The 57,671-nt window shown below is 49.0% G+C and carries 54 protein-coding genes (2 of these 54 cut by a window edge); 25 read left to right on the top strand and 29 right to left on the bottom strand.

Translation table 11 applies throughout. The features are described from left to right. From E1919_RS08470 to E1919_RS08455, 4 genes are all read left to right on the top strand, one after another. On the top strand, nucleotides 1–1,315 hold the 3' portion of the coding sequence (locus E1919_RS08470; RefSeq protein ID WP_162052920.1) for a carboxylesterase/lipase family protein. It extends 239 nt beyond the left edge of the window; only the last 1,315 of its 1,554 coding nucleotides appear in the window; its start codon lies beyond the left edge, outside the window; it ends in the stop codon at nucleotides 1,313–1,315. 216 nt (nucleotides 1,316–1,531) lie between these two features. Beyond that, on the top strand, nucleotides 1,532–5,620 hold the full coding sequence (locus tag E1919_RS08465; RefSeq protein ID WP_162052919.1) for a glycosyl hydrolase: 4,089 nt from the start codon (nucleotides 1,532–1,534) through the stop codon (nucleotides 5,618–5,620). A 257-nt stretch (nucleotides 5,621–5,877) separates the two neighbouring features. Further along, nucleotides 5,878–8,241 (top strand): glycoside hydrolase family 127 protein, encoded by a 2,364-nt coding sequence (locus E1919_RS08460; protein ID WP_162052918.1) that lies wholly within the window; start codon nucleotides 5,878–5,880, stop codon nucleotides 8,239–8,241. A gap of 124 nt (nucleotides 8,242–8,365) precedes the next feature. Next, entirely contained in the window at nucleotides 8,366–9,241 is an 876-nt protein-coding gene (locus E1919_RS08455; protein ID WP_237144170.1) for a glycoside hydrolase family 16 protein, read from the top strand. Between the two features lie 129 nt (nucleotides 9,242–9,370). Here the strand turns inward: E1919_RS08455 and E1919_RS08450 are convergent, their stop codons facing one another. Then, entirely contained in the window at nucleotides 9,371–9,616 is a 246-nt protein-coding gene (locus tag E1919_RS08450; RefSeq protein WP_162052917.1) for a hypothetical protein, read from the bottom strand. A gap of 633 nt (nucleotides 9,617–10,249) precedes the next feature. Here E1919_RS08450 and E1919_RS08445 point away from each other — a divergent pair. The 3 genes from E1919_RS08445 to E1919_RS08435 all read left to right on the top strand — a co-directional run bounded on the left by E1919_RS08445 (nucleotide 10,250) and on the right by E1919_RS08435 (nucleotide 11,488). Then, entirely contained in the window at nucleotides 10,250–10,528 is a 279-nt protein-coding gene (locus E1919_RS08445) for a hypothetical protein (protein ID WP_162052916.1), read from the top strand. Between the two features lie 168 nt (nucleotides 10,529–10,696). Further along, nucleotides 10,697–10,924 (top strand): hypothetical protein, encoded by a 228-nt coding sequence (locus E1919_RS08440; RefSeq protein ID WP_162052915.1) that lies wholly within the window; start codon nucleotides 10,697–10,699, stop codon nucleotides 10,922–10,924. A gap of 75 nt (nucleotides 10,925–10,999) precedes the next feature. Next, nucleotides 11,000–11,488: a DUF4112 domain-containing protein gene (locus E1919_RS08435; protein WP_162052914.1), complete on the top strand. Its 489-nt coding sequence runs from the start codon at nucleotides 11,000–11,002 to the stop codon at nucleotides 11,486–11,488. A gap of 10 nt (nucleotides 11,489–11,498) precedes the next feature. Here the strand turns inward: E1919_RS08435 and uvsE are convergent, their stop codons facing one another. The 4 genes from uvsE to E1919_RS08415 form a co-directional block, all read right to left on the bottom strand. Further along, the gene (uvsE, locus tag E1919_RS08430) at nucleotides 11,499–12,398 is read right to left on the bottom strand and encodes a UV DNA damage repair endonuclease UvsE (protein ID WP_162052913.1); all 900 of its coding nucleotides are present in this window, start codon (nucleotides 12,396–12,398) and stop codon (nucleotides 11,499–11,501) included. A 176-nt stretch (nucleotides 12,399–12,574) separates the two neighbouring features. Next, nucleotides 12,575–13,207, bottom strand: a complete 633-nt coding sequence (locus E1919_RS08425; protein ID WP_162052912.1) for a carboxypeptidase-like regulatory domain-containing protein — start codon at nucleotides 13,205–13,207, stop codon at nucleotides 12,575–12,577. Nucleotides 13,208–13,412: 205 nt separating this feature from the next. Further along, nucleotides 13,413–13,916: a hypothetical protein gene (locus E1919_RS08420; RefSeq protein ID WP_162052911.1), complete on the bottom strand. Its 504-nt coding sequence runs from the start codon at nucleotides 13,914–13,916 to the stop codon at nucleotides 13,413–13,415. 257 nt (nucleotides 13,917–14,173) lie between these two features. Next, a complete protein-coding gene (locus tag E1919_RS08415) occupies nucleotides 14,174–15,325 on the bottom strand; it encodes a metallophosphoesterase (protein WP_237144168.1) in 1,152 nt (383 codons plus the stop codon). A 237-nt stretch (nucleotides 15,326–15,562) separates the two neighbouring features. Here E1919_RS08415 and radC point away from each other — a divergent pair, with 237 nt between their 5' ends. Continuing rightward, a complete protein-coding gene (radC, locus tag E1919_RS08410) occupies nucleotides 15,563–16,285 on the top strand; it encodes a RadC family protein (protein ID WP_237144166.1) in 723 nt (240 codons plus the stop codon). Between the two features lie 82 nt (nucleotides 16,286–16,367). Continuing rightward, nucleotides 16,368–16,772, top strand: coding sequence for a four helix bundle protein (locus E1919_RS08405; RefSeq protein WP_162052909.1), 405 nt, complete (start codon nucleotides 16,368–16,370; stop codon nucleotides 16,770–16,772). A gap of 16 nt (nucleotides 16,773–16,788) precedes the next feature. Here the strand turns inward: E1919_RS08405 and E1919_RS08400 are convergent, their stop codons facing one another. The 10 genes from E1919_RS08400 to E1919_RS08355 form a co-directional block, all read right to left on the bottom strand. Then, a complete protein-coding gene (locus tag E1919_RS08400; protein ID WP_162052986.1) occupies nucleotides 16,789–16,989 on the bottom strand; it encodes a YwbE family protein in 201 nt (66 codons plus the stop codon). A gap of 1,688 nt (nucleotides 16,990–18,677) precedes the next feature. Then, nucleotides 18,678–19,190, bottom strand: a complete 513-nt coding sequence (locus E1919_RS08395; RefSeq protein WP_162052908.1) for a hypothetical protein — start codon at nucleotides 19,188–19,190, stop codon at nucleotides 18,678–18,680. A gap of 6 nt (nucleotides 19,191–19,196) precedes the next feature. Beyond that, entirely contained in the window at nucleotides 19,197–19,430 is a 234-nt protein-coding gene (locus E1919_RS08390; protein ID WP_162052907.1) for a hypothetical protein, read from the bottom strand. 96 nt (nucleotides 19,431–19,526) lie between these two features. Next, a complete protein-coding gene (locus E1919_RS08385) occupies nucleotides 19,527–20,138 on the bottom strand; it encodes a DJ-1/PfpI family protein (protein ID WP_162052906.1) in 612 nt (203 codons plus the stop codon). A gap of 168 nt (nucleotides 20,139–20,306) precedes the next feature. Beyond that, nucleotides 20,307–22,154 (bottom strand): pyruvate kinase, encoded by a 1,848-nt coding sequence (locus E1919_RS08380; protein WP_162052905.1) that lies wholly within the window; start codon nucleotides 22,152–22,154, stop codon nucleotides 20,307–20,309. A 219-nt stretch (nucleotides 22,155–22,373) separates the two neighbouring features. Beyond that, complete coding sequence (locus E1919_RS08375) at nucleotides 22,374–22,586, bottom strand: hypothetical protein (RefSeq protein WP_162052904.1); 213 nt, start codon at nucleotides 22,584–22,586, stop codon at nucleotides 22,374–22,376. Nucleotides 22,587–22,677: 91 nt separating this feature from the next. Next, a complete protein-coding gene (locus E1919_RS08370) occupies nucleotides 22,678–23,997 on the bottom strand; it encodes a glycoside hydrolase family 2 TIM barrel-domain containing protein (protein ID WP_162052903.1) in 1,320 nt (439 codons plus the stop codon). A 55-nt stretch (nucleotides 23,998–24,052) separates the two neighbouring features. After that, on the bottom strand, nucleotides 24,053–24,439 hold the full coding sequence (locus tag E1919_RS08365; protein ID WP_162052902.1) for an SRPBCC domain-containing protein: 387 nt from the start codon (nucleotides 24,437–24,439) through the stop codon (nucleotides 24,053–24,055). A gap of 106 nt (nucleotides 24,440–24,545) precedes the next feature. After that, entirely contained in the window at nucleotides 24,546–24,902 is a 357-nt protein-coding gene (locus tag E1919_RS08360) for a DUF5615 family PIN-like protein (protein WP_162052901.1), read from the bottom strand. After that, nucleotides 24,899–25,129 carry a DUF433 domain-containing protein gene (locus E1919_RS08355; protein WP_162052900.1) on the bottom strand — a complete coding sequence of 77 codons (231 nt, stop codon included), beginning with the start codon at nucleotides 25,127–25,129 and terminating at the stop codon, nucleotides 24,899–24,901. Before E1919_RS08355 ends, E1919_RS08360 begins: the two co-directional genes overlap by 4 nt. Nucleotides 25,130–25,290: 161 nt before the next feature. On the opposite strand from E1919_RS08355, the gene E1919_RS08350 reads away from it, so the two are divergent. The 5 genes from E1919_RS08350 to rny all read left to right on the top strand — a co-directional run bounded on the left by E1919_RS08350 (nucleotide 25,291) and on the right by rny (nucleotide 30,927). Beyond that, nucleotides 25,291–25,920, top strand: coding sequence for a DUF1684 domain-containing protein (locus E1919_RS08350; RefSeq protein ID WP_162052899.1), 630 nt, complete (start codon nucleotides 25,291–25,293; stop codon nucleotides 25,918–25,920). A 171-nt stretch (nucleotides 25,921–26,091) separates the two neighbouring features. After that, complete coding sequence (pheT, locus tag E1919_RS08345; RefSeq protein WP_162052898.1) at nucleotides 26,092–28,512, top strand: phenylalanine--tRNA ligase subunit beta; 2,421 nt, start codon at nucleotides 26,092–26,094, stop codon at nucleotides 28,510–28,512. Between the two features lie 4 nt (nucleotides 28,513–28,516). Further along, entirely contained in the window at nucleotides 28,517–28,813 is a 297-nt protein-coding gene (locus E1919_RS08340) for a hypothetical protein (RefSeq protein WP_162052897.1), read from the top strand. Between the two features lie 77 nt (nucleotides 28,814–28,890). Then, nucleotides 28,891–29,181 (top strand): cell division protein ZapA, encoded by a 291-nt coding sequence (locus tag E1919_RS08335; protein WP_162052896.1) that lies wholly within the window; start codon nucleotides 28,891–28,893, stop codon nucleotides 29,179–29,181. 114 nt (nucleotides 29,182–29,295) lie between these two features. Beyond that, complete coding sequence (rny, locus tag E1919_RS08330) at nucleotides 29,296–30,927, top strand: ribonuclease Y (protein ID WP_162052895.1); 1,632 nt, start codon at nucleotides 29,296–29,298, stop codon at nucleotides 30,925–30,927. Between the two features lie 267 nt (nucleotides 30,928–31,194). Here rny and meaB read toward each other — a convergent pair whose 3' ends face one another. From meaB to E1919_RS08305, 5 genes are all read right to left on the bottom strand, one after another. Then, entirely contained in the window at nucleotides 31,195–32,175 is a 981-nt protein-coding gene (gene meaB, locus E1919_RS08325; protein WP_162052894.1) for a methylmalonyl Co-A mutase-associated GTPase MeaB, read from the bottom strand. A 160-nt stretch (nucleotides 32,176–32,335) separates the two neighbouring features. Further along, nucleotides 32,336–33,454 (bottom strand): YncE family protein, encoded by a 1,119-nt coding sequence (locus E1919_RS08320; RefSeq protein WP_162052893.1) that lies wholly within the window; start codon nucleotides 33,452–33,454, stop codon nucleotides 32,336–32,338. 68 nt (nucleotides 33,455–33,522) lie between these two features. Next, nucleotides 33,523–35,148: an alpha,alpha-trehalase TreF gene (gene treF / locus E1919_RS08315; protein ID WP_162052892.1), complete on the bottom strand. Its 1,626-nt coding sequence runs from the start codon at nucleotides 35,146–35,148 to the stop codon at nucleotides 33,523–33,525. Between the two features lie 445 nt (nucleotides 35,149–35,593). After that, on the bottom strand, nucleotides 35,594–35,800 hold the full coding sequence (locus E1919_RS08310; RefSeq protein ID WP_162052891.1) for a hypothetical protein: 207 nt from the start codon (nucleotides 35,798–35,800) through the stop codon (nucleotides 35,594–35,596). A gap of 148 nt (nucleotides 35,801–35,948) precedes the next feature. Next, nucleotides 35,949–36,347, bottom strand: a complete 399-nt coding sequence (locus E1919_RS08305) for a hypothetical protein (protein ID WP_162052890.1) — start codon at nucleotides 36,345–36,347, stop codon at nucleotides 35,949–35,951. A 60-nt stretch (nucleotides 36,348–36,407) separates the two neighbouring features. Between E1919_RS08305 and E1919_RS27550 the strand changes: the two genes are divergently transcribed. Together E1919_RS27550 and E1919_RS27545 are read left to right on the top strand one after the other, a co-directional pair. Next, entirely contained in the window at nucleotides 36,408–36,569 is a 162-nt protein-coding gene (locus E1919_RS27550) for a hypothetical protein (protein WP_237144164.1), read from the top strand. A 6-nt stretch (nucleotides 36,570–36,575) separates the two neighbouring features. Continuing rightward, nucleotides 36,576–36,911 carry a transposase gene (locus E1919_RS27545; RefSeq protein ID WP_237144163.1) on the top strand — a complete coding sequence of 112 codons (336 nt, stop codon included), beginning with the start codon at nucleotides 36,576–36,578 and terminating at the stop codon, nucleotides 36,909–36,911. A 188-nt stretch (nucleotides 36,912–37,099) separates the two neighbouring features. On the opposite strand, the gene E1919_RS08295 is transcribed toward E1919_RS27545, so the two are convergent. The 5 genes from E1919_RS08295 to E1919_RS08275 form a co-directional block, all read right to left on the bottom strand. After that, nucleotides 37,100–38,017, bottom strand: a complete 918-nt coding sequence (locus E1919_RS08295) for a restriction endonuclease (RefSeq protein WP_162052889.1) — start codon at nucleotides 38,015–38,017, stop codon at nucleotides 37,100–37,102. Nucleotides 38,018–38,110: 93 nt separating this feature from the next. Further along, on the bottom strand, nucleotides 38,111–40,255 hold the full coding sequence (gene scpA / locus E1919_RS08290; RefSeq protein WP_162052888.1) for a methylmalonyl-CoA mutase: 2,145 nt from the start codon (nucleotides 40,253–40,255) through the stop codon (nucleotides 38,111–38,113). A 110-nt stretch (nucleotides 40,256–40,365) separates the two neighbouring features. Beyond that, nucleotides 40,366–40,773 (bottom strand): YybH family protein, encoded by a 408-nt coding sequence (locus E1919_RS08285; protein WP_237144161.1) that lies wholly within the window; start codon nucleotides 40,771–40,773, stop codon nucleotides 40,366–40,368. Then, nucleotides 40,745–42,607: a methylmalonyl-CoA mutase family protein gene (locus E1919_RS08280; protein WP_237144159.1), complete on the bottom strand. Its 1,863-nt coding sequence runs from the start codon at nucleotides 42,605–42,607 to the stop codon at nucleotides 40,745–40,747. Before E1919_RS08280 ends, E1919_RS08285 begins: the two co-directional genes overlap by 29 nt. Before the next feature lie 78 nt (nucleotides 42,608–42,685). Beyond that, nucleotides 42,686–43,066 carry a YkvA family protein gene (locus tag E1919_RS08275; RefSeq protein ID WP_162052887.1) on the bottom strand — a complete coding sequence of 127 codons (381 nt, stop codon included), beginning with the start codon at nucleotides 43,064–43,066 and terminating at the stop codon, nucleotides 42,686–42,688. A gap of 281 nt (nucleotides 43,067–43,347) precedes the next feature. On the opposite strand from E1919_RS08275, the gene E1919_RS08270 reads away from it, so the two are divergent. Beyond that, nucleotides 43,348–44,700, top strand: coding sequence for an amidohydrolase (locus tag E1919_RS08270; protein ID WP_162052886.1), 1,353 nt, complete (start codon nucleotides 43,348–43,350; stop codon nucleotides 44,698–44,700). A 243-nt stretch (nucleotides 44,701–44,943) separates the two neighbouring features. Here the strand turns inward: E1919_RS08270 and E1919_RS08265 are convergent, their stop codons facing one another. Further along, nucleotides 44,944–46,341, bottom strand: coding sequence for a T9SS type A sorting domain-containing protein (locus E1919_RS08265; protein ID WP_162052885.1), 1,398 nt, complete (start codon nucleotides 46,339–46,341; stop codon nucleotides 44,944–44,946). A gap of 182 nt (nucleotides 46,342–46,523) precedes the next feature. Between E1919_RS08265 and E1919_RS08260 the strand changes: the two genes are divergently transcribed. The 3 genes from E1919_RS08260 to dnaA all read left to right on the top strand — a co-directional run bounded on the left by E1919_RS08260 (nucleotide 46,524) and on the right by dnaA (nucleotide 49,757). After that, entirely contained in the window at nucleotides 46,524–47,279 is a 756-nt protein-coding gene (locus E1919_RS08260) for a 5'-nucleotidase C-terminal domain-containing protein (protein ID WP_162052884.1), read from the top strand. 14 nt (nucleotides 47,280–47,293) lie between these two features. Then, the gene (locus tag E1919_RS08255; protein ID WP_162052983.1) at nucleotides 47,294–48,226 is read left to right on the top strand and encodes a bifunctional metallophosphatase/5'-nucleotidase; all 933 of its coding nucleotides are present in this window, start codon (nucleotides 47,294–47,296) and stop codon (nucleotides 48,224–48,226) included. Between the two features lie 106 nt (nucleotides 48,227–48,332). After that, nucleotides 48,333–49,757, top strand: a complete 1,425-nt coding sequence (gene dnaA / locus E1919_RS08250) for a chromosomal replication initiator protein DnaA (protein WP_162052883.1) — start codon at nucleotides 48,333–48,335, stop codon at nucleotides 49,755–49,757. Nucleotides 49,758–49,841: 84 nt separating this feature from the next. Here the strand turns inward: dnaA and E1919_RS08245 are convergent, their stop codons facing one another. Next, entirely contained in the window at nucleotides 49,842–50,351 is a 510-nt protein-coding gene (locus tag E1919_RS08245) for a hypothetical protein (protein WP_162052882.1), read from the bottom strand. A 60-nt stretch (nucleotides 50,352–50,411) separates the two neighbouring features. Then, entirely contained in the window at nucleotides 50,412–50,846 is a 435-nt protein-coding gene (locus tag E1919_RS08240) for an OsmC family peroxiredoxin (RefSeq protein ID WP_162052881.1), read from the bottom strand. Between the two features lie 310 nt (nucleotides 50,847–51,156). Between E1919_RS08240 and E1919_RS08235 the strand changes: the two genes are divergently transcribed. The 5 genes from E1919_RS08235 (at nucleotide 51,157) to E1919_RS08215 (ending at nucleotide 57,072) form a co-directional block, all read left to right on the top strand. Continuing rightward, entirely contained in the window at nucleotides 51,157–52,662 is a 1,506-nt protein-coding gene (locus E1919_RS08235; protein ID WP_162052880.1) for a GH3 auxin-responsive promoter family protein, read from the top strand. A 223-nt stretch (nucleotides 52,663–52,885) separates the two neighbouring features. Then, nucleotides 52,886–54,031: a 1-deoxy-D-xylulose-5-phosphate reductoisomerase gene (locus E1919_RS08230; protein WP_162052879.1), complete on the top strand. Its 1,146-nt coding sequence runs from the start codon at nucleotides 52,886–52,888 to the stop codon at nucleotides 54,029–54,031. Between the two features lie 80 nt (nucleotides 54,032–54,111). Next, nucleotides 54,112–55,425, top strand: a complete 1,314-nt coding sequence (rseP, locus tag E1919_RS08225; protein ID WP_162052878.1) for an RIP metalloprotease RseP — start codon at nucleotides 54,112–54,114, stop codon at nucleotides 55,423–55,425. A 15-nt stretch (nucleotides 55,426–55,440) separates the two neighbouring features. After that, nucleotides 55,441–56,559 (top strand): LysM peptidoglycan-binding domain-containing protein, encoded by a 1,119-nt coding sequence (locus tag E1919_RS08220; protein WP_162052877.1) that lies wholly within the window; start codon nucleotides 55,441–55,443, stop codon nucleotides 56,557–56,559. A gap of 6 nt (nucleotides 56,560–56,565) precedes the next feature. Then, complete coding sequence (locus E1919_RS08215) at nucleotides 56,566–57,072, top strand: DUF6702 family protein (RefSeq protein WP_237144157.1); 507 nt, start codon at nucleotides 56,566–56,568, stop codon at nucleotides 57,070–57,072. A gap of 66 nt (nucleotides 57,073–57,138) precedes the next feature. Here E1919_RS08215 and E1919_RS08210 read toward each other — a convergent pair whose 3' ends face one another. Then, nucleotides 57,139–57,671: the 3' portion of a DUF4184 family protein gene (locus tag E1919_RS08210; RefSeq protein ID WP_162052876.1), read on the bottom strand. It continues 211 nt past the right edge of the window; the window shows 533 of its 744 coding nt (coding positions 212–744); the start codon falls outside the window, past its right edge; it ends in the stop codon at nucleotides 57,139–57,141.

The following is a 57,671-nucleotide window of genomic DNA, read 5'->3' as shown; positions in this document are numbered from 1 at the left end:
CAAGGCCGAGGCATTTGGTCCCAGCCCGATGCAGGCAGAGCCAGCGCCTTTCAGCATGTGGTCAGAAGAATTCCTGATCCCGAAAGAACCTATCAGTGAAGATTGCCTTTACCTGAACGTATGGACGGGTGCCAAATCAGCTAAAGAGAAGCGGCCGGTGCTGGTCTGGATCTACGGCGGTGGATTTAACAGCGGCGGTAGCGCTGTGCCTATATACGATGGGGAAGCCATGGCGCAAAAAGGGATTGTGTTCGTGAGCATCAATTACCGGGTAGGCCCCTTTGGCTTCTTCGCCCATCCTGAACTTACCAAGGAATCAGGAAAGGGTGCCTCAGGAAATTATGGCCTCATGGACCAGATAGCCGCCTTGCAATGGGTGCAGCAAAACATTGCTGCTTTTGGCGGTGATCCTGCCAATGTCACCATTGCCGGACAGTCGGCAGGTTCCATGAGTGTGAATGCGCTGGTAGCCTCTCCATTGGCAAAAGGGCTCTTCGTTAAAGCAATTGCTCAAAGCGGAGCCAACTTCTCCAGGGGAAGTGCAACCCTGCAAAAGGCAGAAGAGGAGGGGCTTAAAGTGGCGCAGGCCTTTAATGCTTCCTCACTTGCAGCGTTAAGAGACATACCGGCGGCTGAGTTATTGAAGAAAGCACAGGGAACGCGCCCTATCATAGACGGTTATGTGTTGCCTGCTGCCATTCCAGAAGTTTTTGCGGCAGGACAGCAGAACAAGGTAGCCCTGCTAACGGGTTGGAACGAAGATGAAGGACTGCTGTTCGGCCCCATCAAAAGTGCAGAAGATTTCCGGAAAGAGGCAGAAGCGCAATATGGTTCCGAGGCAAGTACCTTCCTGCAGTACTACCCGGGTGCCACAGATGCAGAAGCGGCAGCATCGCAATTGAAATTATCAAGGGACATGGTTTTTGGCGTTCAGAATTACATTTGGGCCAATGTGCAGAGTGAACAGGGAAAGCCTCAGGTATATGTTTACCGTTTTGCCCGAAAGGTTCCGGCAACAGGTGAGTACGTAAAATACGGTGCCTTCCATACCGGTGAGGTACCTTACGCTTATGACAACCTTAAATTTGTAAACCGCCCTTGGGAGCCAGAAGATCATGCCCTTGCAAAGGTAATGTCTGCTTACTGGGTAAATTTTGCTGCTACCGGCAATCCCAATGGCAAAAATCTTCCCCAATGGCCCGCCTATACTACAGGGCAGAAGCAGGTAATGGTTTTAGATAAGAAGGTTGAAGTGAAACCGCTGCCGGACAAAGCAGCGCTGGATTTCCTGTACAGGCAAATGGTAAAACAATGACAATGTACGGCTGGCTATAAGTAGCTTTGTTTATGGACGCTTGATTCTTGGCGCTCACAGGACAGTACAGCATAGTTGCATTATACCTTATTCCTATATTCAGGAGCGCCATAAGCCTTCTGAATAATCGAAACGCAAGGCTTATAGCTGTACCTATAGGTGTAGGTGCACGCGCGCGTCTGAAGCTAACACCTGCACACCCTATCATCAGAACACATGAAAAGAAGAACATTCCTTAAAAATACAAGTGCCGCAGGGCTCCTTACCCTCATCACCCCCGCAGGTATATTCCAGACCCTGCGCCAGAACAGGCAAACAGGTTTAGAAGAGAGCTTTATCACGCCATCGGCGTCGGCCCGGCCTCATACCTGGTGGCACTGGATGAACGGGAATGTAACGAAAGAAGGAATCACTCTTGACCTGGAAGCCATGGAGCGCATTGGTGTGGGCGGCTTTCAGAATTTTGATGCCGGCACCGGTATTGTGGAAGGTCCTGTTAAGTACCTGAGCCCGGAATGGCTCGAACTGAAAACACATGCCATTCGGGAGGCGGATCGGCTGGGTTTAGAGTTCACCATGCATAACTGCCCGGGCTGGTCGTCGAGCGGAGGCCCCTGGATTACACCGGAGCTTTCGATGCTGCAGTTTACCTGGAGCGAGGAAAGTGTTAGAGGTGGCAGAAGAATCAAAAGAACATTGCCCCAACCGTTTACTAACCTGGACCATTACCGGGATGTGGCTGTAGTGGCATACCCTTCGCTTTCGGGTGAGGCTTCGCTGCAGGACCTGGTGAAAAGCATTACCTCCAGTAGTGGCCCTGTTGCGGTAAAGCAGCTGATAGGTGAGGACCCGCAGGGAGTATCTGTTCAGACGGGCGAAGGCGAAAAACCAGGTTACCTGCAGTTTGAGTTTAAGGAGCCATATGAGGTGCGCACCCTTATGCTGGTTGGCTCCCCTGTAGGTGGCGGCGGTTTTGGCGGCGGGCAGGGCGGTGGCTTAACGTTGGAGGCCTCTGACGATGGGGTGCAGTTCCGGCAGGTGGCTGCTATTAATGCAGCGGGTGAAATTGCCCGATCCGCGAAGGAGGCAATGATAATCTCGGAATTTCCCGCCACCAGAGCCAGGTACTTCCGGCTTACATCGCCTGAGACAAGGCAGTATGCGCAGGTGCGGTTTTCCGGCGCTCCCCGCCTGGAAAACTGGCTGAAGAAAGCAAACTACAGGTTCACCGGCGACGGTATTTCGGATATAACAGGTAACACGAATGAGGTGCCGGCCGCGTCCGTCATCAACCGGGACCGCATCATTGACCTCACCTCATTTATGGATAAAAGCGGGCAGCTGAAGTGGAAAGCGCCTGCCGGAAACTGGACTATCCTGCGTATTGGCTTTACCTCTATGGGCACTCTGAACCGCTCTGCCCCCGATGCCGGCGTAGGGCTGGAATGCGATAAGTATAGTGCAGAGGCCATTGAATTCCACTTCAAAAAGATGATGGAAAACCTGTTGCCCTCGCTGCACCCGCTCGCAAAGAAAGGCAAAGTGGGCCTGCTGATTGATAGTTACGAGGTGGGTATGCAGAACTGGACACCTGGGTTTGAGCAGGAATTCCGGAAACGCATGGGCTACGACCTGTTGAAGTACCTGCCTGCTATGACAGGCCGCGTGGTAGGTAGCGTGGAAGAAACAAACCGTTTCCTCTGGGACCTTCGCCGCTCGCAGGCTGACCTGATGGCTGATAACTACTATGGTAAGTTTACCGACCTGTGCCACCAGCACGGCATTATCTCCTATTCGCAGCCTTACGACAGGGGGCCGATGGAGGAAATGCAGATTGGAGCAAGGATGGACATAAATTTGGGTGAGTTCTGGAACAGCCTCTCTTCTATATTCCAGAATAACTGGACCATGCGCAGGACCATGAAGCTGTCTGCCTCCATTGCGCACGTAAACGGGCAGCAGGTAATAGGCGCAGAGGCTTTCACTGGCGAACCTGAGTCTGCCAGGTGGCAGGAATATCCATTTGCTATGAAGGCTTTAGGCGATAAAAAATTTACGGAGGGCCTGAACCGGATTGTTTTCCACCGCTTCGCGCATCAGCCGCATCCTACTGCCAAACCCGGTATGACCATGGGGCCCTGGGGCATTCACTTCGACCGCACCAATACCTGGTGGGAACCAGGCAAGGCGTGGATAAGTTACCTGACCCGCTGCCAGAGCCTGCTGCAGCAGGGGCTGTTTGTGGCAGACCTGGCCTATTTCACCAGCGAGAGCCCCGGCGGGTACACCGTTGTGGACAGGAGTGAACTGAACCCGCCGCCGCCCGAAGGCTATGACTATGACCTGATGGACGCCGAGGTAATCATGAAGCGCGTGAAGGTGGAAAACGGCCGTATCACGCTGCCGGACGGCATGAGTTACAGGGCGTTGGTGCTTCAGGAGCCGAAAGGTATCACACTCGGGCTACTGCGTAAGCTACAGGAACTGGTGAACCAGGGAATGATACTTATAGGGCCTAAACCTGAGTATACGCTGGGGCTGCAGGGTTATCCGGATAATCAGTCTGAATTTGATAGCATTACAGCAAATTTGTGGGGCAATGGCAGCGGCGTAGGCCGGGGCCGGGTGTATGGGAGCCAACCACTGCAGGCAGTGCTGGATGCGCTGGCACTGAAATCGGATTTCCAGGTATCCTCCCGTTCAGGTGATGCCCCCATCACCTATATTCACCGCCGTGTTGATGGTGCAGATATTTATTTCCTGGCTAACCAGAGAAGAAAGCAGGAGGATCTGGTCTGTACTTTCCGTGTGAAGGGTATGCAGCCGGAACTGTGGGATGCCGATACTGGTATGATGACACCGGTGAGTATGTATGAGCAGGTAGGTGATCAGGTGCGCGTGCCGGTGCAGTTAGAGCCTTCCGGCTCGGTATTCGTTGTGTTTCGCACACCAGCCCCGGCGCGGCATGTGCAGGCGGTGTTAAAGGACAATACCCCCTTGCTCAGCACCAAGCCTTTTCTGAAGGAGCCACGGAAGCTTTATAAGGATGTGTCGGGTAACTTCACGATTAGCTTCTGGGCCAAACCTGAATTCAATGTCATGCTCAGCACCCAGAATTTTATGGATAATATCAAAGATCCCTGGACAGACTACTACGCCATTTATCCTCCTTCGGGCGAGACGCAGTACGGTCCGGGGCACGCTACGGCCGGACTCGCGGTAGGCCGCAACGGTGTGGCGGTGTGGGAGCACGGATCGGGTAAGCCGACGCTGGCGCTGGCTGCGCCTGTCTTTATCTCAGGGTGGAGCCACGTGGCACTGGTTTATCAGGATAATGTACCCTCGGTTTATGTGAACGGGAAGTTGGTAGAGAAGGGGAAAGGAAGCGGCGACAAGGTGCATCCGGGAGTGGGGGAGGCTTTCCTGGAGGAGGGAGCCTCCTATTATAATGGAGATATGACGGAGCCGGAGCTTCTGGGTGAGGCTGTGAGTGAAGAGCGTATCCGGCAGTTGTCCATACAAAACGTGCCGGTACGGCAGGAAATACCTTCAGTAGAAATGTTCGGCAGCGGAAAATCCGGGCTGCTCTTCTGGCAGGATGGCCGCTACACGCTGCAGGACAGCGCCGGACGCAGTACTACTGTGCAGGTCTCAGGACTTGGTAAGCAGCAGCAGCAACTGACAGGGCCATGGAAGGTAAACTTTCCGCCAGACCTGGGGGCGCCCGCCAGTGTTACCCTGCCCCAGCTTATGTCCCTGCACCAGCACACTCAGGATGGCGTAAAATATTTCTCCGGCACTGCTACCTACCAAAAAACCTTTGATGTGCCCGCAAACACTGTCTCAGCCGTAAAGAGCAGGGACCAGCGCCTGTTCCTGGACCTGGGGCAGGTGGAAGTGCTGGCACAGGTACTGGTGAACGGAAAAGATTTGGGTATTCTATGGAAGCGGCCTTATCGCGTAGACGTGTCAGATATTGTGAAATCGGGATCGAACAGTGTTGAAATCAGAGTAACAAACCTATGGCCTAACCGCCTGATAGGCGATGAGCAGTTACCGGATGTAGACGATTACACGCCAGGTGCCGGAGGCAGTGGTTTTGCCAGCCTGAGCGGCGGCGCCATAAAGCAGTTGCCGGAATGGTATAAGCAGGGCAAGCCAAAGCCTGACAACGGCAGAGTCGCCTTTACTACCTGGAAACACTACACCAAAGACTCTCCCTTACTGGAGTCTGGCCTGGTAGGACCGGTGGTGTTGCGGACAGCATTGCATGAACTATTAGTTGATTTTATGTTGAAGGAGTGAGGGAACAGGAACGGTGTATAAAATGATTGGAAAGTAATTTAAAATCAGGAGCCGTAGTACCTGAGGGAGTTTACAGGCGTTACTTTATGCGGTGACAAGCGGGAATCTTTTCACAACAAAAGCCATACTTATGGAAAGAGAAATCTCATTTCCATAAGTATGGCTTTTGTTGTATCTTTAAGTGTATAGTTTACATTTTCTATGGTAGCTTGGTTGCCTTGGGCAATGATGTACACACCTCTTAAATTATTTAAAAGATGAAGATGCGGTTTCTGAGTTATATCCTTTTATTTCTGGTACCAGTTGTTGGTTACAGCCAAACCAGCCAACTGAAAACCTTTCCTCTTTCTTCTGTTGCTTTGCTGGAAAGCCCTTTTAAGCAGGCGCAGCAGACAGATATGGCATACATCCTGGAACTGGACCCGGACAGGCTGCTGGCGCCTTACCTGCGGGAGGCTGTGATAGAGCCCAAAGCAAAGTCTTATGGCAACTGGGAAAACACAGGGCTTGACGGCCACATAGGCGGCCATTACCTTACGGCACTGTCCCTGATGTATGCTGCTACAGGTAACAAGGAACTCCTGCAAAGGCTCAACTACATGGTGGACCAGTTGGAAACCTGCCAGCAAAAAAACGGGAACGGCTATGTAGGGGGTGTTCCGGGTGGCGAAGTGATGTGGCAGGAAATTGCGAAAGGAAACATCGATGCCGAAACATTCTCCCTGAACGATAAGTGGGTACCCTGGTATAACATACATAAAATTTACGCTGGATTGCGTGACGCTTACTTATTTGCAGGAAACGAAAAAGCAAAAGAAATGCTGGTCAAGCTTTCCGATTGGAGCCTGACGCTAACGGCTGACCTCTCGGATGAGCAAATGCAGGACATGCTGCGCAGTGAGCACGGTGGCATGAACGAAGTGTTTGCGGATGTGGCAGAAATCACCGGTAACAGGAAATATCTGGAGCTTGCCCGCCGATTCTCCCATCGTTCCATACTTGATCCGCTGCTGGCTGAAAAGGACCAGTTAAACGGCTTGCACGCCAATACACAGATACCGAAAGTAATCGGGTACAAGCGAGTGGCCGAGGTAGCCGGTGACCAACCATGGGCAGATGCTGCGGCATTCTTCTGGGATGAAGTAGTCGATAACAGAACAGTATCTATTGGTGGTAACAGCGTAAGGGAGCATTTTCACCCATCCAGTGATTTTTCCTCAATGGTAGAGTCGAAAGAAGGACCGGAGACATGCAACACGTATAACATGCTGAAACTAACGAAGCAACTGTATTTGTCGAGTGCCTCGTCTGCCTACATCGATTATTACGAGCGGGGCCTGTACAACCACATCCTTTCTTCGCAGCACCCTACAAGGGGCGGCTTTGTGTATTTCACGCCAATGCGGCCAAGGCATTACCGGGTGTATTCGCAGCCGGAAGAGGCTTTCTGGTGCTGTGTCGGCTCAGGGCTGGAAAACCATGGCAAGTATGGGGAGCTTATTTACGCTCATAACGACAGAGACCTTTTTGTGAACCTGTTTATTCCATCCAGCCTTCACTGGAAAGAGCGGGGAGTAGAGGTAACACAGCGCACCAGTTTTCCTTTTGAGGAAGCATCCGAAATAAAACTAAGCCTGAAAAAGCCACAGAAGTTTGCCCTGCATATCCGGCGCCCGGATTGGGTAGAAAAAGATGGGCTGAAGGTGCGTGTAAATAACAAGGAGGTGAAGGTAAAATCAGCAGCCTCTTCTTACGTAACAGTGGAGCGGAAATGGAAATCAGGCGATGTCGTTTCCATCACGCTGCCCATGGAAACGAAGGCTGAGTACCTGCCTGATAATTCGCCCTGGGTGTCTTTTGTGCATGGCCCAATCGTGCTGGCCGCCGCCACAGACACAGCAGACCTGGAGGGGCTTATAGCTGATGACAGTCGCATGGGGCACATTGCCGACGGCCCGACCTATTCTATAGAAGAAGCCCCTGTGCTGATGCTTGAGGGCAACAACCTGGCGGCAAGCTTAAAACCGGTGGCAGGAAAATCCCTGACTTTCACGGCCTCCAGCCTTATTTCTTCTGACAGATATAAACATGTGGAGTTGGTGCCTTTTTTCCAGGTGCACGACACACGCTATATGCTGTACTGGCCTGTATCCAGCCCCGAAGAGTTGGAGGCCAGAAAGAAAAAGCTGCGCGAAGAGGAAGAAGCAAGAATGTCCCTGGAAGCCATTACCATTGACCAGGTAGCGCCGGGAGAGCAGCAACCGGAGTCGGATCACAATTACCGGGGAGAGAAAACTGAATCAGGTGTGCACCGAGACCGGCACTGGCGCCATGCCAGCGGCTGGTTCAGTTACGACCTCAAGGATACAAAAAAAGAAGCCCGTAAGCTGCGTGTGACGTATTTCGGACTCGATAAAGATCGGCATTTTGAGATTTATATAAATGGTTCGCTCCTGAAGTCTGTGAGCCTGGATGGTGCAATGGGAGATATGTTTTTTGAAGCGGACTATACCATCCCCGAGGAGCTTGTTAAGGCATCAAATGGGGTCTTAGAGGTGAAATTTGCTGCGAAGGAAGGTTCTGTTGCAGGAGGAGTATATGGCGTTCGCCTATTAAGGTAATTTGTCTATATTTATTAGAGCTTGGAATCTGCCATACATTTCTTGTTCGCAAGCTGAAGGCAGGCGAAGGACCTAATCTTTGAAGTAATCTTATTTGTGTCGGTTTTACTACACCCTCTCAGCAATGAAAAAAACGTTATTCCCACCTACTACCCGAAGTAAAATGTATCAGCATGTTTTATTGTTGAGCACAGCTTTGCTTGCGATGCTTTGCAGTTGTAAAACACAAACTACTGCTCCGGCAACGTCCCAATACGAGAAAGAATGGTCATTTGAAAGCGTACCGGTCTGGGCTGATGAATTTGAGTATACCGGTCAGCCAGACTCTACTAAGTGGGGGTATGACACAGGTGGAGGTGGCTGGGGGAATAATGAGCTGCAATACTATACCGATAGCAGCAGCAACTCCTATGTGTCAGATGGTACATTGATGATTACAGCCCGCAAAGAAAATTACAAGGGCAGAGAGTATACGTCTGCCAGATTGGTTTCTAAAGACAAGGGCGACTTTCTGTATGGCAGGTTCGAAATCAGGGCAAAGCTTCCAACAGGCAAAGGCACCTGGCCCGCCCTTTGGATGCTGCCAACCGATTGGGCTTATGGCGGCTGGCCAAAATCCGGAGAGATAGACATTATGGAGCATGTTGGCTTTGACCAGAATAAAGTGCACGTCACCGTACATACCGAAGCTTATAACCATAGTCAGGGCACCCAGAAAGGGCAAAGCAAAGTAGTGGAAACAGCCAGCACGGAGTTTCACCTGTACCGTGTTGACTGGACGCCTGTCGCTGTGAAAGGTTATATTGACGACCAGCAAGTCTTTGAATTTCCGAATGAGGGTAAGGGCCCCAGTGTCTGGCCTTTCGACAAGCGGTTCCATCTCCTGATGAACATTGCAGTAGGAGGTAACTGGGGTGGAGCAGCAGGTGTTGACCCTTCTGTATTTCCGCAGTCGATGGAAGTTGATTATGTGCGGGTGTATGAAATGAATGAGAAGTAATCAGCTTATTAGGTAGCCTGTTACTTCCGGAAAACCTGACGACGGTGGTAATTCTGACAATTTGGTATACCTGATTTGCCTTTGGAACTTCACCGCTGAGGACAGGCTTAGGTCCTTGAAAGCTAATAATTACATGATGTCGGAAAGCTTTATCATAGCTAAGTAAGGTTCCAGCGCTATTCTATCTTTGAGACCGCGCACAAGTACGAACTCGTGTCTTCTTGGCTCATACCACATTTCAGCAAAAAACTGGTTGATGTAGTACAAACTAATGATGTACTGCGACCTATGCCGGATTGCCAAGAAAGTACCATGCTCCATCACAATGCCTGCCCGCTGCTCCAGTGGTCTCCTGTTAAACTGGTATAGATCCATAAAGTATACGAAACTTGTTCCTGTAGATAACGCTTCTGCAGTGCAGAAAATTGGAAGATAGGCTTTTAACTGCTCCTTAATTATCACGGTTCTCTGAAATAAAAGAAACAGCATGTGAGTCCTTAGTCTAGCCATTGTAACTGAGCGCTTGTGAATGCTGCCGGTAAGAAACACAGTTTGATATGATCAGGTAATACTTTTAAAGCTAAAGCGGGAAAAACTGATTTCAGTGTACAGCTTACATAGAGAGCGAACAGAGATATGTCTTTTTCTGTGATGGAGAATTGTTTTTACTCATTATTTAAACCTTTCTATATAGATGGCAGTATATGGATGCAGAATATCTGTTAATTTAGATAATAAGGTTGATTGAAAGGCCCGTAGAGTGAACGCTACGGGCCTTAATCTTTTTAAACCACTCCAACTGATGCCATACAAATATCCACTCCTTATGCCGTAACTGCATATAAGCTGTTCGTTCCTCTATCCAGAATAGTACAGCTGTTCATTTGCTATTTGTTAGGAGCAGGAAGGGTAGAGGGGAACCAACTCAATTAAAATTCAGAAAGACACAACAACAGGTGCATTGATATACATTTTCAGCTATATTGTACCTCCATCAAGCATCTGTTTATGAAATTAAGTTTATTGAAAGGATTCATTATGCTATCTGCCATTGTGCTCATAGCTTCCTGCTCCAGTTCCCAAAAATATCCCTCCCGAACAGGGAAAGTCATCATCCTGAAAGAGAGTAAAGCAACAGGAAAAGACAACGGCTTGCACAAGGGCTGGAGCAAAAATACGAATAACCCGCATCACCCGCGAACCACTAACCCAGGGCATACAAAGTCAAAGCCTGGCAAAGGAAAAGCTGTGAAGGGTGGCAAGGCAGCCAAAGGCAAAAAAAAGTGAGTCGCTTATAAATCCTCGAAGAGCCACAGAAGCTGTAACGTAGCTTCTGTGGCTCTTTTTGTTTGTTTATAGACTCTATTTGGCTTTTTCCAGTAAAATTTAATACTTTTATGTTCGTTTTGCGTTAGGCTTTTCTGAGAATCAAAACAATTAAAGAGTAAAGTATATATGAACATTTCTAAGCAGTTCCTGATGGTGTTGGTGGTGGCGTTGTTAACCTTTTCCTGCTCACCCCTCAGAGGAAAAAAAGCAATAGTGGTAAATGATGACGGACGAAGCATGCGCTATAACAATGGCCGCGCAGAAGGCAACACCAAAAGGTGGAATAGCACCAGAAGCCTAGGCAAACAACAAAAGAAAAGAAACAAAGCCTTTAGAAAGAGGAGAAGAAACTAAGGCAGACTGCACTGGCAGGCTTTTATAGAATGCCTGAAATTGCACCTTTCGACTGCTGCTGCCGTATAAGCGCTTATGGCACATGAAAACCTGCGCTACACCCGCACGCCGCAAACAGAGCGACTGAAATGGGTGAACTATATGGCGCGTATGATGGACAACCAGTTTACGTTTCCAGGCACCAAGTTCCGCTTTGGCTTAGACCCAATTTTGGGTTTGCTGCCCGTAGCTGGTGATCTGGCTTCTTTTGCTATGTCTGCTACGATCATACTGACGATAGCACGCCACGGAGCCAGCGGCAAGTTAGTCGTGCTCATGCTCATTAACCTGGCCATAGATACCGTTGTCGGTAGTGTGCCCATACTGGGTAATATCTTTGACTTTGCCTTTAAAGCCAACGAACGTAATGTACGGCTCCTGCATCGCCATTATGAAGAAGGGAAGTACCAGGGCAGCGGCAAAGGTATTCTCATCATGGCTATTGTTAGTATACTAGTTGTGCTGATGCTACTGCTGTGGGCGATGTGGGAACTGATAGAATGGCTGTACCAGCTTATTTTCTAAAACATACGCTTTAAGCGTGCACACGCCCCAATGTTCTGGCTAAGGCAATTGCTCTCAGAGCACTTTCCTCCTTATCTTTTATTTCCAGCATAATGTCCATGTCCAGACCTTCGGTTTCAGCCAGGAAGTCGTGGAAAAGCTGCTCCTGTATGCTTTGCACGTGTTTGCCTTTGCGCTCGTTCGGTGCCTGTGAGGAGTAATCCATCATCAGAATGCCGTCACGTTCCGGCTGCCAGGTGCTGGCGGCCATTTGCACCGCCTCACGCATAGGCTCTCCGTTGTTCACGCATTCGTGGTGGAAATTATCGAAAATAATGGGCATACCTGTTTCTTCATGCAGTTGCAGGCAGTCCTGTAGCGAATAGGTGCGGTCATCATTCTCCACGCAGAGACGGGACTTTACAGCTTCAGGCAGCAGGGAGTGATACACTTCTGCAAAACGCTGTATAGCGGAAGGCTTGTCGCCATAGGCGCCGCCGCCGTGTATCTGGAGCTTCGCCGTGGAGTCGAGCCCCATTAAGTCCAGTATGGTTGCCTGGTACAGCAGTTCTGCCACGCTGTTCTTCACCGTCTGCTCGTTAGGCGAGTTGAGCACCACAAACTGATCAGGGTGCATGGAGATGCGCATGTTGTTGTTCTTTATATAACTGCCCAGCTTCCGGAAGGTCATCTTGAAATGCTCCTGCCAGTTATACTTGTTCACCTCATGCGAGGCGAAGGGTACTAGGTCAGACGAAAGCCGGAAAAAGAAGAGGCCGTGCTGCACGTTATACTCCAGGATGCGGTGCAGACAGGCCAGGTTTTGCTCCACCGTCTCTATCAGGCGCTCTTCGGAGTAGGAGGCGAGCCGAAAAGTGCGGGAGGAGCTACAGTCGAGGGTGTTGTTCATACAAGGGTATCCGATCTTCATGCAGGTAGTTTTAGCTATACATATACACTAACCTACGGAGCACGCCCTTGTTTAGCTGCTTTTCGCGGTAACCGGTGTCTTCTTTAAAGAAGCAGACAAGGCCAGACTGAAGTCTTCTGCAGGACTATCACACGCTTCTGAAAACAGCAAAGCCTGCATTAGCTGCAGGCTTTCTTTTATTCGTATCCTCTGTTGTCTTTAAAAAAGCGATTGTAGTCTTCTTCTTCCTTTCGCCTGCGCTCCAACTCCTCTAGTTGTTTCAGTTCTTCCAGTTTGCGGCGCTCTTTGCCTTCTTTGGAGAACATGTCATACATCAGGCCGATGGGGCTGGCGATAGTGGGCGCTGGCGCTGGCGGTGGGGGAGGCGGCTCTAAACCGGGTATGTAGCCTGGCTTCTTCGTCTGGCTTGCCTGCCCCCGCTTCATGTTGCGCAGTGCCCGGTCAATCATTTCCTGCGAAGGGCGGCTGGTAACCTCTACCTCGCCTAACATGATACTGTCTTCCTGCAGCACAATGTTCACGCGCAGCTCAGAAACGGGTAGTTTGCTAGGCAAGTATAAAAGCGGCTTAAATCCGACAGCGCGTATAAGTAAAGTGTCACTCTGTGACACATCTATTTTAAACTGCCCCTGCTCATCTGACAGTACACCGAGACTCGTGCTCACCTTTACAATAGTTGCCCCTGGTACAGGGGTTGTACGATCTGGCTCCACCACTGTGCCGCTCAGTCTGATGCTCTTTTGAGCGTGCGCAGGTATGCAGCACAGGAGCAGAAAAGCACAAATAGAAACGAATAAGTATCGGAGCATGTAATAATTTGAAGCCGTAGCAGCGGTTGGATATATGGATTAATACGAATGAGCAGCCCAAATAGTATGCCAGCCTATGGTAATCAAAAATATGGCAGACCGGCAACCACATAAAAGTAAAGAAAATAGCTAAATCAACAAAAGCCTGTAGCCGCGCGCGCTACAGGCTTTTGTTGATTTAGCTATTTTCAATAAGGTAAAGTCCTTACATTCCGGAGCCGGCAGCGTTGTTGTTCTGTGTCATCTCATTATAATTTGCTCGGTTTTGCTCATATGTTCTATACTGTTCCGGACTCAGTATTTCTCTTATCCGCTGGTCTGTTTCAGTGTCTATACGTTGTAGTTCTGCATCCGTATTCTCTATTGGTCCTTCTGCTTGCATTGAGCGCTGCATTTCACTTAACTGTCTGCTACGGTCGTAGTAAACTCGCACCATCTGCGCGGCTATCACGGTGTCTACACCTAAATCTGCCGTTAGCCGGTTGGAGAGTTCTTCCGTGCTAAAGCCATACATCTGGTCGGCTTCAGGACTTGATGGTGGTAACCCGCCTGGTTCTCTGTCACCGTATCCTCTGATGTGGCTTGGGTCTACGTTTTCGTCTTCGTTTGAATCTTCCACTTCCGTCGTGGTGCCTCTGTCTTCGGTGCAGGAGGTAGCAGTGAACATGATGGTACTTAAAGCGAATATGGAATAAAGTATCTTTTTCATGGTTTCATTTTGTCAGTTAAATTAACGTCGCACCCTGTCAGGGTACCCTAGGTTTTACGAACCGGGCCTAAACTGGTTAAGGACTTTGCTTAGACGAAGCTGGTATCGTGTTAGATGATGCAGAAAATAGTTACTGGTGCAGCAAAGCAGGCAAAGTATACAGGACTGTTGTGAGTGGATAAGAAAGTCCATTACGCTATAAAACAGCAGCGCCAGCTTACAAGGCTGGCGCTGCTGTTTTATAGCGTAATATCCGGTTAAGCTTTCTTCAGCTCAAAAACGGTTATCTCTGGTAAAAAGCCGACACGACCCGGATAGCCAAGGAAGCCAAGGCCTGTATTGACGTACAGGTGCTGTCGGCCTTTTTTGTAGAGGCCAGACCATTGCTCATACACATACTGTACCGGGCTCCACTTCCAGCCCGGAATGTTTACGCCAAACTGCATACCGTGCGTGTGCCCGGCAAGTGTCAGGTCGATGTCGTCATACTTTTTGTTGATTTCACCGTCCCAATGCGAAGGGTCATGCGAAAGAAGCACTTTGAACGGAGAATCCTCAGTGCCCTTGTATGCCTGCTCCAGGCGGCCGTATTTCGGGAAGCCTGCGCGGTTACCCCAGTTTTCCACACCTAACACGGCTATCTTTTCCCCGTCTTTCTCTATGATGCGGTTCTCGTTCATGAGAATCTGCCAACCCATCTTACCGTGGCTGTCAATCAGGTTCTGCAGGTTCTCCCGCTTGGCTTCTGCGCTTGGCCAGGCTACATAGTCGCCGTAGTCGTGGTTGCCCAGTACGGAGAAAACGCCTGTCTTTGCCTTTATCTCTTTTAGAGTGTCTATGTGTTGCTGCACCTCCACCGCCATGTTATTTACGAGGTCCCCGGTAAAGAACACCAGGTCGGCCTCCTGCTGGTTAATCAGCTTCACAGCTTCTTTCAAAGGTTCCGTAGAGTTAAAGCTACCTGTGTGCAAATCAGAAATCTGCAACATTATATAGCCATCAAAAGCCTGTGGCAGGTTTGGTAAACGAAGTGTCACACGCTTCACCTGGTAATCGTAAGCCCCTTTCACCATGCCATAAATGAAGGCTGAGAAAGGAACGGCTGCCACCAGAAGTCCCATCTGGTTCAGGAACTTGCTGCGCGAAGGGTCAAATTCCGTTGTGCCGTTGGCATTGTTGAGCGCAATTTTGCCCATGCGCACAGTATCGTCTACAAACAGGAACAGCACCACCACCAGCTTAGAGGCAAAAATGATGAAGAGTGTGCTCGCCAGGTATGTTTTAAAAGCATCGGGCGGTGTTCCACGTGTGGCAGAGGCAAGGGCGAAAGTGCCTGCCGTTATAGCAAATACAGCCCAATGCAAAAAGTATATTATCTTCTGTGTTGTGGGAGCCAGGTTCTGTGTCACAGTCTTTATAGCCTGAAACACATAAAGGTCTATCACGAAAAGGAGGAATACTATTATTCCGATTGAAAGCATACTACGTCTCATATAGAAAGCAAAACTGCATATTAGCAGGCTGAAACCCGCTGCGGTTTTATATCAAAACAAATTAGGATTAAAATTACATCTATCTGTGCTGAACTTATTTTAGTAGAAAGTTCTTTCACTGACATCTCCTGACTATCAAAATCTATACCGCAAGTGGAAGAAACCGAAAGCATTTTTATAGCACCTTACCAGCAGCCGCTCAACATCAAAACATGGGCGGAGGAAGACCGCCCCCGCGAGAAACTTTTAATGAAAGGCAAGGCTGCGCTAAGCGATGCGGAGCTTATTGCCATCCTCATAGGCTCCGGCACGCCGAAGCTGACGGCGGTAGATGTGGCAAAGCTCATACTATCAGCTATAGGCAACGACCTGAACGAACTGGCCAAGCTGACAGTGAAGGACCTGACAAAGCATAAGGGAATAGGAGAAGCCAAGGCCATTGCTATTGTCAGCGCATTGGAGCTGGGCCGTCGCCGCAAAGAAACCGCCGCCGCTGCGAAAACCCGCATCACCTGTTCCACGGATATCTACAACTATATGAAGCCGCAACTGCTGGACCTGCCCCACGAGGAGTTTTGGATTATACTGCTTAACAGAGCTAATGTGGTCATGAAGAAGGAAAGCATCAGTTCCGGCGGTGTGGCTGGTACGGTGGCAGACCCGAAAATGATTTTCAAGAAAGCAATAGAACAGCTGGCTAGTTCTATTATCCTAGTGCACAACCACCCCAGCGGCAACATCAAGCCCAGCACAGCCGATATCTCTCTGACCAAAAAAATGAAAGAAGCCGGCCAGTTCCTCGACCTCCCCGTGCTCGACCACATCATTTTCACCGACAACGACTACTACAGCTTCGCAGATGAGGGAATTTTGTGAGTTTGGGAGTTAGAGAATATAGGAGTTAGAGAGTCTCTGAAGTTAAAAAGTTAGAGGGTTAGAGAGTTGAAAATATAAGTTTATGAGTGAAGTGAGAGTGAGTAATTTCGCTTTTGGAGAGGTGTTTAAGAAAAGGACGAAAATGTTTGCACTACGTGTGATTAAACTATTTAAGACGCTGCCAAACAAGGCAGATGCGCAAATCCTAGGAAAGCAGTTGCTTCGCGCATCAACTTCCGTTGCGGCAAATTACCGCGCAGCTTGCCGCGCAAGGTCTGCGGCGGAGTTTACTGCTAAAATCGGTATCGCGGTAGAAGAAGCGGATGAGTCCCTCTTTTGGCTTGAGATGCTGGAAGAATCTCAGATTGTAAAAGCGGACCTACTGGTAAGTTTGAAGCAAGAAGCCGATGAAATAACGGCTATTCTTACCAAAACCAGAAAGTCATCGCAAATAAAAAAAACAACTCCCAAACCCTCTAACTCCTAAACTCTCTAACTTAATATCACTCTTCCTCCAATATCTCCTTCACTCTTCCTACTTCGCCGGTTTCCAACCTTACTTTAATGCCATGCGGATGCGCGGGAGAATTAGTGAGAATTTTGTCTACGTAGCCTTCTGTTAGTTCTCCGGAGCGCTGGTCCTCCTTCAGGACGATGTTGACACGCAGGCCAGGTTTAATGTTTGAGCGTTTTGTTCCGTCCATTTTTAAGGTATAGTATAGCAATGATTGGTAAATAATAGGTTCAGTGTATTCTGCAGCGCCTATGTCCGGCTGCTCTCCCTGTGCTAAAGGGTTCTTGAAGAAATCATGTGTTGCAGGTGATACCGGCAAGGTATCCTGCAGGTTTACACCTTTGTCTATAAGGGGAGAGTGCGGCTCCAGCCGGTAAGCTGTCAGCTTTGCCAGGTCAAGTGGGTAGCCGAGTGTTTTACCGTTGCCCGGTTCCTTCAGGCCCGGATCTGCTGTTAACACGACCATCTCCTCCTCGTTAGGCATTAGCTTGTAGTTTTCTTTAAATGCCACCAGACTCGTGAAGACAGTATCGCCCCATTGAATCAAAGGTTCACTGTTATGGCTGTAAAAGAAGTTGTTGCTAAACGCCAATTGGTTGGTGGTGTCAGTGGCTTCTATGAGGGCGGCTCCGTTAACAGTGTAAAAGATATTGTTGTGAAATGAGATGTTGCGGTGGTTGGCACTCATAATACGGAGGCCACCGCCGGTAGGTGCAAATCGCCTGTCGGCATAGATGGTGTTGTTATATACAAGTAAGTCCTGATTTCCCCCATTGTTGTTTTTGTCTGCAACCCATAGGGTAATTCCTTTATAGTTGTTTTTTCTGCCGTCGTTCTCAGATATGTTGTAGCGCACTACATTGTTAACCATAGGGCGTGCCCACTCAAACTGCGCCACCAGGTAACCGGGCCCGTCATTGTCGTGGGAGTAATTGTACTGCATCACAGAGTTAGTAATACCGCCATCCAGGTCGAAGCCGCCGCCGTCGCAGCCGCGGCCTGCGCTCATGTTATAGACTTCGTTAAACTGGATAGTCACCTTGTTTGCATCCCAGGCCCAAATGCCGACAGGCCCGCCGCAATGCAGATTGTTCATGCCGCTGGTGTGCACCACACAGTGCTCTATGGTGGCGGTGTCAACATCAGAGATCACGATGCCGCTGCCGCTGTGGTTATCCGGAAGGGGCAAGCCAAACACCCGGTATACGTGGCAATTACCCACATAAATGTTCTGATGAGAATAGCCCTGTTTTTGCTGATTGAATTGGCCCCAGCTGTTGATGCCTTCAGAGCCAATATCATGTACAATGGCACGCGTAATCCTTACATCGCTGAAGCCGCTGTTGCCGTTGTTGCTTCCGATAGATATGCCCGCTTTCATGAAGCCCTGCACTTCCACATCATCAATATAAACATGCTGTAGCTTAACGTCACCGGGGAGGTCGTTGTAGAAGAGAATGCCATGATCCTTGTTCTGGGCATAGCCGCTGCCTGTGAAGGCAAGGCTGCGCACCTCAATGCCGCCTATGTTGTGCGCATAAAGGCCGTAGCTGGTGTCTGCAGCTATCACGGCTTTCCCTGTGCCCCAGGAGGTGATGATGATAGGAGTGCTGGATGTGCCGGATGTATCTATGTTCCCCTGGTGGAAGTATAAGTTACCGGTAAAAGTAGCACCACCTTTGAAAAGAATGGAGTCGCCGGCACTGAAACGGATGCTGTTCAGCCTGCTGATGCTTTGCCAGGGGGTTAGCAGGCTAAGGCCATTGTTTGCATCGCTGCCGCTACTGCTGATGTAGTAATTTGTAGCATATCCGGATAACGGCAGGGCAAGCAGCAACAGGTATAGGATACACTTCAGGTACATAGCAGGAACGCTGATTACTGAACAGTTACGATGTTGAGGTACTTCTCATCGAACGTCCAGCGGGAAGGGGCAGTAACATCAAACGGTTTTACTTCTACTTTCTTTATCTGGCGCAGGTCGGCCAGCAGCAATTCCGGTTCAGAGACGTGTTTGCCATCTATGGCAACAGTCAGCTTTTGCCCCTTCTCACTCACATGAAACTGCTCAAAAATTTCCGGCAGCCTTGCCAGCGTAATTTCCTTTTTCAGCGTCATGACAACCACTCCTTCTTTGCCTTTGTCGCCAAACTTTTCCAATGCCTTTTCTCCCTTATAGACGTTTAGATGCTGAATTTTATCTGGATCAAGTATCAAGGCATCATACGCCGTTTCTTGTGAACCTATGATTACCAAAGGTCGTGCTACATCATCAGCTATGTATATATTTTGCGTTATTGGAGGGAAAAACTGTGGTTCTGTTCCCTGTGCCTGTGTGGTAAGGCTGCAGGCCAGCAGCAGACAGCAGATGAGGACGTGACATACTTTCATAGGATACTATCTTTTCTTTAGCGACTTTTTCTCTTTCATTGCTGTCCGCTTCTGCTCCAGTTCGTTTTCGTATTTCATGTACAGAAAGATAGCGATGACGCCTGTTATAAGTCCTGACAAAATCAAGTGAAGCCCGAAGTAACTTCCGGAAGAGTTCAGGAAACATGCCAATACGCCGCATACTACCAAAAGAGCAGCAATCTTGTAAAGCAGCTTTTCGATTATTCTGTCTTTCATCATACCAGAACTTTTTAAACAACAGCACTATCCTTTGTGCTCTTCGCTGTTGCCGGAGCACAAAGGATAGTGGTAAATTTAATCAATCTATGGAAAAGGTTATACTGATGCCAGTGTGGCAGGTTGCCCTAATTCGATTTTTGTGCCCAGCACGTCTAAAAAAGCACGAATAAATTTCGGATGGCCGGGCCAGGCAGGCGAGGTGACAAGGTTACCATCTACTACTGCTTCAGTTGCCTCCACTGATACAAATGTGCCGCCTGCTATCTCTACTTCAGGGCCAACAGCGGGGTAAGCCGTCAATCGGCGACCTGCTACCACACGGGCAGCTGTTAGTATCTGGATGGCGTGGCAAACAGCGGCTAAAGGTTTGTTGTTGTCGGAAAAGTATTTCACAAGGTCGAGCACCTGCTGGTTTAGGCGCAGGTATTCCGGGGCACGGCCACCGGCAATCACCAGCCCCTCATAATCAGCAGGATTTACGTCTGCGAAAGAGTAGGTAAGCTGGAAGTTGTGGCCCGGCTTTTCAGTATACGTCTGGTCACCTTCAAAATCGTGGATAGCCGTTTTTATAAATTCGCCTTTCTTCTTGCCCGGGCATACGGCATGCACCTCGTAGCCAACCATCAGGAACATCTGAAAGGGTACCATTGTTTCATAATCCTCGGCAAAATCACCTGTCAGAAACAGAATTTTCTTTGTGTTTTCCATAGTATTTATGTTTTTAAGTCAGCAACAAGCAATACTCTACACAGAGCGTTTAGGATCATTGCTTGTAGAAAGATAGGTATAATGTTTTAGAAAGTACAGTGTATGTTGCTGAAATACAGTTAGATGAAGCTGCCGTTGTAGCTAGACAGACTTACTGCGTCAGCTACTTTACTCCTGTAGCGCCTCCATATCGGACACTTGCAGGCTGCGCAGCATCGATGTTTTTTTGTGCTGATGCTCCTGCATGCGTACCATAATGTCGTGCAACATTTCGACGGCTTGTACCACATACGGCCCCTTGTTCAGCATCACGCAGTCGGCACGTTGGGCCATGGCGGCATCCGTTATCTCTGCCCTGGAGGGGCGACCTTTCTTGGCAAGTGTTTCCAAGACCTGCGTTGCCCACACCACCGGCATATGTGCCGCTTCGCAAAGCCACAGAATCTCTTCCTGCACTTCAGCCAGCCGCAGGAAGCCACATTCCACTGCCAGGTCGCCGCGGGCTATCATAATGCCTGCCGGGTAGCGCTTCATGCAGGCAAGCAGCAGGTGGGGCAGGTTCCGGAATCCCTCCTTTGTTTCTATTTTCAGCATCACGCTCACATTATCTGCCTTCAACTCGTTTAGCTCGTGGTGCAGCGCCTCCACATCTTCCACATAGTTCACGAAAGAGAAGTTAACGATATCGGCGTGCCTGGCTACAAACTTCAGGTCATGCTTGTCTTTTTCCGTCATGCCTTTGAGCCGTATCTTGCTTTCGGGCAGGTTAATGCCTTTGTCGTCGCGCAGTTTGCTGCCGGTGGGGCTGGCATAGGTAATTTTCACCACAATCGAGTCCTTGCTGACCTCCATGATTTTTCCCTCTATTTTGCCGTCGTCAAAAAGAATGGGTTGTCCTTCTTTTACCTGTTTAAACACCTCAGGCAGGGTGCAGGAGATATGTGCCGGCTTCACCACATGGCCCTGATCGTCGTATAGCGCCGGCTCACCGGGTATCAATTCCCGTGTAAGCACCAGCAGGTTATCCTTTTTTAGGATAATGGGCGCAAAAGTGGGAGGTAATTCGCCAACCTCGGTTGTTCGCTCTGCCACGGCTTTGTTTTTGATGCGCAGTTTCATACCTGTGGTGATGTAGGAGCTTTTGAAAAGGTGTGCTATAACGCCATTGGCTTCCTTCTTCAGTACAGAAAAGGAGCGTTTGCGGCTACGGGTATCGGTAAAGAGGATAGTATCGTTCTCCCGTAGTTGCGCTACCCACTCGGCCTTTACAGGTAGCCAGGCATCCATGTTCACAGGTGGAGGTGCATCCGGTGGCGCAAGCCAGACATTGGCCGCCTCCGTGGTTTGCCCCAAATTGTTTTGGGCAGGGCGAATGGTTATTAGTTTTGGGCCCTCTTTTAATGGGCCAGTGCGCAGTTTCGGCCCCATCAGGTCCATCAGGATTTTGCATTTGACGCCTGTTTCTTCTTCGGCCTGATGAATAAGCTTTACCATCCGGAGCCACACCTTTTCGTTGTCGTGGGCGCAGTTAATGCGGGCGCAATTCATACCAGCTTTTATCAGGCGGAGCAGCAAGTCATAGTCTTCGGCCGCCTCGCCGGGAAGTGTTACCATAATGCGGGTATTTCGCTTTTCAGGTTTTGGGCCCAACAGTGCCTCTGTGTGTGCCTCCAGCAGCACACTGTTTTCAAAAAAAGAAACCGCGAGTTCCTTTTCTGCAGGTGCGCAGGCAGAGAGGAGGCAGAGCTGGTTCCGTACCGCCTGCAAACTGGCCAGTACATGCCCCTCTGCACGCCCTAACGACGATAGGCCTAGCTGCGACAGGTTCTCCTGCAGGTTGCGCATGTCATGCTTGCGCAACGACAGGTAGTGCAGCAGGTTCTGGGCACTCTTCCGGAACTCCGGGTGCACCAACTCAACTGCTGGTGTAAATTTTTGTTCCAACGCCACTGCCTCTTCGTGCAGGGCATCAATTTGCTCTATCAGCTCTTCCAGTTGCTTTACGTCTTGCTGCATCTTATTACAGGTTTTATACAGGCTTACAAACCGAGGATTTGACACTTAGGTTGTGCTTGCAGAATCAAATTAACTTAAAATATTTATTTTTATAATACGATTAGTAGAATTAAGTTTCTGTACCAAAACGAAATGATACGTCATCCCTTACATTGCTATTCCATATGGGTTCTGTAATCAAATCCTGCCAAATGCACGTAGTTCTACCTGCCTGACACATCAGCCGGTGCCACCCTGTATGAAGTAATATATGGCAAAACCTAAGTAAAATAAGCCTGAAGTCGTCATGACAACAGTGGCGAAAATTCCTGGAGAGAGCTGTTTTAGTAACTTGTTGTAGTTCAGGTACATGGTTAGAGCAATAACGATAGGGGTATGGGCTGCGGCACCTGCTCCGCCAGTAGGTGTGGACGGTGTCGGGTCGTGTTTCAAGAGGTTAAATTTCTCTTTGCTGAAAAAGACCAGAGCCTGTAAAAAACACGTTTCTTACAGGCTCTGCTATCTTGTCTGCTTTTTTCAGGACTTATTTCTTCACATAGAAAGGTATGTTAGCGGTAGCCACATTGTTGTTGCCGTCATACACATACACAAACAGGCGGTAAGCACCTTCCTGTTTTGGTGTTTTTAACTTTGCCTTTCCTGTAGTAGTTCCAGATACACGACCCTCTATAGCATCGGGCCTGCTTTCGCGGTCGCCACCTTCTTTTAAATCAGTGCTTTCGTGTAACAGCTCGTAACGGTACGTCAGCTTATCGTTATCCGGGTCGGTAACGGCGGCTGTCACTTTGTAATTCTTGTTCGGTTTCAGATAGACGTTATCTGTCGCTTTCTGGCCGTCTATCTCAAATGTGCTGAGGTGCGGCGCGCGGTTTTCTGGCCAGCTTCCAGTCCAGAGGTACTGCATCACATCAATTACTTCCGACTCTTTGCCGTCTTCAGTGAACAGGCCATACCAGGTGGGAGTCCTTTCCTGCTTCTGGCCCCACAGGAATACATAAGAGCCTAAGTTCCGGGCCTTGTCCTGTTGCATAGACGCCTCGTAGCGGCTTTTGTATACAGCTGCCTTCTGGCTACTGGTTTCCTCTACCGATGCACCCCAGGGCGTTTGATGGCTTTCCCAATGCCCGGTTGGTCCCCATTCTGTAACCATGTATGGCCCTTCCCAGCCAAATTCGCGCACGCGCCTTGGCACATCAGGTAAACCGCCGTAGGCATTCACCGCCAGTATATCCAACTGCGGAACTTTCTCTTTTATATAATCCACCTCCATCTTATTTATACCTGCCAGCATGGTGCTGGTTGGGTGGTTTGGGTCTACCTCATGAATCATATTCGCAATGTCGTTCACGGCATCCCAAACCAGCGGATCAGTGTAGCTTAGGTTCAGTTCATTGCCAATGCCCCATATCAGCAAGGCGGGGTGGTCTTTATACTTGACAACCTCTTTCCGTAGTTCCGCCAGCTGCTGGGCAACGGCCTGGGGGTCGCCATAGTCGAAACCGTGGCGCTCGCGGCTCACTTCAAGACCCATTGTTACGGTTAAGCCATGTTTGTGCGCCTCGTCCAGTATCTCCTGCGCATTGTCGGTGCTCCAGGTACGGATAGAGTTGCCGCCATACGCCGCCAGTTGCTCCAGATACTGGCTACCGCCTGCACCCTTAATATAATAAGGGGCACCCCCTCTGTAAAGCTGGTATCCTCCGTTTTCTTTGCGTACTTCTACTTTTATTCCTTCCTGCATGGGCTTGCCAGGTTGTTCTGTTTCAGGTAGTTTATCAGCGTAAGCCTGCACAAAGGGGGGCATGAGCAGGAGTGCAAGCGCTGCTAAGATTAAGTTTTTCATGTTGATAGGATGTCTTTTAAGTAAAGGGACACAAGTATTAAGCCACAATGCTTTCTTACATTTCGTCCTCGTAAAACTCTATCAGGGCACCGAAGTAGCTGTTATTCCAACCTTCTACTATATCCTCAAAATCTTGGTCCGGAATGTTGGTGTGCCTGAGTTCTGCAGAGGTGCCGTTTTTGTGCGGGTGCAGTTTGATGGTGACGATAGAGTCTTCCTCTTGCTCTCCAAAGTACCACTGCTGCACGATTTTCTTTCCCTCTTCAAACTCCAGGTTCTTGCCCACAATGCTGCCGTCCCAAAGTGAAAACTCAGACCCGGGCTCTGCCGACATGTCTGCTTTGTCCCCTGTCCAGGCCTGTATGGTAAGCGGGTGCGTCAGGGCCAAGTATACTTCTTCCGGAGATGCAGGTATGATGTAATATTTCTTGAAGTCTTTCATTATTTATAAAGGGAGCTTAGTTGAGGGCAAAGGTACAGATTTGATGATAGCGCTGATAACTGATAAATACCTAAGGCAGGTAAACTGCATTTATTTTAATGTTTTACTACGCTTCATGTCCTATTATGCCGTCATTAGACATCTCCAGATAGTTACACGTTTCAAATAGGATCTTAACTGTCAAAGCATTGTTTCTTATTAAATCAAAAAGCCTTCTATTCCTGATGTTACCTGTTGTGATCAGGAATAGTCTTTTTGGCTGGCCTAGAATCATGTGGGAGTGATAAAAATCAGAGTCTTTTGTAACTACAATTAAATCCTCTTTATCTGCATAAGCGCAAATAACCCTGTCAGGAGTCTCGTCTCCAGTTGGTAAGGAATCTACATGAATAGAATGAAATCCTGCCGATTCGAGAATCTCACACAGCTTTGATGGCAGTTGGGCGTCTACCAGAAACTTCATGCAGTCTTGGTATAAGATTTTGTCCTGGTTAGTTTTGCTGCATATGCCAGACAAGCATAAATGTCCTCTTTTTCTAATGCAGGATAATCTGAAAGTATTTCAGCTTCTGTCATGCCTGAAGTCAACAGGTCGAGAACCAGGTCAACTGTATATCTTTTATTTCTGATGGTCGGTTTTCCATGACAAATCTCAGGATTAAGTGTTATTCTGTTTAGTAAGTTTTCCATACTTTAATTTACGGAATTATTTTGTACCAGTCTTTTTTTATACATCTTCACACTGCATCAAAGCAGTGTTGCTCCTTAGTAGAAAGTGATTGCCTTTATCATTTTCCCCAACACCCTCTCCAAAAATTTCCGACCTTTGCATAAAATAGCTATTGAACCTTATGAAACGACCACTAAGGCTAGTCATATTTGCGGGCATCGCATTGGTGCTCTTCTACTTCGTGCAGGAAACCTTCTTTAACGAAGATAATTATATAAAGCCGCTGCAGCAGGAGCGAACCGACAAAGACCTGACTTTCCGGAGCCGCACCAACAGCCCTTTTAAAGATGAAGACCGCCGCAATTTTAAGAATCTGGTGTATTACAAGCCGGACCCGGACTACCGTATAAAAGCGGAGGTAGCGCAACTGCCGCAGCAGGACACCCTGCTCATGCCCATGACCGACGGCAGCAACGAAGCTTACGTACGCTATGCCACTGCCTCATTTGAACTGGAGGGCCAGCCGCAGCGTCTGACGCTGTATAAAAAAGCGAACAGGACGGCAGACGAGGAGGAGCAACTGTTTGTGCCCTTCACCGATAGAACCAACGGCTACGATACCTATGGCGGCGGGCGCTACCTGGATATCCCTTTCGAGGAAGATGCAAAAACGGTGGTGCTGGACTTTAACCGCGCCTACAGCCCTTTCTGTGCCTATAACCCCGACTATGTATGCCCCGTGCCGCCAAAAGATAACCGCCTCGACATAGCCATTCCGGCAGGGGAGAAGACGTATGAGGGAGCAGATTAGTTTTAGATGTTAGATACTAGATATCCTGATAAAGCACGGGCTGCATAATTGTATAAATGTCCTTACTTCAATCTAACATCTAACGTCCAGCATCTAACATCTAGAAAATATCCTTAATTTTGGAGAACACAGGCTTCCGGTGCGGAGGCTGATTTTAAAAAGAGAAACAACATGCTGATTTCATTCGACTGGCTGAAACAACTGATTCATATAGATAAAGATGCGGAAGAAGTAGGTGCTTTGCTGACAGGCGCAGGCCTGGAGGTAGAGGGTATCGAAACATTTGACTTGGTACAGGGAGGCCTGGAAGGCATTGTGCTGGGCGAGGTGCTGACCTGCGAACCGCACCCGGATGCGGACCGCCTGCGCATCACAACCGTGAACATCGGCAACGGCACACCAAGCCAGATTGTGTGCGGCGCACCCAACGTAGCAATTGGGCAGCGCGTGGTGGTGGCTACTATCAACAGTACTTTATACCCAACAGGTGGTGAGCCCTTCAAAATCAAGAAGTCCAAGATACGCGGTGCCGCTTCAGAGGGTATGATTTGTGCCGAGGATGAAATAGGTATTGGTACTTCACATGCCGGTATTATGGTGCTGGATACGGATTTGCCGAACGGTACACCAGCCGCCGGATTCTTCGGCTTGGGTTCTGATAAAGTATTTGAAATAGGCCTGACGCCGAACCGTGCCGATGCGGCTTCGCACTACGGCGTGGCCCGCGACCTGCAGGCGCTGACAGACGCTAAAGCAGTATTGCCCTCTGTAGAAGACTTCAAAGTAGACAACACATCACGGCCTGTTGAAGTGGAGGTGGAGAACTCAGAGGCTTGTCCACGTTATGCCGGTGTAACAATGTCTGGTATAACCGTGGGGCCGTCGCCGGAGTGGATGCAGAAGCGTTTGCGTGCTATCGGTTTGTCGCCGATAAACAATGTGGTGGATGTGACCAACTATGTGCTGCACGAACTGGGCCAGCCGCTGCATGCCTTTGATGCAGATAAAATAAAAGGCGATAAAATTATCATGAAGACAGTAGCCGAGGGCACCAACTTTAAAACACTGGATGGCGTGGAGCGCAAGCTGCAGGCAACAGACCTGATGATATGCGACACTGAAGGTCCTATGGCGATTGGCGGTGTATTCGGAGGCGAGGAGTCCGGCGTGTCAGACGAAACTACCAGCATCTTTATTGAGAGCGCTTACTTCTCCCCGGATTGGGTGCGCCGCACCGGTATGAACCACAGCCTGAAAACCGATGCCTCTTTCCGCTTCGAGCGTGGCACCGACCCGAATATGGTGCTGCATGCCCTGAAGCGCGCGGCGCTTCTGATGCAGGAAGTAGCAGGTGGCGAGGTGTCTTCTGAAATTGTGGATGTATACCCTGCACCGATTGAGAACAAAATTATTACGCTCAGCATAGAGCGTGCGCATACCTTGATCGGGCAGCATGTGGGGGCAGAGCGTATCAAAACCATCATGACTGACTTAGGAGTGGAGGTGACAGGCGAAACAGAAGAATTTATTCAGTTTTCAGTGCCTCCGTTCAAGGTAGATGTTACGCGTGAGGCCGATGTGGTGGAAGAAATCCTGCGCATCTACGGCTTCAACAACATCGAGATGTCAGAAGATTTGGCGACAACTTACCTGGCCAAGTTTCCGAAGCCCTATGCCGAGAACGTAACAGAAGCCATTTTAAGCTATATTGCGGATAACGGCTTCCATGAAATCATCACCAACTCCATTACCAATTCCAACTACTATCAGCCTGCCGGTGAGGCAGAGGTAGCGGGGCTGGTGCGGGTCGTGAACTATAACTCCGAAGACCTGGACGTGCTGCGCAAGAGCATGGTGTTCTCTGGGTTGGAGGTGCTGCGGCGCAACATCAACCGCCGCCAGCGCGACCTGAAGCTGTTTGAACTGGGCAAGGTATACGAGCAGTTGGAGGACGGCAGCACCAAAGAGAGCCGCAAGTTGGCCCTTTACATGGCCGGTAACGTAACCGCTGAAAGCTGGCAGCAGCAGAGCAGTAAATCCTCTTTTCATGACCTGGCAGGAGTAGTGCAGAACGTGCTACGCAAACTGAATGCCGGTGATTTTGAGGTGCAGCCACTACAGCCGAACAGCTATATGCGGCAGGGCGTTGCGTACCTGAAAAATGGTGTTGTGATTGCCGAACTTGGTCTGCTGGATGCGGGTGTGAGCCGCTTCATGGAAGTGAAGGAGCAGGTGTGGTTTGCGGAGCTGAACTGGGACTACCTCCTGAAGAAGTACAAAGACAACCTGGTGGCCGAAGAGCTGCCTAAATTCCCGGAAGTGCGCCGCGACCTGTCGCTCGTACTCGATAAAAACGTTACCTTCGACCAGATCAGGCACATTGCCTTCCGGACAGAGCGCAAGCTGCTGCAGGACGTGAATGTGTTCGACGTGTATGAGGGCGACAAGATAGCTCCAGGCAAGAAAGCCTACGCTATCAGCTTCACGTTGCTGGACAAACAGCAAACCCTGACCGATAAGGTGATCGACTCCACGATGAATCGCCTGATGCAACAATTTGAGAAACAGTTGGGAGCTTTAATTCGCAAATAGCGTTATGCCAAAGGAAAAGCAGATACAACAACTTCAGCATATTGAGGATAAGTTGCGCAAACTTGTCGCCCGCTACACCGACGTGCAGCAGAAGCTAAACAGTGCTCAGGAGGAAATTAAATTCCTGGAAGGTTTGGTCGATGAGAAGGAACAACAAATAAAAAATTTTCAAAATCAGGAGAATATTGTTAAAATTGTAAATACGATAGCAGGAAATCCTGCAAATTCGACAGAGTTAAAGCTCAAGCTGAACGAATATATCAGAGAAATTGATAAGTGTATCGCTTATCTACAGGACTGAGCACCAGCATGTAATGGGCCAACAGGGCCCAACGCTATGAAAGCACCTGAGAAAGCACAACCCTTAAAACGCAACGGATGGGAGAATTAGCTATAAAAATTCGCATCGCGGAACGCGAGTATCCGATGCGGGTAAAGGAAGAGGAAGAAGAAAGAATTAGAGTTGTTGGAAAGATTCTGAACGAGCGCCTGCGCTTTTTCAAGGATCAGTTCGGCTTGCAAGACAAGCAGGATCTGCTCGCCCTGGTTGCCTTCGAAACGATGGTGGACAAGGTGAAACTGGAGGAGGACAAAGACTCCCACGGTACAGAAATTGGACAAAAACTCAACATTCTGGAAGAACTCTTATCATCAGTAAATGTGAAATAAGCAACCTGGCCATCCCGGGCTGCCGCTTTTGTTTTTCGTTAGGGCTATAAGTTATACCCTGTCTCTTTGCAGGCACTGCTATATGTTTTTATTCACTATAAAAGCTTAATAGTTATGCCCGATATCCTTTATATTTTATTAACTGCCGTTGTCGCGCTCGCAGTGGGCGTGTTCATTGGGCGCGCCATGCTGCAGAAGGTTTACAAGCAGCAGGAAGAAGATGCACGCCAGAAGGCGAAGAGCATCATACGTGAGGCGGAGTTGAATGCTGAAAGCCTTAAGAAAGACCGTATTTTAGAAGCCAAGGAGAAATACCTGAAGCTGAAGTCTGAGTTCGATGAGGAGATGAACAAGAAAAAGAACATCATCATCCAGAACGAGAACAAGGTAAAGCAGCGCGAGCAGCAAGCCACCAAGCAATTGGAGCAGACAAAGCGCCTGGAGACAGAACTTGAAAAAGAGCGGGAAGTAGTAGCGGCTCAGCTGGACAAGGAAAGAGCGCAAATGAATGCCCAGCTCGACAAAGAGAAAGAGCAGGTAAACACGCAGCTGGAGCAGCTTAAAAAGCGCAAGGAAGAGGTAGAGGCGAAGCACAACGAGATTGTAGGCCAGCTGGAGAAAATAGCAGGTCTTACTGCATCTGAAGCACGGGAGCAATTGGTAGAGGCGCTGAAGAGTGAAGCACAGACGCAGGCTTCCTCTCATGTAAAAGACATTGTGGCCCAGGCTAAGCTGACAGCTACGAAAGAAGCCAAGAAGATCGTTATTGAAACCATTCAGCGTACTGCTGCCGAGCATGCCATTGAAAACTGCGTGTCGGTGTTCAACATAGAGAGCGACGACATCAAAGGTAAAATCATCGGCCGCGAAGGCCGTAACATACGTGCTTTAGAGGCTGCCACCGGTGTTGAAATCATCGTAGATGACACGCCTGAGGCTATTATTATCTCTGGCTTTGACCCGGTTCGCCGAGAAATTGCCCGTCTGTCGTTGCACCGCCTGGTAGCAGATGGCCGTATTCACCCGGCCCGCATTGAGGAGGTGGTAGCTAAGACACGCAAAAACATTGAAGAGGAGATAGTAGAGATTGGGGAGCGTACCGCCATTGATTTAGGCATCCATGGGCTGCACCCTGAGCTAATCAGGATGGTCGGCCGTATGCGTTTCCGTTCCTCTTATGGCCAGAACCTGCTCCAGCACTCACGTGAGGTTGCCAACCTTTGCGCCACAATGGCGGCCGAACTTGGCTTGAACGTAAAGCACGCGAAACGCGCCGGTCTGCTGCACGATATTGGTAAGGTAACACCGGATGAGCCGGAATTGCCGCACGCTATTATCGGCATGGAAATGGCCAAGCAATACAAAGAACATCCGGATGTTTGCAACGCCATTGGAGCCCACCACGATGAGGTAGAGATGACCGCCATGGTATCTCCGCTGGTACAGGCCTGCGATGCTATCTCCGGTTCTAGACCAGGTGCCCGTCGCGAGATTATGGAGTCTTACATCAAGCGCCTGAAAGAGCTGGAAGAAACAGCTGTTTCGTTTGAGGGTGTAAACCAATGCTACGCCATCCAAGCCGGCCGTGAACTGCGCGTAATGGTAGATGCTGACAATGTATCAGATGAAAAAGCATCCCAAATCTCCTACGATATTTCTCAGAAAATCGAGAAAGAGATGCAGTATCCCGGACAAATCAAAATCACAGTTATCCGCGAGATGCGTGCCATCAGCTACGCCAAGTAGCCGTTGATATAGATTTAAGAGAAGCCGCCTGCTACATTTGTGGCAGGCGGTTTTTTTATGTGGGACGAGGTTGCCTGCTTCAAGCTTTCAGCATTTATTTATCGAAAGGGTGAAAACGTATGGCACGAAAAGTGCCAGTTACAATCAGGCCTCTTGGTAACCACAAGTTGAAAACTTGCGGTATGTATTTTTCTTTAAAACGCAGCTTATCCAAGCTCCCATCCTTGGACAAGGAGGGGTAGAAGTGGTTTGACCCGGTAATGATACTTACACCAACCCCAACAACTCCGAAGCGGCTGCAAAGGCAGATTTCTGCCCTTCCTTTACCTGCGCCGCTATACCAGGCAGCTGCGCTTTTACCTGCTGATGCATATAAAAATGCTCCTCCAGACCTTGCCGAATGGCTTCGTACATCCACTGCAAGTTCTGGCTGTGGCGCTTTTGTTCAAAAAACCCGTTGCTGTGCGTGAGTTGCAGGTAATCGGATATGGTTTGCCAGATAGTGTCGAGGCCGGTTTGCTGCAGTGCAGAGCAGGTGCTGACCTGTGGCAACCAGCCAGAGGCTGCCTTCGGGTAGAGGTGCAGGGCGTTCTGGTATTCGGCACGGGCCATTTTGGCTTTGTCTTTATTGCTGCCATCTGCCTTGGTGATAGCGATGGCGTCGGCCATTTCCATGATGCCGCGCTTGATGCCCTGCAATTCGTCGCCGGCGCCGGCCAGCATCAGCAGCAGGAAAAAGTCCACCATGGCATGCACCGCCGTCTCTGACTGGCCAACACCCACCGTTTCAACAAAAATCGTATCGAAGCCGGCTGCCTCGCAGAGAATGATTGATTCGCGGGTACTTCTGGTAACACCCCCCAAGGATTTTCCAGCGGGAGAGGGCCGTATGAATGCCTGCGGATTAGTTGCCAGCGTATCCATACGAGTTTTATCCCCTAGTATGCTGCCACCGGAGCGTTGGCTGGTGGGGTCGATGGCCAGTACGGCCAGCTTCTTATTTTGCTGCTGAATCAGGTATATACCAAAGGCTTCTATAAAAGTGCTTTTCCCTACACCCGGCACGCCTGTTATACCTATGCGTACGGAACTACCCGCATGCGGAAGCACTTGGTTGATAACCTCCTGCGCCAGTTCCTGGTCGGAATGCAGTCTGCTTTCTACAAGCGTAATGGCGCGGCTCAGCATTACCCTGTCACCAGCTAAAATGCCTGCTACATACTTTTCTGCACTAAATCGCTTGGCCAAGAGTGTCCAGATTTTAGGTTTAAGAATAGAGTGTCTTCTACAAATTTAAAACTATTGTGCTATTTGCCCACTTTTACTATGCCCTAAAAAAGTTAAGAGAAGCCGACCTACAGGCTGGCTTCTCTTATGTAGCAAAATCTTATGTTTTTCTGATAGCTGCCTAAAGCCCTTGCGGAAAGTTTGGCAGGCCTAAATCACTCTTGCGGCCAGCAAGATGAAATCCATCATCCGTATACATGCCCGCCTCAGCTTTTGCATTAGGGTTGCTGATCACGCCAAGATAAGCGTTGTCTCTGCGGGCTACATATATTTTCCCATCAGGCCCTATTTGAAGCGCACCGATTCTGGGACTGGCTGAAGTACCCACTACCACCGCTGATTCAGCTATGGCGTCTGCATCTCCGGCAGATAAATCAAACTGAATAACCTGTGCCTTGCCACCGCCCTTGCCATTTGCAGTGGCGTATAACTTACTGCCATCCGGGGAAAATAGTACGCCATAGGCCTCCTCATACCCTTTCAGGAGATGTGGATTAGAAATTTCCCCTGTGCTGCGGTCAAAGTCCAGTAATTCGAAATTACTGGTGGCATCCCAGAGTGCAGCTGCCAGTTTTGTGCCATCCGGAGAAGGAACCAGGTAGCCGATGGCTTTACTATTCGGGCCGCCGTGCACAGTTCCTACATTACTCAGGACAGGTTTCACGCTCACACCATCCGCTGAAACCAGGAAAGCCATATACCCGTTGCTGTTCCAGCGATGGGCAATCACCCACCAGTCGCGGTTGTTGCTGTGGCGGACAGCCGTGAGTTTTTCCGTGGCCGGGGCTATCATAAAATTGTTTCTGGAGATAATGTCTCCGTTGCCTTCCTGCTTGGTCATATCTATCACACTATAGCGCAGGCCATTCGATTGTGCCTGTATATCAGTGGTAAAAATGTAGTAGGTATTCTCGTTGCCTGGTTTAGGTAAGATAAGAGCCGATTGCGTAGAGGATTTGCCACCCATCAGGCCATTGCCGTTTGGCATTACGCGGTGGTTGCGGTTCCAGACCGTGATACCGTTGGTATAGAGGAGCAGGTTTCCGTCTTTATCAGACAAAGACGCACTTCCTTCTTCTGTAAATATGCGGCTATGTGTCACAGCTGTCACTGTATCCTGAGTAAAGGTGATGCCAGCGCCTTTCCCGAAGTACCAGTTTGCTTTTTCACCTTGTGCAAAGGCTGTAAAACTGCCTGCCAAAAGTAAGGCTGCCGCTGTTATGTGTCTAAAGTTGATCATACATGCACAATTTGTTCTTCAAACGATGCATTTGCAAACGTAGTGCCAAGTGTCTAAATTTTTGCTTATTACCGCTGCAGCGCAGCCTCTTGTTCGGTAATTTGCAGTAATTCTGGGTGCAGCGTAAGCAGCTTGAGCAGTACGCCGTTGGTCCAGCCGAAGCCGTCTTGGTTAGGATATTCGCCACCGCCAGCTTCTAAAGACATATCCTCGACATTATATTTTTCTACCAGTTTCCCCGTCTGCTGAAACACCTCCATGTTACGCCTCGTCCAGTTGCGGGCAATAGTGTCAGCAAGCCGATTGTGTTTGTAGTTGCGGAGTGCCTGTATAGTCATCCACTGCAGCGGTGCCCATCCGTTAGGAGAGTCCCATTGCTGCCCGGTGCGATTTAAGGTGGTCACTACACCGCCGGGCTTCAGGAAGTCAGCCTCTATTTTCTGTGCCACGGATGTAGCTTGGTTCTTCTTAGCCATGCAGAAGTACAGAGGGAACACTGCTGCCAAGGTGGGGATGTTGGTGGTAGTGCCTTTCACAAAATCATAATCGTAGAAAAAGTCATCGTCCTCATTCCAGGTATACTTCAGCAGCGCCTTTTGGCGTTCTTTGGCTCTCTGTTCGTAACGCTTTGCCTCGGCTTTATTTCCCTGCATTTCTGCCATCTGCGCCAGTGTCATTTCGATATGAAAGAGCAGCGCGTTCAGGTCTACAGGAATGATATCAGTGGTATGGATGGTCCCCAGGTTATTGGCGTCTGAAAACCAGCGGCTGCTGAAGTCCCAGCCTGATTCAGCCGCAGCCCTGATGTGGCGGTACAGTTCTTCCGGGTTTCGGCCGGACTCCTGCGCCAGGTGCACGTCTTCGAGGTACGACTCTGGCCTTGGCTTAGGGTTATCGTCCCAGTATCGGTTCAGGATGCTGCCATCCGGTAGGCGCACCACCCGGCGATGCGCAGGATTAGCCGCACTCAATGTGTTGGCACCTTCCATCCAGAAATCATATTCTTTCTTCAGGGCGGGCGCATAGTTAGTCAAAACCTCTTTGCCTTTTTGTTGTGCCAGCACACGCAGCATGAGTGCATAGAAAGGCGGCTGTGAGCGGCTAAGGTAATAGGTGCGGTTGCCGTTCGGAATATGGCCCGTTGTGTTGATAAGGTGCGTAAAGTTGTCTACCATGTTCTGGATGAGCTGCGTTTCACCGCTAGCTTGCAGGCCAAGCATGGTAAAGAAGCTGTCCCAGTAATATATCTCTCGAAAGCGGCCACCCGGCACTACATAGGCATTAGGCAACGGAATAAGTGAACCTGCGTCAGTTCCGGGCTGCCGCGTTAGCACAGGCCACAGTTGCTCGATGTGTTGTATAACGGTCAGGCTGGTGTCCGACCTGAAGTCAGCGGCAGGCTGCGGTGGCATCTCAAAATTATTCATTACAAAAGCCTGCAAGTCAAAGCCTGGCTGATCTTTCTGTTGCCGGTACGCCTGTAAAATCTCATCAGGCGGAGCAAGTGGGGTGGCATCCGGAAAGGTTTTAGAATCAGGAAACACACTTTGTAGCTGTACCTGCTCAAACAGCTCGCCCAGCTGCTCGGCTGGCCTGTAGAATTCCTGCGCCTGCAGTGGCAGTAATGTATAGATGAAGGAAAATAAGAGAAAGAGGAGTGATTTAAAGGTGGTGCTGAGAAAGACTGACTTCATTTTATTTCATATTGTTGGCATTGTGTTCTTACGGAAGAAGAATGGAGAGAGACAAAATTTTAGTTGGTGGGGAGAAATCAAAATACTATAGGTCCTGAACAACTATAACAGCAGGTATATTAGTGTCTCTATAACTAGGACCCGTATAAACGGAAAGGAGAAGAGTCACGTTACTTGAAATCGGTCGGGAAGGTAGGAGCAGTTCTACAGAAAGGATTAATACCAGTAGCATCTCTTCCTTGTATATAATCAGACGGATAAGTACCCTCATAGAATACGCGCCACATGCTTGTCTAACTCAACCGGTTCAGGCACAGTACGAAAGTTAAACATAATGCAAATTTGATGACGCATTACCAAAAATGTTGCTGTACACTAAAAACATGTATGCTGCCTCAGGGAGTGCTGTTTGCTGACAGCAGCACCTTTATCTCCCTGGCTTATTTTATTGTACAAACTGTGTCGTGTCTGTTATGGTGGTGTCTGTGAGTGTATCTGCTGTAGTGTCTTCTAAATCATCATTTCCCAGATAGTCTCCCTGTGTTGTTTCGGGTGGTAAATGCTCTCCGGCAGGTTCGCCACCACAGGAGGCTAAAAGGAAGGAACTACTAAAGAACAGTGCTGCTATAATTGAAATTCTGTTTTTTTTCATAGTTTGATGTTTAACGGGTACGAAGCTTTTATACTCAAATAAGTGCTCTCCCTACTGCTTCTAGGAGAGGCTAGAAGTTAAAAGCTGATGAATTTATCAAGCCACTCAGCAGGATAATATCATAAAACGTGGGTAACATTGTTTAGTTTTACCTCCCGAAGGGGTGCTTCCTAAATGATGCCTGGCTCATGGCATCCTTTTCATATACTGCTACATTATATTCCTGATACTGTTGTGCAAAATTCGGTTCGCCGGGAAACACTTCCTCCGGAGCCGGACTGTCCTTCAGGAAGAAGTATACTTTGGTGTTGCCGTACTTGGTATGTGGCATGAACTCGCCGTACGTCTGCATCTCCTCCCACAGCGTATCTGCCACCGTCACCGCATATATCCTAACAATGGGACCTGTGTTGTTTTCATTCCGGTACATCGCCACTTCCTTAAAATCTCCCGCTAAATCCTGCGGACCTGGTTGTGAGAAGGAGTCGTAGATGAACCAGATAACGAGAACGGCAGAAAGGGCAATGAGTATGTATTTTAATTTCATGGTGGGGTGAAGGTAATATAATTGTCAGAACAGTTAACCTGTTGCTGCGTGTTTAGTTATATGAGCACCAAATATAAAGTATACCATCCGGAAGGCATCTACTTCATCACATTAACAATAGTGGAGTGGGCAGATGTGTTTACCCGACGCGATTACTGCGAATTGTTCTGTGACAGCTTGAGCTATTGTCAGCGTGAGAAAGAGCTGACACTTTATGCCTAGTGCATCATGACGAATCATGTTCATTTAATCTGTTCTGCCCCAAGTTTGCCGAATGTGATGCGGGACCTAAAGAAATATACTGCTCGTTTCCTGGTGGAGGCCATCAAAAGCAATCCAAGAGAAAGTAGAAAAAACTGGCTGCTCTGGATGTTTAAAAAGGCCGCTGAAAAGAGCGCAAGCCACGGAGAATACCAGTTCTGGCAGCCAGGAGGACACCAGGTAGAGTTAAATGACAATGAACTAATGGAGCAACGGCTGGAGTACCTGCATCAGAATCCGGTAAAGGCTGGCTTTGTGGAAGAGCCAGTGGTATTACAGCAGTGCCCGGGATTATGCCGGTAAAAAAGGTAGACTAGAGGTAGTGCTGATGGAGTAAATGTATAATTATAATATTAAATTCTGGCGCCGGAATCTATCCAGTGCCGGGGGTGGGTGTGAGTCTCCAGACTCACTTTTACAACATTACAAGTGAGTCTGGAGACTCACACCCACTATACTTCACCGGTTGGATACCGGCGCCAGGGAATATTTTATTCTTCTCCGAAGTAATCTATATCTAATCTTTTTACCTCGTATTTTGAAACAGGTGTGACTCCCAAATTATAATCAATCATGTATTGTGCAAGTTGCTCCCCATCTATCAGAACAATTTTTGTTTCATTACGGGGTGTGTATGCTTGAGCCTCTGTCGTAAATCGTGAGGTTGTGATGAAAACGCCTTTCTTTGCTCCGTGCATGGCTAAAGCACCGACGAAAGCCTGAACATCGGGTCTACCAACCGGATTGTTTTCATTCCATCGCTTTGCCTGAATATAGATAGCATCTAAGCCTAATTTATCTTCTTTAATTATACCGTCAATGCCACCGTCACCGCTTTTTCCAAGTGCTTTTCCGGCATCTCTCAATGAACCTCCATATCCCATTTTTACCAGTAGTTCCACCACAAGCTTTTCAAAAAAAGAGGGTGGTAAGCTTTGAATTTTAATAAGCAACTCCTGTGCGAGTGCCTTTCTGATAGATAAGTACGCTATGTCCATTGCCTCTTCCGGTGTTTTATCAGCATCTTCGTTGATAGAAACTGCTTCTCCAGCAGCGCGTGTATTATCTATGCTCTTAAAATCCCTGAACTCTGGAAACTGAAGTAGAAAATTGCTGCTGATTTTATCAGGTTTGGAAGCTAATATATCTAAACCTCGTGGCGTAATTTTGAAATGAGCACGTCTGGTTGCCTCTAATAGCTGCGCCTTCTTAAAATAGGTAATAGCCCATCCAGTACGGTTTCTTACAACAGGTTCCTTACCACTTGGTATTACTTCTTCCCGCTCTTCATCTGTTAAACCAAAAACATTTGATAAGTAGTTTACCGCATCTTTTGTAGCATGTTCTTCTTTGTCACCTGCAAACTTTAGAAGAGGAAGCATCAGTGTCTGATAATCAGGAATAGCCATAGAGGGTGTTGATATATTACGGTTCTAATATAAATTAAAATCCCATGTTGACCAATTTGCCAGCATGGGATTTACACTATAAAACGAATACAATCACCCCTCCACCCGCTTCATCAATTTCTCCAGTATATTCTGTGCGGCTACTGAGATAATAGTACCCGGGCCAAACACGCCTGCTGCACCAGCCTTAAACAGGAAGTCATAATCCTGGGCTGGGATTACGCCGCCAACGATGACCATGATGTCTTCACGGTCCAGTTTGCGGAGTTCTGCAATCAATTGCGGTACCAGTGTTTTGTGGCCGGCTGCCAGCGAGGAAACACCCACCACGTGCACGTCGTTTTCGGCGGCCTGCATGGCTACTTCGGCTGGCGTCTGGAACAGCGGGCCTATGTCCACATCAAAGCCGAGGTCAGCGAAGGAGGTGGCAATGACTTTGGAGCCGCGGTCGTGACCATCCTGGCCCATTTTGGCAACCATGATGCGCGGGCGGCGGCCCTCCAGTGTCTCAAACTTGTCGGCTAAGGCTTTTGCTTGCTCGAAATTTTCGTCGTCAGATAGTTCTGCGGAATACACGCCTGATATTGCTCTAATGGTTGCTTTGTGTCTGCCGAATACTTTCTCGAGGGCATCTGAGATCTCGCCTAAAGTTGCGCGGCGGCGGGCTGCAATCACAGCTAACTCCAGCAGGTTACCAGTGCCGGACTCTGCGGCATCTGTTAGAGCCTGCAGCGCATGCAGCACACTAGCCTCATCTCTGGAAGACTTGACACTCTCCAGGCGGCGCAGCTGCGATTCCCGCACCACAGTGTTGTCGATGTCCAGAATATCAATTTCTTGTATTTGGTCTGGCCTATACTTATTAACGCCTACAATCACATCCTTGCCAGCGTCTATACGCGCCTGCTTGCGGGCGGCGGCCTCTTCGATGCGCATCTTCGGCAAACCAGTTTCTATGGCTTTGGCCATGCCCCCTAACTCCTCTACCTCCTGAATCAGCGTCCATGCCTTGTGTGCAATTTCATGCGTCAGGGCCTCCACATAGTAAGAGCCACCCCAGGGGTCCACTACTTTGTTGATGTTGGTTTCCTGCTGCAAGTAAATTTGCGTGTTGCGGGCGATACGGGCAGAGAAATCTGTTGGCAGTGCTATAGCCTCGTCCAGGGCATTGGTGTGGAGGCTTTGTGTGCCACCTAAGGCAGCGGCCAGCGCTTCCACGCAGGTGCGGGTCACGTTGTTGAACGGGTCTTGTTCTGTCAGGCTCCAACCGGAGGTCTGGCAGTGCGTGCGCAATGCCAGCGATTTGGGGTTCTTCGGGTTGAACTGCCTGATGATTTTGGCCCACAGCATACGGGCAGCACGCATTTTGGCAATCTCCATGAAATGGTTCATGCCGACGGCCCAGAAAAAGGATAAGCGCGGCGCAAAGTCATCTATGTCCATACCTGCCTGCAGACCAGTACGCACATATTCCAAGCCATCCGCCAGGGTATATGCCAGTTCAATGTCTGCGGTAGCACCGGCTTCCTGCATGTGATAACCGGAGATAGAGATAGAGTTGAAGCGAGGCATATTCTTAGAAGAGAACTCAAAGATATCCGCAATGATTTTCATGCTCGGCTCGGGCGGATAAATATAGGTGTTGCGCACCATAAACTCCTTCAGGATGTCGTTTTGGATGGTGCCATTCAACTGCTCCGGCTTCACGCCCTGCTCTTCGGCTGCCACAATGTAAAAAGCCATAATCGGCAGCACCGCTCCATTCATGGTCATCGACACCGACATCTTATCCAGTGGAATCTGGTCGAAGAGGATTTTCATGTCCTCCACCGAGTCAATGGCTACGCCGGCTTTGCCCACATCACCCTCCACGCGCGGGTGGTCGGAGTCGTAGCCGCGGTGTGTGGCCAGGTCGAATGCAACCGACAAGCCTTTCTGGCCACCGGCCAGATTGCGGCGATAGAACGCGTTGGACTCCTCAGCGGTAGAGAAACCAGCATATTGGCGGATAGTCCAGGGTCTTTGCACATACATAGTGCTGTAGGGGCCACGCAGGTAGGGCGGCAAGCCAGCTGCAAAGCCTGTGTGTTCAAAAGCCTGTGCATCCTCCGCCGTATAAAAGCTTTTTACCTCTATCTGCTCAGGGGTTTTCCAGGGCTTAGCCCCTGTCGGAGCCTTCGGGCCTTTATCCGCAGCAGCTACTTTATTTATATCTATTTTAGAAAAGTCAGGCTTCATATTTAGACGTTAGATATTAGATGAAAGGCATAAGACTTAGCTGAACAACATGCTACGTCTCCTCTCTTTTGTTTTTACGAACAACGAAAAACAGGCAACGAACAACGATTTCAACTCGCGTGTTCGGACGTGGCAACCCACCTGCCTTCTACTTTTTTCCAAAGTTGCGAGGAGACGCCGCCCATTAGTATGGCATCGTCTTTTTCGATTTTCCACCGGAAAACGTAGAACACCGCTTCAGGTGATAGGTGCTCAATGTGTAGCGGCTCATAGGTATAGGTACCCATTAGGCTGGGGTCAGCAAAATCAGTCCGGAACATATCCAGTACTTCCTGGTAACCTCTTTCTACGCCGGCTTTGCTTATCCATAGCATTTCCGGAGAGTTCCAGTAGAAGGTCATGGCCTTTTCCAAGTCACCACTGTTCCAGGCTTGCACCTGGGCATCAAGCGACTGTTGCACTGCCTGCACAGCCTCGCTATGGGGAACATCAAGCATTGCCATCGCCTTCTGCATCATGTAGTCTTTTGTGAATGAGCTCCATAAGGGTAGACATATCGCAGCCATCAAATATGAAGTCATCATACCCGTAGGCGACCATTTCTTCCTTCATTTGCTGCGGATCATCGGCCAGAATAATGGTTGGTTTTGCATGATGATTTCGTAACCTTGATCCAAACTCGTTCACATAAGCCTTCTCGGATGCGGAAATCACCACGACCTCGGCTGCGGCATGCGTGAGTCTGTTTGAGGCGCCTTCTACAGAGTCGAACTGCTCTACCGTCGTGTCAAACCCGGCACAGCTGAAGAACTCCTGCGCAAAGGTCGCGTTTACGTGACGCTGCACCGCCTGCCCGATAACAGCCACAACCGCTTTGGGGCGTCGTTTGCGTTTGCGCAGGTGCAGCTCTGTGGCCATCCGCATCACCTCCGTAGGGTAGGCGGCACGGGTGGTGTCAAAATCAGCGCTCTGGATAAGAGCTTCCGGGTCGAAATCAATCTTCTCCTTTGGGTTCGGGTATTTGTTTGTGCCCACCAGCACATCACGGCCAGTGGCAACATTCCGGAACTTCCTGCGGCTTACCTCTGTAATGCTGCCCAGTATAAACCCGCTGTCATAGGCAGCTTCAAAGCCTCCCTGCCCTTCTACCTTCTTAAACAGTTCCCAGGCACTGCTGGCCAGTTCATTTGTCAGCGACTCAAGGTAATAGGAGCCGGCGGCAGGGTCGAGGGCCTTGTCTAAATAAGCCTCCTCTTTTAGTATGATGGACACATTGCGGGCGATTCGCTCTGAGAACTCGCCCGGTTTCTCAAATGTGCTGTCGAATGGTTCAACTGTAAGAGAATCACAACCGGCCATTACCGCCGACATAGCCTCTGTGGTCACACGCAGCATGTTCATGTAAGGGTCGAGAGTGGTCTGGAACCAGCTGGAGGTGCTGCTGTGTATGCGCAGCTTCCCTGCAAACGCAGGTTCTGCCTGGTAGGCCTCTACCACGGCCGCCCACAGCAGGCGGATAACGCGCAGTTTCACGACCTCAAAGAAATAATTGGTGCCTGCAGCCATACTAAACTGCATGTTGCGCAGCACCGACGAAAGATGCTCCCCGGCCTTCGTGAGACGGTGCACATAGGCTACTGCAGCGCTAATGGTGTAGGCAATCTCTTGTGTAACAGAAGCCCCGATGCTGCTAAAGTTGGTGCCGTCTACCGTTATACCGTAAAAATCGCTGCTGTCTTTGGTCAGGTCAAGCACCTGTATGATGTTTTTATTTTCGTCATGCGTCAAGGAGCCTTTGCCTGTCATTGGGTCGTAGTTCACGAATCCGTGCAGGTTGCGGTGCGATACTTTCTTTTCCTTTAAAGCAGCATATAGGCCCTTCAAAAAGCTCTTGGGCTGCTCCTGCAGGGTATAGCTAACGGTATGTTTGCTAAGGTCAATCTGATTGATGAGGTAGTCTATATCAAACACTTCATGCTGCTGTATTACAAAATGAATGCCGTCAGCCCCTCTGCGTAACGCATCCGCGGCTTTGTCAATAGCGGAGTGGCCATCATCCGCTACCTTTATCTTTTGTATGTTTAGCCAGCTGTTATCACCTGATTTGTTGCCACGAAGAAAAGGGAAGTTCCCCGGCTTTTGCTTCAGAAAGGGAAGTCCGGCAATATCTTCTGCTGCATAGTATGGCTTTACATCAATGCCTTCGTAGGTGTGCCAGGTCAGGTTTTCGAGGGGCGTGTCGCGCAGGTCTTTCCGTGCTTTCTGCTCCCAGTCGGCTGCCGTTACAGGTTTAAACTCCGGGAAAAGGCCCTGCGCATGCTGCTGCTCGTCGGTCATGTTGCTTTCGTTCATGTGTGTTGTAAAGATATACTTTTTACTCTACGAAGTAAATGTGCGGCTGTGGCCCTATAAGGGCGGATAAAACAGAAATTAATCGATTCGGTTCATGTAGGCTTGGTACATCCAATAGCCAATCAGCAGCCATACAATCACAATTACGGCTGCCATGACATAGTTGGGTTTCCGTTCGTGCATCTGCTCCTTTGCCAGCTTCCGGTAATGGTCCAGCAGGCGTTGCGGTACTAGTTTGATAGACAGCCAGATGCCCAGCGGCAGAATCAGCAGGTCGTCGAGGTAGCCCAGTAACGGTATAAAGTCAGGGATCAGGTCAATTGGGCTGAAGGCATAGGCCACCGTAATGACCATCACGACCTTTGCCGCAAAAGGTATGCGCGGGTCCTGGGAAGCCAGGTATAGCGTAAATATGTCCTCCTTTAGTTTCCGGACGAGTTCTTTCCATTTTCGAAGCATGGTTTGTTGTACGGGAAAGAGAGGGGTTGGGAAGTTAGATAGTTAAAGAGTTAGAAGGTTAGAAAGTTCGTTTCCTGGCGCCGGATAAATTCCGGTGCCAGGTTTAGACTTTACTCATTATTTAACTGATTGGTACCTTCTGCTTTAGAACCTGCATCCAAGGAAATATGCTGCGCCAGTGAACCAGCCGGAGGCGTAGGTGGTTTGCATAGCGGTAGAAGAAGAACTGTAGCAGCAAAAGGAAAAATCAGTATCTTCAAACCTTCACTTAAAAGAGAAACATGATCAGGAATAATAATTGGAGCAGGCGCACGCTGCTGGTGGCAGCGGGGCTGGTGCTGCTGGCTGCACCCGCCATGGCGCAGGATAGCAGGTTAGTAGCGAAAGCAAACAGCATGGCCGATAAAGTAGAGCCGAAGGTAATTGAGTGGCGCCGTGATTTCCACGCGCACCCGGAGCTCGGGAACCATGAAACAGAAACGGCTGCTAAAATTGCAGCGCAACTGAAGAAGTTTGGTATCGAGGTAGAAACCGGTGTGGCGCATACTGGCGTGGTCGGTATCCTGAAAGGCGGCAAACCAGGGCCAGTGGTAGCGCTGCGGGCTGATATTGACGGACTGCCGGTAACGGAGCGAACGGATGTGCCTTTTGCCTCCAAAGCCAAGGGAGTTTATAATGGCCAGGAAGTAGGAGTGATGCACGCCTGCGGGCATGATACCCATATTGCCATGCTGTTGGGTGCCGCCGAAGTGCTTTCCGGCATGCGGCAGGACCTGAAAGGCACCGTAAAGTTTATCTTTCAGCCAGCCGAAGAAGGTGTGCCTGAAGGGGAAGAAGGAGGAGCAAAGCTGATGGTAAAAGAAGGTGTGCTGGAGAAGGGGCCAAAGCCGGAAGTTATATTCGGCCTGCACATCAATTCTCAAACCGAAGTGGGTAAGATTAAGTACAGGCCGGGCGGTACTATGGCCAGTGCTGATGTGTTTAAAATCAAAGTAAAAGGAAAGCAGGTACACGGGGCTTACCCGTGGGGTGGTGTAGACCCTATTGTTACGTCAGCACAGATCATTAACGGCCTGCAAACTATCATTAGCCGCCAGACAGAGCTGCCGGAAGAGGCTGCCGTGGTGACAGTGGGTATGATTCACGGTGGCGTGCGCAATAACATTATTCCGGAGGAGGTGCAGATGGAAGGTACTATCCGGGCGCTCGACACCGAGATGCAACAGAAGATACACGAGAAGATCCGGCTCACGGCTACCAAGATTGCTGAAAGTGCCGGTGCCACGGCCGAAGTTACCATCATTCCGCAGACGCCGGTTACCTACAACGATCCTGCCCTGACAGATAGAATGCTGCCTACTTTGCAGTCGGTGGCGGGGCGCGACAACGTGATTTTAAGCAAGGCTGTAACGGGTGCAGAAGATTTCTCTTTTTACCAGGAGAAGATTCCGGGACTGTTCGTGTTTGTGGGCGGTATGACCAAGGGGAAAAAGCCGGAAGAGGTAGCGCCTCATCATACCCCTGACTTCTTTATAGATGAAAGCGGTATGAAACTGGGCGTGAAGACGCTCACAGCTCTAACGCTGAATTACATGGAGGGAAGAGGGAAAAGCAAAAGCAGCGTAGGCTTGTAACAGGCGGTAATTGCGCAAACTTAATTTCAAGCTGAAGTCCCAGCGGGACGATCTGTTGATAGAAAATAATTTTGTTAAGCTTTAGCTCCAGAGGAGCGACCTGTTTACTTTTATTCACAGGCGGCTCCCCTGGAGCTAATTTGCTTTCACATTATTAGGCTATCAACAGTTTGTCCCGCTAGGACTTTTGCACAACATAAGTTATAATAACAGTAAAGGCAGCCTTTTGAGCTGCCTTTACTGTTATTGCACCACCAATCTGCCAGTGCCTATCGGTTTATGGCGGCTGGTGATGGTATAGAAGTATAAGCCGCCAGCCAGAGCGGCGGGCTTCGTTAAATGGTTACTGCCGGGTTTGAGCGAGAGTACGCCTACTGCCTTTCCTGTTGCATCAATCAGTTGCATGCGCATGGCAGGCATGTCCGGAGCCTCTATCACGAATCTATTAGAAACGGGGTTGGGGTAAAGAAGAAATCCTGCCTTGGCAAGCTCTCCCTCAGTTGACGTTGGTTGCTGTTCTCCTACTACAAGGTAGGCGTAGCTCCAGTCGAAATAGTGAGGCTGATAATACGTTCCCTGTTCAGGACCAATATCTGCTTGTCCGCGCATCCCAATAATGTAAGGCTCCTGGCGCACGAGGTCAGCAGCAGGGGTGAAAGTGAGGGTGACAGCTTGCCCGCCTGCAGAATCACGCATCACAACATTGGGAGAGGCAAGGTCTAAGGTGTCAAGGTCACTGAACTGCCTGGCATAAAGTGAAAAGTTAGCGCCCGCTACGTTTCTCAGGAAATACTCCAGTTTAAATGGCTGGTCGGGGCGGGCAAGTATAGAACCATCATAATTTACAACAAGCCTGTCCTGGTTCAGTAGTGTGAGCGTGGGCTGCTGTGCACGATCTATTACATGGAAATTAAAATCAATTACGGTGTACCCGATGGGTTGCCCATTGCGATGTTCTGTGATTTTGACAGCTACGGCATACTCACCTTTCAGTGCTGGCGCCCTCCAACGTAGTTCTCCAAACTTATCTATTGTGAGCCCTTCCGGAAATGAATAACCCGGTATGTTCATGCCACTTCCTTCTGCAGTACCCTCTTTAGGAATGACCAAAGCATAAGTCAGTTTATCTCCATCAGCATCATAAGAGATAAAATTGTGCTTTGTTTCTTCTCCGGTGTAAGCCACAAAAAGTGGTGTGCTGGCAAGCTTAACTCCATTATTATTTACCAAAAGCGGGTTTACTTTTACATTCGTGTAGATATAAAAGGACTTTTGGTCTGATGGTGCGGGGATATTGATTTGATTTAAGTTCCTGCCTGTGCGTGTATAAACTACAATAAAGTCACCGGTAGTAGCATAGGCATAGCTCCAGATATATGTATCAACACTATATTGTTTGCTATATGCTTTTACCTCCATGCGGGGTACTTCTACTGTATTACCATCTCCCATACTAACATTGATTATTGGTTCGTCTGCGGAAGAAGCAATATCCTTATAGATGGTTTGGGTAAAGTGGTACATGCGCGGATTCTGCGGGTCTACAGAGTAGCTGATGTAACCGCCCGCTATGTGCGTGGCATTTACAAACAGCGGCAGCAGGAGCAGTGCTAAGGCGCTAACGATCAATTTTGCTTTCATAGAAGAGAAGTGTTGGTAGTTTAACACAAGATACCAAGTTTCAACACTAATCAGTAGAGAAATATAAAAATATTTATACTCTTTTTCAAGGGAATCGGCTGTAAAGTTTTATAGCCGAACCTACTCCGTTTGGTAAGTGTTGCAGAGGCTGATAACTTTGAGTACAATTTCAGAATAAACACATGACCTGTTATTTTTCAAAAACCACAGCCGCTCTGCTACTGGCCCTCAGCCTGGCTTCGTGCCAGCGCACCTGGGTCGCTTCGCCCAGCCTGGCAGAGACTGATGTGCCGGTAGATAAAACCATTGCCGCCGACCCGCAATATGAGGCCCGGATTGCGCCCTACCGGGAGCAGGTAACAGCCAAGATGGAGGAAATCATAGGCACGGCCCCAGTGGAGTTAGGAAAGGCCGACTATCAGTCTCCTTTAGGCAATTTTGTGGTAGACCTGATGCTGGAGCAGTCCAGAAGCCTGTATGACGGACAGATAGACATGGCTACCACCACCAATGGCGGCTTGCGCGTGCCTGTTCCGATGGGTTCGGTGAAGGTGGGTACTATTTTCGAGCTGATGCCCTTCGAGAACGAACTGGTTGTGCTGACTCTGGACGGAAACACCGTGAAAGAGTTTTTTGACATTGCCGCCGAGGCGCGCTATGCGCCCATCGCGAATGCCACCTTCACGGTGCAGAATGGCAAGGCAATTGATATAATGATTGGTGGCGAGCCACTGGACCTCAGCCAAAATTATACAATTGTTACGTCCGATTATTTAGCGGGTGGTGGTGATAATCTGAGTGTGTTCAAAAAAGCATTGAAATCAGAGAAGGTAGGTATCATGATGCGGGATGCCATTATGCAGCAAATCCGGCAGCTGACAGCAAAAGGTCAACCGATAGGTGCCGACACAACCATGCGTGTAACCATCCTCCCATAAGTTCAAAAACCATGATTAACAGAAGAGACTTCCTGAAAAACACAGCACTTGGGGCGGCTGGTGTCACGCTACTTGGGCTGCCATTCTCGGCAGAGGCGGCACAAAACATCAACCTCACCATTCTGCATACCAACGACCAGCATTCGCGCATCGACCCTTTTCCGGACGATGGCCGCAAATATGGCGGTATGGGTGGCATGGCGCGCCGGGCCACCCTGATTGAGCAGATCCGGAAAGAAGAGCCAAATGTGCTGCTCCTGGATTCCGGTGATATATGGCAGGGCACTCCTTACTTCAACTTCTTCGGTGGTGAACTGGAGTTTAAGCTGATGAGCGAGATGAAGTATGATGCCGCCACGCTAGGTAATCATGACTTCGATAACGGCCTGAAGGGGCTGGAGCGCCAGTTACCAAATGCTGCGTTCCCGTTTATCATAGCCAATTACGATTTTTCCGGTACAATTTTAAAAGACCGTTTTCAGCCGTCCAAAATTTTTGAAAAGCAGGGCGTGCGGGTTGGCGTGTTCGGGCTTGGAATTGAGCTGGATGGCCTTGTAGGCAAGAATAACTTTGGCGAAACAGTTTACCAGGACCCGGTGGCTGTGGCGCGGGAGATGGTGCAGGAGCTGCGCGGGAAACAAAAGTGTAACCTGATAATTTGCCTTTCACACTTAGGGTATAGTTACAAAGAGGAAAAAATTGACGACCTTAAGCTCGCAAATCAGGTAGAAGGCATCGACCTGGTTTTAGGGGCGCACACCCATACTTTCCTTGAACAGCCTGAGGTTGTGCAACATGAGAGCGGCCACGAGACGCTGGTAAACCAAGTGGGTTGGTCGGGCTTGTTTCTGGGCCGGATTGATTTTGCCTTCAATCGCAGGTCGAAGAAGAAAACAGATGTGAGAACGGCTGCTCTGCCAGTTAACACACCTGTAACAACTTCGTAAAAAAATAATTTTTTGTTTAAGGATATTTAATCAAATTTGTAACCCCCCTGCCTCTAAGGAGAGGTTTGTTTCACTCAAACGGAACTTATGCGTTTTGGAAAATTGGATGATCAAAGACTGTTCGACTGTATGGAGTAACTGCCTGCAGGTGATAAAGGAAAACATTGGCGAGCAAAGTTTTAAAACTTGGTTTGAGCCGATTAAGCCTATATCGCTGCGGGATAGTGTACTGACGATACAAGTGCCTAGCCAATTCTTTTATGAATGGCTGGAGGAGCATTATGTGCAGCTCTTAAAGAAGGTCATCTATCAGGAACTGGGCAGCGAAGGCCGCCTGGAGTATTCCATTATCATAGACCGTGGCAACGAAGCAAATAAGCCACAGACTGTTAACATACCCACAAAGAAAATACCACAGGCTGTTGTTAACTCTTACAGGCCGGAGCAAAACTTTATAAAAAGCCCCTTCGAGTCTAAGACCATTGACCGGAACTTCCTGAACTCGCAGCTGAACTCGGCTTATAACTTCGAAAATTACATTGAGGGAGACTGTAACCGCCTGGCCCGCTCAGCAGGTTTCGCCGTGGCGAATAAGCCGGGTACAACTTCTTTTAACCCGCTGATGGTATATGGCGGTGTGGGGCTTGGCAAAACGCACCTCGTGCAGGCCATAGGCAACCACATCAAAAACAGCAACCCGGATAAGTTTGTGCTGTATGTGTCGTCGGAGAAGTTTGTAAACCAGTTCATTGAGTCGGTAAAAACAAACAACGTACAGGACTTCGCCAACTTTTACCTGCTGGTGGATATCCTGATCATCGACGATGTACAATTCCTAAGTGGCAAAGACAAAACGCAGGAAATGTTCTTCCACATCTTCAACCACCTGCACCAGTCCGGCAAGCAGATCGTAATGACTTCCGACTGTCCGCCACGCGACCTGAAGGGCCTGGAAGAGCGACTTTTATCCCGCTTTAAGTGGGGCCTGACCGCTGACCTGCAGAGCCCTGACTTCGAGACGCGTATGGCCATCATACAGAAAAAGATGCAGAGCGACGGCATTGACATACCGGATAACGTGGTGGAGTACCTGGCGTACAGCGTGGATACAAACGTACGTGAACTGGAAGGGGTGTTGATTTCGCTTATTGCCCAATCGTCCCTGAACCGCAAAGAAATTGACCTGGAGCTTGCCAAGCAGGCCCTGAAACATATCATAGAGGATGTAGAGACAGAGGTAAACCTCGACTTCATCCAGAAAACAGTGGCAGAGTACTTTCAGGTGAGCCTAGACTCGCTGAAAGCCAAAACGCGGAAGAAAGAGATCGTGACAGCGCGGCAGGTAGCCATGTATTTTGCAAAAGAGTTTACCAGCCATTCCCTTAAATCCATAGGCTACCACTTCGGTGGCCGCGACCACAGCACTGTAATCCACTCCGTGCAAACAGTGTCAGACCTTATTGACACAGACAAAAAGTTTAAAGTAAGCATTCAGGAGCTTCAGAAGAAGTTTAAGTCGAAGGCAGGCTAATCAGAAACGAATATTGTATATATAAAAAAGGCCGGGGCTACACTAATATGTAGCCCCGGCCTTTTTTATATCATTTTGGGCATGTCAAGTGGTGTAGTTAGCCGTTTCCGTTAACGAAAAGTTATGCTCTACGCCTAAATCCCTGATTTTGGTCTTAATCTTCTCAAGGTCTTTCTTTTTACGCACCTGTTTCAGATCTAAATAAACTTTAGAGTCGTCCTTTAGTGTAATACGAAGCGCCAGCGGCGAAATATGCACCGCGCTTATTTCTGGTATTGGTATGATGTGCTTAGTTCTGAACACTCCAAACTTCTGAACAATGTACTGCCGCGTCACCTCAATGTAAGACTGCACTCCAAACACAGATGTGTTTTGCAGGACTACATATCCCAGAAAAACGATTGCCAGCCCAAAGAAGGCATAGTAAAAGTAATTCTGGTCATTTGTAGGGTTTTGAGACAAGAGCAACACAGATGCCCAGGCGAGCCAGAAAAGCGCGAGTACGATCTGTACCGTAAAAGAAAGCTTTGCGCTGCGTGTAGGGCTAAGCTGCACAATAAGGGAAGACCGAGCACTACTGCCAGATGCTGCCATATTCAGGGGTTAAAGTAAAACATAAGCGGCTTCAGTATCGCCTCCCCGCAATATAATAATTTATTCTTTAAGAGTTGCCTGCACCGTTATCTCCGGAACAGATGCCAACGCTTTCGACACTGGGCAACCGGCTTTCGCTTTCTGCACCAGTTCCTGAAACTTGTCATTGTCTAAGCCGTCTACTTTCGCCTCGGTAGTCAGTTCTATCTTCTCAATTAGCGGTCCGCCGTCTTTTTCACCAAGGTATACATTTGCCTTTGTCTCCACATACTCCGGCGATAGGTTCTCATTTCCCATCAGGGCGCTCAGGAACATAGAGAAGCAACCGGAATGAGCGGCTCCAATCAACTCCTCCGGCGAGGTGCCACTGGTACTGTCGCCAAAGCGTGAGGCATAGGTGTATTTCGCCTGTACGGCACCATTTCCGGTTTTTACTTCGCCGTTGCCGTCTTTCAGGCCTTTGTTCCATCTTGCTTCTGCTTTGTGTTTTTTCATAGTTTTATGGTTTTTATAGTATAATGTTTTTATAGTATAATAGATAATAGTATAAACTTAAACTGGTGCAGGAGGTTTTGAACTTTCTAAAAGAAACATTGCTCAGGATAGATAAAAAGACAAAAATATGGCATGGGTGCTGTCAGAACCAAGGTTTTGCCTCCTTTCACTAATGATTTATTCCATGTATAGAAGCCTTGTGGCATGTACAGTTATACCATGTAGATTTACTTAATAATTCTATCTTCCTGCCGGATTATGACAATGCCGCTTTAACTATTTATCTTTACCTCACATCAAAAGGAGTTGTATGGGTGTAAAAGCATTGTTGAGCAAGCCATTGGCCGCTTATGTGCACAGAAAGCATCAAAGCTGGATAGATAACCCGGTGGAGGCACAGCAGACAATTTTTAAAAATATCCTGCATAAAGCGCAGCACACCCGCTTTGGCCGCGATCATGGTTTTCCCGGCATAAAATCGCATGCCGATTTTGTAAAGGCTGTTCCTGTGCGTGATTATGAGGGATTGAAAGGCTATTTTACTCAGGTAAAACAAGGGGAGAAGGATGTGTTGTGGCCCGGGAAACCTTTGTACCTCGCTAAAACCTCGGGCACTACCTCGGGTACCAAGTATATTCCCATTACCCGCGATTCTATATCGAACCATATAGATGGTGCCCGCGACGCATTATTGGCTTATGTATTTGAAACAGGACGCTCTCAGTTCCTGGATGGTAAGCTGATATTCCTGTCCGGAAGCCCTGTATTAGAGGAAGTGGGCGGCATACACACGGGCCGTTTGTCAGGTATAGCCAACCACCACGTGCCGGGTTACCTGCGCACGAACCAGCTACCGAGTTACGAGACCAATTGCATTGAAGATTGGGAAACGAAGCTGGACCAGATCATTGAAGAGACCATTGACCAGAACATGACGCTCATCTCGGGCATTCCGCCTTGGGTGCAGATGTACTTCGATAAGCTGATACGGCAGACAGGGAAACCCATCAAAGACATCTTCCCGAACTTCCGGCTTTTCGTGTATGGAGGCGTTAACTTTGAGCCATACCGTAAAAAGCTATTTGAGTCAGTTGGCAGGCAGGTCGATTCCATTGAGCTGTTTCCGGCTTCAGAGGGCTTTTTTGCTTACCAGGACAAGCAGAACGACAGTGGGCTGCTGCTGTTGCTGAACTCTGGTATCTTCTATGAGTTTATCCCTACGGAGGAGTTCTTCAACGAAAACCCCACCCGCCTCACCATCGGGGAGGTAGAGGTAGGCGTGAACTATGCGCTTGTTATCAGCAGCAATGCCGGCCTTTGGGGCTATTCTATTGGAGACACGGTGAAGTTTACCTCTGTAAAGCCCTATAAGCTGATTGTGAGTGGGCGCATCAAGCACTTTATCTCTGCATTTGGCGAGCACGTGATAGGCGAGGAGGTGGAGAAGGCGATGAAGCTGACGATGGCAAAGTTCACCAATGTAGAGCTAATTGAGTTTACAGTTGCCCCCTTCGTGAGCCAGAGCCACGGCCAGTCTTATCACGAGTGGCTGGTAGAATTTGCACGCGCACCACACAACCTGGATGCTTTCGCGAAAGAACTGGACGAGCAATTGCAGAAGCTGAACTCATACTACTACGATTTAATCAAAGGCAATATCCTCCAGCAGCTTAAAGTTACCCCGCTCCCGCCAGGCACCTTCCGCGAATACATGAAGTCGCAGGGCAAGTTGGGCGGGCAGAACAAAGTGCCCCGGCTCAGCAACGACCGCAAGTTAGCAGACGGCTTGCTGAAAGTCAGCAAATTAAAATATTGAAAGGGTAATCGGACAGCGTACAGTCTTTCTGGAAGAATCCTATTGGCGAAATCAACAGCTTGAAGATTCAGTCACAAGTTCCTTTCAGGGTGACAGCATAATTTAAATCCATTTCGGACAGATACTTCATCAAATTTGAAAGCATAGCGGCTGTTCACCTGAAGAAAACAATTAAAACCGGCACAAACCGAGCGTGCAATGGCTTGTGTCTTAAGTAGATAAAATGAAGAGAATAGCCATATTAGGCTCCACCGGTTCCATTGGTACACAGGCGTTAGATGTAATAAAAGCCAACCCTGAAAGCTTTGAAGTGGAGGTGATTACTGCCCACAGCAATGCCGACCTGCTGATTCAGCAGGCACTGGAGTTTAAACCCAATGCTGTTGTTATTGCTAGAGAAGACCTGTACGAGCAGGTGCGAGACGCGCTGCAGCAGGCAGATGTGAAAGTGTATGCCGGAACCAATGCCCTTTGCTCGGTGGTAGAAATGGGCACCGTGGACATGGTGCTCACGGCCATGGTAGGTTATGAAGGCTTGCAACCTACCATTCGGGCTATAAAAGCTGGCAAGCAAATTGCCCTAGCAAACAAAGAGACGCTGGTAGTGGCAGGGCAGCTGGTAACAGGCTTGGCGAAGGAATATGGGGTGAACATATATCCTGTAGACTCAGAGCACAGTGCTATTTTCCAGTGCCTTACAGGAGAATTTCATAATCCAATCGAGAAGATTATACTGACGGCCTCAGGAGGACCGTTTAGAGGACGCACCACGGAAGAACTGGCGAAGGTAACAAAGGCGCAGGCGCTCAAGCACCCGAACTGGGAGATGGGCGCCAAAATCACCATCGATTCTGCCTCTCTGATGAACAAAGGGCTGGAGGTGATTGAGGCGAAGTGGCTGTTTGGCTTGCGCAACGAGCAGATAGAGGTGGTGGTGCATCCGCAGTCTATTATACACTCGCTGGTGCAGTTCGAGGACGGTTCTATCAAAGCGCAGCTTGGTCTGCCGGATATGAAGCTGCCGATACAGTATGCACTGGCGTATCCGCAGCGCCTGAAGTCGGATTTTCCGCGGTTCAGCTTTATGGATTACCCGCAGCTGACCTTTGAGCAGCCGGATCTGAAAACGTTCCGGAACCTGCAGCTGGCCTTTGATGCGATGGAGAAAGGTGGCAACATGCCCTGTATCCTCAACGCAGCTAACGAGGTGGTAGTTAGTGCCTTTCTGCGCGATGAAGTAGGCTTCCTGCAAATGTCAGATGTCATCGAAAGCTGTCTGGCAAAAGTTGCGTATATTGCGAATCCTTCTTACGAGGACTATGTTAGTACAGATAAGGAGGCAAGAAAACGTGCTGCCGAACTTATTTGAAGTATTAAAAACAAGTAAACTATAGGCCTGTTGCTGTAAAGGCAAGAGCCGGACCAAAAGTGTTAATTTTTTCTTTTTAGATGGATATAATTGTAATGGTGGGCCAGCTCATACTGGGCCTGACGATACTGGTAGGGCTACATGAGTTAGGACACATGCTGACTGCCAAGTGGTTCGGAATGCGGGTAGAAAAATATGCTATCGGCTTTCCTCCAAAAGTATTTAGCAAGAAGTTTGGCGAGACAGAATACATGCTGGGCATGATTCCACTGGGTGGTTTCGTGAAAATCTCCGGTATGGTGGATGAGTCCATGGACACAGAGGCGCTGAAAGAGGAGCCGAAGCCGTGGGAGTTCCGCGCTAAACCCGCTTGGCAGCGCCTTATCGTGATGATGGGCGGCATCATAGTGAATGTTATCACGGCCATCGTGATATACATTGCCCTTACCTATAACTATGGCGAGAGCTATCTGCCTGCTTCTGAGGTAAGGTATGGCGTGGTGGCAAACGAGATTGGGCAGGACATGGGTTTTGAGACAGGCGATAGAGTGGTGGCCGTAAATGGCAAAGAGCTCGAGAAGTTTAATGATGTATACTCCATGGATGCCTTGCTCGGTTCTAATTCCTACTACACGGTAGAGCGCAATGGCCAAATGGTAGACATACAGGTACCGCTAGACCTGATGGATCAACTGGCAGATAGAGAAGACCGGATGTTCTTTGTGCAGCCGCGTTTACCTTTCAGGGTAGGGGATGTTGTTGCCGGTAGTGCTGCCGATAAAGCAGGTTTGCAGGATGGCGACATCATTACCAGAGTGAACGGAGAAGATATCCAATTCTTCCACGAGTTTCAGCAGGCCATGCAGGAGCATAAAGGCGAAGCAGTTTCCATGACGGTGAAACGCAACGATAAGCTTATCAAACTGAAAACGGAAGTAAGCGAAGACGGCACAATTGGTTTCCATTCAGAGCCAATGCTGCAGTATGCTACCCGCGATTATTCGTTAGGGGAGTCTATCCCAATGGGTGCCGAACAGGCCTTTGGTGTGCTCACTGCACAGGTTGCAGGATTCGGCAAGATCTTCCGTGGCGAGGTTTCAGCCTCAAAATCTCTTAGCGGCCCGATAGGAATTACACAGCTTTTCCCGGATACGTTTAACTGGTACAAGTTCTGGTCTATCGTAGCCATGCTTTCCATGGTGCTGGCTTTTATGAACTTCCTGCCAATACCTGCACTGGACGGTGGCCACGTGGTATTTTTAACATACGAGATGATTAGCGGGCGCAAACCTTCTGATAACTTTCTGGAGAACGCCCAAAAAGTGGGTATGGTTTTATTGTTAGGCTTAATGGCATTTGCTATCTTTAACGATGTGTTCAAGTTGATCTTCTAACCAAGAGTTCCACTCATGAAAAGCATCTTTGCTTCCAGCCTTACAAGCTTAATACTCCTTTTAGTAATTGCATTAAATCACGTTGAAGCGGCACCAGCCGCAAAACTGCTTTCCATAAACCAGCACGCTATGGCCGCTCCCGGCGATAGCGTGTACCTGGTGCAGCAGGGCGATACGTATTACAGCCTTTCGCGCCGTTTTAACATTCCCTTAGACTCGCTGCAGAAATGGAATAACAATACACTGCAGATCGGGCAAACATTGTACTTGGGCCGTCAAGCAAAGCCTGCTGCAAAAAGCGCTGTTGCCGCAGCCAAACCGGCATCGTCGCAGCAAAAAACTGCTACAGCAAAAGCTGGAAACGCTACCGCAACCCGTACCGTGGAGAGTACCTCTGCGGCAGCGGCCCCTGCGCCAAAGCCAGCGGAAAATAAAACAAAAAGCCGTGTACTGGTTATCCCATTCGATCCTTACCTGTACTTTTCTGATGCTGATTACGAGATTGCCCGCCAATCGCACATCCCGCGCCAGAACGTGCGCCATGTGTTCCGTGGCAGACTGAATGCCATGCTGGCACCACAGGGCTATGAAACCATACACCTTCTGGGGGGCGTGTACCGTGATAGCGTGAGCGAGCTGAGCCGCATCTATAAATCACTGAATTATAGCTATCAGGACAACAAGCAGTCGAGGTATAACCACCAGCCAGTAGTGAAAGAGGAGGAAAAAGGTGCAGTAGCCTGGGTGCTGCGCCAGAAAGACAAGATGGGCCTGAAAGGCGAACCGGAAGAGGTGTCTGTTGCCCAGGACCCGACCAAGCACTTCGGCGTAAAAGTGAAAGACCCGAACTTCTTCAGCTACTTTAATGGCCAGTACGGCATCGATTACTATGTTTTCATTAATCAGTTTGAGGTGAAAACGGTGTATGAAAACTGTTTAGATAGGGCGGCACAGAACTATGAACGTGATTTTTTGGTTCACTATTCGATCTATGACAGTAATGGCGAGCTGGTGTCGGGCAATAAGGTGAAGGTGCCTTACCAATCCAATATCAACGACGTGCAGCGCATTGTAAGCGACAGTATGCCCACAATGGCAAAGTGTGTGTTGGCCGACCTGCCCGCCGGCAAATAACAATCTATGAAGTATAAAATATTTTCCGTGCTGCTATTGATAGTGGCTTTTCTGGTAACACAGCCGGTGAGTGCCCACGATTACCACGCCAGCATCACGGACGTAAAGTATAATCCAAATACACAAAGCCTGGAAGTAGCTGTAAAAGTGTTTATGGATGACCTGGAAAATGCCCTCTCGCGCCAGGCAAAGACAAAAGTAATTTATAGCAGCAGTTCTGAGGAGGTGAAGAAGTATATTACAGAATACCTGCATAAAACGCTTTCTTTTGAGCTGGAGAAAGGCAAGCCGCTAAAGTCCAGGCTGCTGGGTTCAGAAGAAGATGTGGATGTGGTATGGATGTATGTAGAAGTGCCTGTTCAGAAGGGAACGCTGGCGCAACTCTACGTGAAAAACGCTATCCTAATGGATCTGTTCACAGACCAGATGAACATCGTAAATGTGGACTATAAAGGTGAAACGGAAAGTGTGCTGATGCAGCGGGGAGATGTAACGAAAAAGCTCACGTTCTAAACTGCAAGACACTCAAACTCAAAAGAGGCGATACAACTTGTTTGTGTCGCCTCTTTTAAATTACGCTTAAACCTGTTGCCTTAACTTAGATGTGGCCCCTGCTATAATCAGTGCCAGCATACATCCGCTGATCAATATCACGACAAGGTTGCCAGGTGCAGGTAGCAGGTCTAGCCGTATAAACAGGTTCAAAAGCAGGAACAGCATTCCGAAGCCAAAAATCCCCAGCCAGAACCTGAACCAATGTTGTTGCCCTGGCTGTAGTTGCGCTTTGGGCAGGCTATGCACATACCAGAGAACTACAGCAACACCCAGAACTGAACTCAGGTGCTGGATAAGGCGGCATAGCATCATACTTTTTTCTACAAAAGGCACCTTCACCTGTGTAAGCAGTATAGGAAGTATGGTTACGATTCTGTTGTCCGGATGCGTAAACTCATCCCAGAGTAAGTGAGAAAAAGCACCTATAACAGCAGAAACTAAAAATATAAACCAGTTCTTCTCCAGGTAAGTGAGCCATTTGGGGTACTGGATTGTCAGGGCTCTTTGCCTGAAGTAAGGGGGCAGGTGCCGGATAACCTGATCACGCACCAACACAT

It is taken from the genome of Pontibacter pamirensis (assembly GCF_010015475.1).
GTDB lineage: Bacteria > Bacteroidota > Bacteroidia > Cytophagales > Hymenobacteraceae > Pontibacter > Pontibacter pamirensis.
The sequence above is the reverse complement of the archived record's forward strand: the minus strand, read 5'-3'. Positions and strand labels throughout refer to the sequence as shown.

Bases quoted from the DNA above. Each gene is read 5' to 3' on its own strand.
- E1919_RS08465 (WP_162052919.1), top strand. From the start codon at position 1,532: ATGAAAAGAAGAACATTCCTTAAAAATACAAGTGCCGCAGGGCTCCTT.
- E1919_RS08460 (WP_162052918.1), top strand. From the start codon at position 5,878: ATGAAGATGCGGTTTCTGAGTTATATCCTTTTATTTCTGGTACCAGTT.
- E1919_RS08455 (WP_237144170.1), top strand. From the start codon at position 8,366: ATGAAAAAAACGTTATTCCCACCTACTACCCGAAGTAAAATGTATCAG.
- E1919_RS08450 (WP_162052917.1), bottom strand. From the start codon at position 9,616: ATGGATCTATACCAGTTTAACAGGAGACCACTGGAGCAGCGGGCAGGC.
- E1919_RS08445 (WP_162052916.1), top strand. From the start codon at position 10,250: ATGAAATTAAGTTTATTGAAAGGATTCATTATGCTATCTGCCATTGTG.
- E1919_RS08440 (WP_162052915.1), top strand. From the start codon at position 10,697: ATGAACATTTCTAAGCAGTTCCTGATGGTGTTGGTGGTGGCGTTGTTA.
- E1919_RS08435 (WP_162052914.1), top strand. From the start codon at position 11,000: ATGGCACATGAAAACCTGCGCTACACCCGCACGCCGCAAACAGAGCGA.
- uvsE (WP_162052913.1), bottom strand. From the start codon at position 12,398: ATGAAGATCGGATACCCTTGTATGAACAACACCCTCGACTGTAGCTCC.
- E1919_RS08425 (WP_162052912.1), bottom strand. From the start codon at position 13,207: ATGCTCCGATACTTATTCGTTTCTATTTGTGCTTTTCTGCTCCTGTGC.
- E1919_RS08420 (WP_162052911.1), bottom strand. From the start codon at position 13,916: ATGAAAAAGATACTTTATTCCATATTCGCTTTAAGTACCATCATGTTC.
- E1919_RS08405 (WP_162052909.1), top strand. From the start codon at position 16,368: ATGAGTGAAGTGAGAGTGAGTAATTTCGCTTTTGGAGAGGTGTTTAAG.
- E1919_RS08400 (WP_162052986.1), bottom strand. From the start codon at position 16,989: ATGGACGGAACAAAACGCTCAAACATTAAACCTGGCCTGCGTGTCAAC.
- E1919_RS08395 (WP_162052908.1), bottom strand. From the start codon at position 19,190: ATGAAAGTATGTCACGTCCTCATCTGCTGTCTGCTGCTGGCCTGCAGC.
- E1919_RS08390 (WP_162052907.1), bottom strand. From the start codon at position 19,430: ATGATGAAAGACAGAATAATCGAAAAGCTGCTTTACAAGATTGCTGCT.
- E1919_RS08385 (WP_162052906.1), bottom strand. From the start codon at position 20,138: ATGGAAAACACAAAGAAAATTCTGTTTCTGACAGGTGATTTTGCCGAG.
- E1919_RS08380 (WP_162052905.1), bottom strand. From the start codon at position 22,154: ATGCAGCAAGACGTAAAGCAACTGGAAGAGCTGATAGAGCAAATTGAT.
- E1919_RS08370 (WP_162052903.1), bottom strand. From the start codon at position 23,997: ATGAAAAACTTAATCTTAGCAGCGCTTGCACTCCTGCTCATGCCCCCC.
- E1919_RS08365 (WP_162052902.1), bottom strand. From the start codon at position 24,439: ATGAAAGACTTCAAGAAATATTACATCATACCTGCATCTCCGGAAGAA.
- E1919_RS08360 (WP_162052901.1), bottom strand. From the start codon at position 24,902: ATGAAGTTTCTGGTAGACGCCCAACTGCCATCAAAGCTGTGTGAGATT.
- E1919_RS08355 (WP_162052900.1), bottom strand. From the start codon at position 25,129: ATGGAAAACTTACTAAACAGAATAACACTTAATCCTGAGATTTGTCAT.
- E1919_RS08350 (WP_162052899.1), top strand. From the start codon at position 25,291: ATGAAACGACCACTAAGGCTAGTCATATTTGCGGGCATCGCATTGGTG.
- pheT (WP_162052898.1), top strand. From the start codon at position 26,092: ATGCTGATTTCATTCGACTGGCTGAAACAACTGATTCATATAGATAAA.
- E1919_RS08340 (WP_162052897.1), top strand. From the start codon at position 28,517: ATGCCAAAGGAAAAGCAGATACAACAACTTCAGCATATTGAGGATAAG.
- E1919_RS08335 (WP_162052896.1), top strand. From the start codon at position 28,891: ATGGGAGAATTAGCTATAAAAATTCGCATCGCGGAACGCGAGTATCCG.
- rny (WP_162052895.1), top strand. From the start codon at position 29,296: ATGCCCGATATCCTTTATATTTTATTAACTGCCGTTGTCGCGCTCGCA.
- E1919_RS08320 (WP_162052893.1), bottom strand. From the start codon at position 33,454: ATGATCAACTTTAGACACATAACAGCGGCAGCCTTACTTTTGGCAGGC.
- treF (WP_162052892.1), bottom strand. From the start codon at position 35,148: ATGAAGTCAGTCTTTCTCAGCACCACCTTTAAATCACTCCTCTTTCTC.
- E1919_RS08310 (WP_162052891.1), bottom strand. From the start codon at position 35,800: ATGAAAAAAAACAGAATTTCAATTATAGCAGCACTGTTCTTTAGTAGT.
- E1919_RS08305 (WP_162052890.1), bottom strand. From the start codon at position 36,347: ATGAAATTAAAATACATACTCATTGCCCTTTCTGCCGTTCTCGTTATC.
- E1919_RS27550 (WP_237144164.1), top strand. From the start codon at position 36,408: ATGAGCACCAAATATAAAGTATACCATCCGGAAGGCATCTACTTCATC.
- E1919_RS27545 (WP_237144163.1), top strand. From the start codon at position 36,576: ATGACGAATCATGTTCATTTAATCTGTTCTGCCCCAAGTTTGCCGAAT.
- E1919_RS08295 (WP_162052889.1), bottom strand. From the start codon at position 38,017: ATGGCTATTCCTGATTATCAGACACTGATGCTTCCTCTTCTAAAGTTT.
- scpA (WP_162052888.1), bottom strand. From the start codon at position 40,255: ATGAAGCCTGACTTTTCTAAAATAGATATAAATAAAGTAGCTGCTGCG.
- E1919_RS08285 (WP_237144161.1), bottom strand. From the start codon at position 40,773: ATGATGCAGAAGGCGATGGCAATGCTTGATGTTCCCCATAGCGAGGCT.
- E1919_RS08280 (WP_237144159.1), bottom strand. From the start codon at position 42,607: ATGAACGAAAGCAACATGACCGACGAGCAGCAGCATGCGCAGGGCCTT.
- E1919_RS08275 (WP_162052887.1), bottom strand. From the start codon at position 43,066: ATGCTTCGAAAATGGAAAGAACTCGTCCGGAAACTAAAGGAGGACATA.
- E1919_RS08270 (WP_162052886.1), top strand. From the start codon at position 43,348: ATGATCAGGAATAATAATTGGAGCAGGCGCACGCTGCTGGTGGCAGCG.
- E1919_RS08265 (WP_162052885.1), bottom strand. From the start codon at position 46,341: ATGAAAGCAAAATTGATCGTTAGCGCCTTAGCACTGCTCCTGCTGCCG.
- E1919_RS08260 (WP_162052884.1), top strand. From the start codon at position 46,524: ATGACCTGTTATTTTTCAAAAACCACAGCCGCTCTGCTACTGGCCCTC.
- dnaA (WP_162052883.1), top strand. From the start codon at position 48,333: ATGATCAAAGACTGTTCGACTGTATGGAGTAACTGCCTGCAGGTGATA.
- E1919_RS08245 (WP_162052882.1), bottom strand. From the start codon at position 50,351: ATGGCAGCATCTGGCAGTAGTGCTCGGTCTTCCCTTATTGTGCAGCTT.
- E1919_RS08240 (WP_162052881.1), bottom strand. From the start codon at position 50,846: ATGAAAAAACACAAAGCAGAAGCAAGATGGAACAAAGGCCTGAAAGAC.
- E1919_RS08235 (WP_162052880.1), top strand. From the start codon at position 51,157: ATGGGTGTAAAAGCATTGTTGAGCAAGCCATTGGCCGCTTATGTGCAC.
- E1919_RS08230 (WP_162052879.1), top strand. From the start codon at position 52,886: ATGAAGAGAATAGCCATATTAGGCTCCACCGGTTCCATTGGTACACAG.
- rseP (WP_162052878.1), top strand. From the start codon at position 54,112: ATGGATATAATTGTAATGGTGGGCCAGCTCATACTGGGCCTGACGATA.
- E1919_RS08220 (WP_162052877.1), top strand. From the start codon at position 55,441: ATGAAAAGCATCTTTGCTTCCAGCCTTACAAGCTTAATACTCCTTTTA.
- E1919_RS08215 (WP_237144157.1), top strand. From the start codon at position 56,566: ATGAAGTATAAAATATTTTCCGTGCTGCTATTGATAGTGGCTTTTCTG.